The following is a 57671-nucleotide window of genomic DNA, read 5'->3' as shown; positions in this document are numbered from 1 at the left end:
GGTGATGACCAGCGTGCCTGATTTACGCAGCACGGTGCCGGTTGCGCTTAGCTTAATCGACGCGCCCATACAAAAGAACCAGACCGCCAGAATAGGCACCGTACCGGTGATCATACCGTTAGTAAATGAGCCGAAATATTTCCCGGCGCCGGGTGAAAAGGTGTGACATAACGCGCCGAGGAAAAGCGGCACCAGCATCATCCCGCCAGGGATTCTCTCTATCGTTCGTTTGATCTGCATTTCCATCACCTGTAGACATAAAAATGGGGCAATTTTTATGGGCGATTGCATCTTACTTTTGAGATGCGCCCGTCTTGATGAACAGAAGATAGACATTCAGAGGAATTATAAAAGTGATCCCACCCGCACAATAAAACATTGTTTCAATTTAAATGGATCAATGTTCCCATGTTGATTTTGATCACAAAAAAGCCCCCACAAGCAGCGCTTGCAGGGGCATTATTTAAGCGTAGAACTTATTTTTTAGCGGCGAAACGCGCAGCAGCTTCATCCCAGTTCACCACGTTCCAGAACTCTTTAATGTAGTCCGGACGGCGGTTCTGGAATTTCAGGTAGTAAGCGTGTTCCCACACATCCAGACCGATGATCGGGAAGCCGGAAGCGCCAGAAATTGCTTCACCCATCAGCGGGGAATCCTGGTTAGCGGTGGAAACGACAGCCAGTTTGTCACCTTGCAGCACCAGCCACGCCCAGCCGGAACCAAAGCGGGTGGCCGCTGCTTTTTCGAATTCAGCTTTGAAGTTGTCAACAGAGCCGAAGTCGCGTTCGATAGCCGCTTTCAGGTCGCCCTGCAGCGTAGTGCCGGTTTTCAGGCCTTTCCAGAACAGGCTGTGGTTAGCGTGGCCGCCTGCGTTGTTGCGCAGTACGGTTTTCTTGTCCGCTGGCAGTTGATCCAGTTTGGTGATCAGCTCTTCAGCCGACAGGCTGGCGAATTCAGGCAGACTTTCCAGCGCAGCGTTGGCGTTGTTTACGTAAGTCTGGTGGTGTTTGGTATGGTGAATTTCCATCGTCTGCTTATCGAAGTGCGGTTCAAGGGCATCATAAGCGTACGGCAGGGATGGCAGTGTATAACTCATAATCATCTCCAGTGTTGTCGGGCGGCCAGTGTTAACGCCGCGTAAGCAGTTGGGTCATTATAGTTAATTAAATGATATTGAAAATGATTATCAATGCCGTACTTTTTACAAGGTTTTAATCATTCAGTCTATTGCAAAAGTTGTGAACCGAATCACCCACTTAACGTGATGATTGCCAACATGCGTAAAATGGCGGCAAGCGTTAAAAGGTTAACACCTTGCGTAATTTTTAAACTCGTTAGGTCGGAGGGGTCATTACCGACGATAAAAAATAACGAGGATTAAGTCATGAGTAACGCGATTACGATGGGTATCTTTTGGCATTTGATAGGCGCAGCCAGTGCCGCCTGTTTCTATGCCCCGTTCAAGCAGGTCAAACATTGGTCATGGGAAACGATGTGGTCGGTGGGCGGGATCGTCTCCTGGCTTATCCTTCCGTGGACTATCAGCGCTATGTTACTTCCCAATTTCTGGGCCTATTTCAGCTCCTTCAGCCTTTCCACACTGGCCCCGGTATTTCTTTTCGGTGCGATGTGGGGGATTGGCAACATTAACTATGGCCTGACTATGCGTTATCTCGGTATGTCGATGGGTATCGGCATTGCGATAGGTATTACGCTGATTGTCGGCACACTGATGACCCCGATTATCAACGGCAACTTTGACGTGCTGATCAACACCTCCGGCGGACGCATGACGCTGCTTGGCGTACTGGTCGCACTGATTGGCGTGGGCATTGTGACCCGTGCGGGTCAATTAAAAGAACGCAAAATGGGCATCAAAGCCGAAGAGTTTAATCTGAAAAAAGGGTTAGTTCTGGCGGTCATGTGCGGCATTTTCTCCGCGGGGATGTCATTTGCGATGAACGCCGCGAAACCGATGCACGATGCCGCCGCCGCATTGGGTGTAGACCCGTTGTATGTCGCCCTGCCCAGCTATGTGGTTATCATGGGCGGTGGTGCGCTAGTCAACCTGGGTTTTTGCTTCATTCGTCTGGCAAAAGTGAAGAACTTGTCGATAAAAGCCGACTTCTCGCTAGCTAAACCGCTGATCATCAGCAACGTGCTGCTCTCCGCGCTCGGTGGCTTGATGTGGTATCTGCAATTTTTCTTCTACGCCTGGGGCCACGCGCGTATTCCGGCACAGTATGACTATGTAAGCTGGATGCTGCACATGAGTTTTTATGTCCTGTGCGGTGGGATTGTTGGTCTGGTATTGAAAGAGTGGAAGAATGCGGGTCGCCGTCCGGTCAGCGTACTGAGCCTCGGCTGCGTGGTGATTATCGTCGCGGCAAACATTGTTGGTCTGGGAATGGCCAGCTAAGCATGCTGGGTACTGAGATGACGCCACTGGCTCGGCGTCATCCCGGTTTCCCGCGTAAACACCACCGAAAAGTAGTTACTGTCCTCAAAGCCGCAGCGCATGGAAATCTCACTAATCATTAACCGGCTATGCTTGAGCAGATATTGAGCATGGCAGACCCGCACCTGGCGGAGATACTGGTTGATGGTCATCCCGGTCTGGCTACGAAACTGCTGGCGCAAAACGCGCTCGCTGCACTGTTCGCGCTCGCAAAATTTATCCAGTGCGAAAGCATGCTCATGGCTCCCGGCTAACGCGGTAATGAGTTTATCCAACAGCGTTTCACTCGACGTTGCCGGGAGCGTATCTGTGGCATAACGATGGCGTTTAAGGAGTGTCACCAGTTGCCCGAATAGCAGTTCCGCCATGCTAAAAGCCTGCGCATCGCGTTGATTACTTTCATGCTCAAGCTGGCTTATCACCTGCCGGGCCTGAGTCATACCTACGCTGCCGAGTCGCCAGTGCGGCTGCCGTGGCGTACCGTTAAATCCGGGGATCGCCCCTTCCCAGTCAACATTCAGCGTCAACCGCTCCGGGCAGTAGATGATATTTTGCAACACAAGGTCGTTTACGGAAGTGTAGGAATGTTTGTCTTCGGCGCGAATGTAAAACAGATCGCCACGGGTTATTCGGTATGGACGATCGTTAAGGACATGCAGACCATTGCCGCGCCAGACCAGGACCAGCTCGCAAAATTCATGGGTATGCTCCGCAAAGACATCCTGCGGATAGCGGTCAGCCACGGCAACAGCCTGCTGCTCATGCGCAAAAAAATCTGATTTCAGAAGGATTAGCTGATTCGCCACCGCATTACCTCAACCTGGACACTTGCCGGATAAGGCGCAGCCGCCATCCGGCATGAAAGGGTATGATTATCAGCAAACGGGCGGTAAAAAACGTTGATAGCTTTCGCGTTACTGCAGGCTGCTTCCCGCCATGAGATCGCGCCCCTGGCGAATATCGCGTGGCGACCACTCGAACTCACGGCGAAAAAGCGTCGAAAAGTGATTACTGTCGCCGAAACCGCAGAGATACGCGATATCGGTCACGCTGTCATCACTGTGGCGAAGCAGATGTCTCGCTTTAATAAGCCGCAGACGGTTAAGGTAGCGCTGGGGCGTCAATCCCGTTTGTTGTTTAAGCTGGCGGTGCAGTGTGCGCAAAGAGAGCGAAAACTTCTCGGCCAGCGCCTCCCAACACACCTCGTCAGCAAAGTTATCTTCCAGCCACGCCATCAGAAGGTTAAGCCGCGCGTCGTTATCGGTTGCCGCTGCCATCAGGCTGCTTTTACGCAACACGACCAGTAGCTGCATAAACAGAATTTCACGATTTGCTGCCGTTGGCGTATCCATCCCGTCACCAAGCGCTTCCATTTGCCCCACCAACTGTCGGACCTGCTGTAATACCCCCTGGTTTACCCGCCAATGGGATGGATACTGCCCATTCTGTTCCTGAGGTAAAAGCTGATTCAGCCCGGCTAAAAATTGAAACGCATCCGGGGATCGATACAAGACATTGGTCAGACACAAATTGTCCGTATGCTCATATAAATGCCGGTCATGATCGCGGACGAAACACACCGTACCACCGCTGATAGTGTAAGGCTGTCCGTTGAACACATGGATTCCCGTACCATGCTCAACCACCACAATTTCATGAAAATCATGATGATGTTCAGGAAATGCGGGTTGAGGAAGCCGTGGTTCAATAGCCACTGGCGCTTTACCTGTCGGAAAAAAGTCTACGCAATGCAGTACAGTCATGACGGCTCCCCCTGTTTAGCGAATATGGCTGAATAGTAATTAAGGGTTACTACCCTCACCTTAAATTTTTGACGCCAAAGTGCGTAAACACGGTCAATTCTTCAAGATACGGCGGGAAAGATCGGGAATTGCGGAAGGCGTCACATCTGCCCGAATCCGCCCCATGAGTAGAAACTGTGAACATCATCACGTTCACCTTTGCCATGTTGCCAGCCGCTAATTATGCCTGTCACTGTTGAGAAGGTACGCCTTATTGGGGGTTCTTAGACTGAGTGCAATAAAACTCAGAAGGACCTCGCTATGACTTTTCGCCATTGTGTCGCTGTCGATCTCGGCGCATCCAGCGGGCGCGTAATGCTGGCGCGTTACGACAGTGAACACCGCACCCTGACGCTACGTGAAATCCACCGCTTCGTTAACAGCCTGCAAAAAACGGACGGTTTTGACACCTGGGACATCGACAGCCTGGAAAACGACATTCGTCTGGGTCTGAAGAAAGTCTGCGATGAAGGCATTCGGATAGACAGCATCGGCATTGATACCTGGGGGGTGGATTACGTGCTGGTCGATAACGCCGGTCAGCGCGTCGGTCTGCCGGTCTCTTACCGTGACAACCGCACGACGGGCATTATGGCGCAGGCGATGGAGCTGCCGGGTAAAAATGAAATTTACCGTCGTAGCGGTATTCAGTTTCTGCCCTTTAACACCTTGTATCAGTTGCGCGCGCTGGTTGAACAGCAACCAGAACTGATTCCGCAGGTGGCGCATGCCCTGCTGATCTCCGACTACTTCAGCTTTCGCCTGACCGGTGAAATGAACTGGGAATACACCAACGCCACCACCACCCAGTTAGTCAATATCAATACCGACGACTGGGATGACACGCTGCTGGCGTGGACCGGGGCAGACAAAGCTTGGTTTGGTCGCCCGACGCATCCGGGAAACGTCATTGGCCACTGGATTTGTCCGCAGAAAAATCAAATTCCGGTCGTGGCGGTTGCCAGTCACGACACAGCCAGCGCGGTCATTGCTTCGCCGCTCGCCGATAAAAACAGCGCCTATCTCTCTTCCGGGACCTGGTCGCTGATGGGGTTTGAGAGCAGAACACCGTATACCAACGATGCGGCGTTGGCGGCGAATATCACCAACGAAGGCGGCGCGGAAGGGCGCTACCGGGTACTAAAAAATATCATGGGGCTATGGCTGCTCCAGCGCGTATTAAAAGAGCGCCAGATCGACGACTTGCCAACGCTTATCGCCGAAACGCAAGCGCTACCAGCCTGCCAGTTCCTGATAAACCCGAACGACGATCGCTTTATCAACCCCGACGATATGAGTGCGGAAATTCAGGCGGCCTGTCGTGAATCTGGCCAACCTGTTCCACTGCAAAACGCCGAACTGGCGCGCTGTATCTTCGACAGCCTGGCGCTGCTGTATGCCGACATTTTGCAAGAGTTGGCAGACCTGCGTGGCGCCGCGTTTAGCCAGTTGCACATTGTTGGTGGCGGCTGCCAGAACGCGTTACTGAATCAGCTGTGCGCGGATGCCTGCGGTATTCGCGTTATGTCCGGGCCGATTGAGGCCTCCACGCTCGGCAACATCGGCATCCAGTTGATGGCGCTGGACGAGCTTAACAACGTCGATGATTTCCGTCAGGTAGTGCGCGCCAACTACGACCTGACCACCTTCATTCCCAATCCGGAAAGTGAAATTGCCCGCTACCAGGCGCAGTTTCAATCACTACGACAGACAAAGGAGCTTTGCGCATGACCACTCAACTTGAACAAGCCTGGGAACTGGCAAAACTGCGTTTCGCCGCGGTAGGTATTGATGTCGAGGCGGCCTTACGCCAGCTCGATCGTCTGCCGGTCTCCATGCACTGCTGGCAAGGCGATGACGTCGCCGGTTTCGAAAACCCGGAAGGCTCGCTCACTGGCGGAATTCAGGCTACCGGTAATTATCCGGGCAAAGCGCGCAACGCGACCGAACTACGTGCCGATCTGGAGCAGGCGCTGAGCCTGATACCGGGACCAAAACGTCTGAACCTGCATGCGATCTATCTAGAATCCGATACGCCGGTTGCCCGCGACCAAATCAAACCGGAACACTTCAAAAACTGGGTTGAATGGGCGAAAGCAAACCAGTTAGGGTTGGATTTCAATCCGTCCTGCTTCTCTCACCCACTGAGCGCCGACGGCTTCACGCTGGCCCACGCCGATGACCACATTCGCCAGTTCTGGATCGATCACTGCAAAGCCAGCCGTCGCGTCTCGGCGTATTTTGGCGAGCAGTTGGGTACACCGTCGGTGATGAACATCTGGATCCCGGACGGTATGAAAGATATCACCGTTGACCGTTTAGCGCCGCGCCAGCGCCTGCTGGAAGCACTGGACGAAGTGATCAGCGAGAAACTCGACCCGGCGCACCATATCGACGCCGTTGAGAGCAAGCTGTTTGGCATCGGTGCCGAAAGCTACACCGTCGGCTCCAACGAGTTCTATATGGGCTACGCCACCAGCCGCCAGACCGCGCTGTGCCTGGATGCGGGTCACTTCCATCCGACTGAAGTGATTTCCGACAAAATCTCCGCCGCCATGCTGTATGTACCGCGCCTGCTGCTGCACGTCAGTCGTCCGGTGCGCTGGGACAGCGATCACGTGGTGCTGCTGGATGATGAAACTCAGGCGATTGCCAGCGAGATCGTCCGCCACAACCTGTTTGACCGCGTACACATCGGTCTCGACTTCTTCGACGCCTCTATTAACCGCATCGCCGCGTGGGTTATCGGCACCCGCAATATGAAAAAAGCCCTGCTGCGCGCGTTGTTAGAACCAACCGAGCAACTGCGTCAGCTCGAAGCCAGCGGCGACTACACCGCACGTCTGGCGCTGCTGGAGGAGCAAAAATCACTGCCATGGCAGGCCGTTTGGGAAATGTATTGCCAGCGCCACGACGCGCCAGCGGGCAGCCAGTGGCTGGACAGCGTTCGCGCCTATGAAAAAGAGATCCTGAGCAAACGTAGCTGATTGCGACACCTGATCTGTAGGCCGGATACGACGCCTCGCGTCGCCATCCGGCAATAAATGAAACACGATTGCCGGATGGCGCTGCGCTTATCGGCCTACGTAAGACCCGATAACCTTCGGGCAATAAACAGGAACACCGAAGATGCAAAACATTACTACTTCCTGGTTCGTCCAGGGGATGATCAAAGCCACTTCTGATGCGTGGCTAAAAGGCTGGGACGAGCGTAACGGCGGCAACCTGACGCTGCGGCTGGATGAAGCAGACATCGCGCCATTTAGCGCCGACTTTCACGAAAAACCGCGCTATATTGCGCTGAGTCAGCCTATGCCGTTGCTGGCGAATACGTCCTTTATCGTCACCGGCTCGGGTAAATTTTTCCGTAACATTCAGCTCGATCCGGCGGCAAATTTAGGCGTAGTGAAAGTGGACAGCGACGGAGCGGGCTATCACATCCTTTGGGGCCTGACCCACGAAGCGGTACCAACCTCCGAATTGCCGGCTCACTTCCTCTCTCACTGCGAACGTATTAAAGCGACGAACGGCAAAGATCGCGTGATCATGCACTGTCACGCCACCAACCTGATCGCCCTGACCTATGTGCTGGAAAACGACACCGCGCTAATGACGCGCAAACTGTGGGAAGGCAGCACCGAGTGCCTGGTGGTGTTCCCGGATGGCGTCGGCATTTTGCCGTGGATGGTGCCGGGTACGGATGAAATCGGCCAGGCGACCGCGCAGGAAATGCAGAAGTATTCGCTTGTTCTTTGGCCGTTCCATGGCGTGTTCGGCAGCGGCCCCTCCCTCGATGAAGCATTCGGTCTGATCGACACCGCAGAGAAATCAGCAGAAGTTTTAGTCAAAATCTATTCGATGGGCGGTATGAAGCAGACCATCACGCGTGAAGAACTGGTCGCACTCGGCAAACGTTTTGGTGTGACTCCACTGGCAAGCGCACTGGCATTATAAGGAGAATAGTGATGAGCTTTATGTTGGCACTACCCAAAATTAGCCTGCATGGCGCTGGAGCGATTGCCGATATGGTGAACCTCGTGGCGAATAAGCAATGGGGCAAAGCGCTGATCGTTACCGATGGTCAACTGGTGAAGCTGGGCCTGCTGGACAGCCTGTTTGCCGCGCTGGATGAACATCAAATGTCTTACCACCTGTTTGATGAGGTATTCCCAAACCCGACAGAAGAGCTGGTGCAGAAAGGTTTTGCGGCGTATAAGAGCGCAGAATGTGACTACATTATCGCCTTCGGCGGCGGCAGCCCGATCGATACCGCTAAAGCGGTGAAAATCCTGACCGCCAACCCGGGTCCTTCTACCGCATACTCCGGCGTGGGCAAAGTGAAAAATGCCGGCGTTCCGCTGGTCGCCATCAATACCACCGCCGGTACAGCTGCAGAAATGACCAGCAATGCGGTGATTATCGACTCTGCTCGCAAGGTTAAAGAGGTAATCATCGACCCGAACATCATCCCGGATATCGCCGTGGATGATGCCAGCGTCATGCTGGAAATCCCGGCTTCCGTTACCGCCGCAACCGGTATGGACGCCCTGACCCACGCGGTGGAAGCCTATGTTTCCGTCGGCGCGCATCCACTCACTGACGCCAACGCGCTGGAAGCGATTCGCTTAATCAATCTGTGGCTACCGAAAGCGGTCGATGATGGCCACAACCTCGAAGCCCGTGAGCAAATGGCATTTGGTCAGTATCTGGCGGGTATGGCATTTAACAGCGCCGGTCTGGGTCTGGTGCATGCGCTGGCGCACCAGCCGGGCGCAACCCACAACCTGCCGCACGGCGTCTGCAATGCCATCCTGCTGCCAGTAATCGAAAACTTTAACCGCCCAAACGCCGAGGCTCGCTTTGCCCGCGTGGCGCAGGCGATGGGCGTCGATACCCGCGGCATGAGCGATAAAGCGGCAAGCATGGAAGCCATTAACGCCATTCGCGCCCTGAGCAAGCGGGTAGGTATTCCAGCCGGTTTCAGCCAGCTTGGCGTGACCAAAGAAGATATTGAAGGCTGGTTGGATAAAGCATTGGCCGATCCGTGTGCGCCGTGTAACCCACGCACCGCCAGTCGCGATGAAGTCCGCGAGCTATATCTGGAGGCGTTATGATCCGCAAAGCGTTTGTGATGCAGGTGAATGCCGACGCGCACGTTGAGTACCAGCGTCGTCATAATCCCATTTGGCCTGAGCTGGCAGCCGTATTAAAAGAGCACGGCGCACATCACTACGCGATTTATCTTGATCAGGAGCGTAATCTGCTGTTCGCCACCGTTGAGATTGAGTCCGAGGAGCGCTGGAATGCCGTTGCCAGCACCGATGTTTGCCAGCGTTGGTGGAAACATATGCGTGACGTAATGCCAGCCAACCCGGACAACAGCCCGCTCAGCGCAGAGCTAAAAGAGGTGTTCTATCTGCAGTAAGTCGTGTGCCCGGTGGTGCAAGCTTACCGGGCACACGGTTTTATTTTTTGTAGGCCGGATAAGCGATAGCGCCATCCGGCAATTTCAATTCTGCTCAGAAACCAGAATCGCCTGGGTGTCAGGCTCCAGTGCTTTAAAGATATGCGCCCGATCGGCGGGGTAACAAATGTAGTCGCCCTCACCTAACTCTTCCGGCGCTTCCGTCAATCCCACCATCGCCTTACCTTGCGTCACGATAATATGTTCAACCGATCCCGGTGGATGCGGCTGTGAAATACGATCCGCGCCCGGTTGCGTCAGCAGCAGATAGATATCCCGCCGCGCGCCCGGTGGGCAGGCGGCCAGTAAAATGGCCTGGTAGTGGGCCTGTTCCGCCACGACTTTTGTCCCTTCGCCGCGGCGAATCACCTGCGTTTTTTGCTCTTGCGGCTCCAGCAGGCGCGCAAAAGGGATATCCAACGCCACACACAGCGACCAGAGCGTTTCCAGGCTAGGATTGCCATTACCCGCTTCCAACTGTGAGAGCGTCGATTTTGCAATCCCCGCGCGGCGGGCAATCTCTGCCAGTGACAAACCGGTGCGCTGACGTTCACGCACCAGGCTTTTCGCGATCATACTGATGGGCTGGGTCATTCACGACTCCATGTTTTTTATATCGAACGAATCGTTCGACTTGTAAAGCTAAATGGTTGCGTTCATTATAATGGAAATTCGTTCGATATGGCTAAAATGGTATGAAACATTATTTTTTCTGTCTCAAAGGCGACACGCTGAAAGCAATATTTCTCGTCTGTCTGGCCGTCGGCGTTGTCGGCATGTCATATGGCTCGCTGGCGATGGCCTACGGTTTCCCGCTGTGGGTACCGTTTGTGCTTTCTATTACGGTGCTGGCGGGCGCATCCGAGTTTATGTTTATCGGCATCGTCGCCAGCGGCGGTAACCCACTGGCGGCTGCGGCTGCCGGTTTACTGGTGAACGCCCGACACGTACCTTTTGGCGTTACGGTGCGTGACCTGGTAGGCTCTCGTGTCGCCAGCCTCCTCGGCTGCCATATCATGAACGACGAAAGCGTGGTGTTTGGCCTGTCGCAAAAAACGCCGGAACAGCGTAAAGCCGCCTACTGGCTATGCGGTCTGGGCGTCGCCCTATTCTGGCCGATTGGCACGCTGATTGGCGCAGGTGTCGGCAAACTGCTCCCGGCCCCAGAAACCATCGGTCTGGATGCCGTTTTCCCTGCCATTTTGTTGGCCTTAGTGGTCCCGGCCTTTAAAAACCGCACCACGCTGATCCGCGCCTGTAGCGGTGCCGCGCTGTCGCTTGCCGCCATTCCCTTTGCGCCGGTGGGTTTACCGGTTCTGCTCTCACTGTTTGGCTTACTGACGAGGAAAAAATAATGGGCAACATGACGCTGTTTATCGTTGGTATCGCCATGTTATCTCTGGGAACGTATTTAATGCGTTTAGGGGGAGCGAAGCTTGGGAGCCGTTTAGCGTTTTCAGAACGCTCGCAGGCGCTGCTTTCTGATGCCGCAACGGTATTGCTGTTCTCCGTCGCGCTGGCGACTACTTTTTATGAAGGTGAACACTTTGCTGGAATGGCGCGCGTTCTTGGGGTTGGCTTCGCGGTCTTTCTCGCCTGGCGTAAAATGCCGTTGATCGTGGTAATCATTGCTGCGGCCGTGGTGACGGCGCTGTTGAGGATGGCGGGAATACACTAATAATATAACGACCCTGACGAAATATTCATCAGGGTAATCGCCTGTAGCATTGTGTGTTTTACCCCACAAAACCACGCGCTAACTCGGCCTCAAATTGTCACTGCACGCTGACATATTGCCGCTCATCTCTTCATCGTCTCACCGTTAAAATCGTATGAAACAGGTTTTAACGGAGTCTCACCATGGCAGCCCTTACAGCTAACTGCATTGACCTGAATATTCAGGGAAATAGCGTTTATTCTATCCTCAAACAGCTGGCGAATATCGCTTTTGATAACAGCTACGTCAGCGATCGTCATCAGTTTTTGCAAACGCTGCTGCTGCGCGAAAAGCTGCACTCCACCGGCTTTGGTTCGGGCATTGCCGTCCCGCACGGCAAAAGCGCCTGTGTTAAGCAGCCTTTCGTCCTGTTCGCGCGTAAATCAGAAAACGTCGACTGGAAGGCCAGCGACGGCGAAGACGTCAACTGCTGGATTTGCCTCGGCGTGCCGCAAACCGGCGAGGACGATCAGGTCAAAATCATCGGCACCCTGTGCCGCAAAATTATCCATCAGGATTTCATCAACCAGCTGAAACAGGGCGACGTCGGTCAGGTGCTTGCCCTGCTCAATCAGACCTTAACCTCATAAGGAAGCGGCTATGGAGTCATCCTTGCGTTTAGTGGCGATCACCAACTGTCCTGCGGGAATCGCCCACACCTATATGGTGGCGGAAGCGCTGGAGCAAAAAGCGCGTTCGCTTGGCCATACCATTAAAGTCGAAACCCAGGGCTCAAGCGGCGTGGAAAACCGTCTGACCAGTGAAGAGATTGCCGCCGCGGATTACGTGATTCTGGCAACAGGCCGCGGCTTAAGCGGTGAAGACCGCGCGCGCTTCACAGGGAAAAAGGTCTATGAAATCGCCATTTCTCAGGCGCTGAAAAATATCGACCAGATTTTTACGCAGTTGCCTTCACATTCGCAGCTGTTTACCGCAGATAGCGGCGTAAAGCTGGGAAAACAAGATGTGCAACAGGGTAGCGTGATGAGTCACCTGATGGCGGGCGTCTCCGCCGCGCTGCCGTTTGTTATCGGCGGCGGTATTCTGGTCGCCATCGCCAATATGCTGGTGCAGTTCGGTTTGCCCTATACCGACATGTCAAAGGGCGCGCCGTCGTTTACCTGGATCGTCGAATCCATCGGCTATCTGGGCTTCACCTTTATGATCCCCATAATGGGCGCGTACATCGCTTGGTCTATTGCCGATAAACCGGCGTTCGCCCCGGCGTTCCTCGTGTGCTATCTGGCGAACGATAAAGGGCTACTGGGGACGCAATCCGGCGCGGGATTTCTCGGCGCGGTCGTGCTGGGGCTGGCCATCGGCTACTTCGTCTTGTGGTTTCGCAAGGTGCGCCTCGGCAAAGCGCTCCAGCCGCTGCTCGGCTCGATGCTGATCCCGTTTGTCACACTGCTGGTGTTTGGCGTACTGACTTATTACGTCATCGGCCCGGTGATGTCCGATATCATGGGCGGCCTGCTGCACTTCCTGAACACCATTCCGCCATCAATGAAAATGGGCGCAGCCTTTCTCGTCGGCGCGATGCTGGCGTTCGATATGGGCGGGCCAATCAACAAAACCGCGTGGTTCTTCTGTTTCTCGCTGCTGGAAAAACATATCTATGACTGGTACGCCATCGTCGGCGTGGTGGCGCTGATGCCGCCCGTCGCAGCAGGTATCGCTACCTATTTAGCGCCAAAACTGTTTACCCAGCAGGAGAAGGCAGCCGCCAGCAGCGCGATTGTGGTGGGGGCAACCGTCGCCACCGAACCGGCTATTCCTTACGCGCTGGCCGCGCCGCTGCCGATGATTACTGCCAATACGCTCTCCGGCGGTATTACCGGCATGCTGGTGATCGCCTTCGGAATCAAACGGCTCGCGCCGGGGTTAGGTATCTTTGATCCACTGATTGGCCTGATGTCGCCAGTGGGGTCATTTTATCTGGTGCTGGCTATCGGTCTGGCGCTGAACATTTCGTTAATTATCATCCTGAAAGGGTTGTGGCTGAAACGTAAAGCCGCGCAGCAGGAGCTTGCCCATGAACATTGAGTTACTACAGCAGTTATGCGAAGCCAGCGCCGTCAGCGGCGATGAGCAGGAAGTTCGCTCCGTTCTCATTAATGCGCTGGAATCCGGCGTCGATGAAATCACCTTTGACGGCCTCGGCAGTTTTGTCGCCCGCAAAGGTGATCGCGGGCCGAAAGTGGCCATCGTCGGGCACATGGATGAAGTCGGCTTTATGGTGACGCATATCGACGAGGGCGGTTTTATCCGCTTTACCACCATCGGCGGCTGGTGGAACCAGTCGATGCTTAACCATCGGGTCACTGTTCGCACTCGCACGGGGGCTAAAATACCCGGCGTGATCGGCTCCGTTGCGCCACATGCCCTCACGGAGAAACAAAAACAGCAGCCGCTCTCTTTTGATGAGATGTTCATTGATATTGGCGCGAACAGTCGTGAAGAGGTAGAAAAACAGGGAGTTACGGTCGGCGATTTCATCAGTCCGGAGGCCAATTTCGCCCGCTGGGGCGATGATAAAATCGTCGGCAAAGCGTTGGATAACCGCGTCGGCTGCGCCCTGATGGCGGAGCTATTACAGGCAGTGGATAACCCGGAGATCATCCTGTACGGCGTCGGCAGCGTGGAAGAAGAGGTCGGGCTGCGCGGGGCGCAAACCTCGGCGGAGCATATCAAACCCGACGTGGTTATCGTGCTGGATACGGCGGTGGCGGGCGACGTTCCCGGCATTGATAGCATCAAATATCCGCTGAAGCTCGGCGATGGTCCGGGGCTGATGCTGTTTGATAAGCGCTACTTTCCCAATCAGCGACTGGTTGCCGCGTTGAAAGAGAGCGCTAAGCTCAGCGGGGCTCCTTTACAGTTCTGCACCATGAAAACCGGTGCGACGGACGGCGGACGCTATAATGTGATGGGCGGCGGTCGTCCGGTGGCTGCGCTGTGCCTGCCGACCCGCTATCTGCACGCCAATAGCGGTATGATTTCGGCGAAAGATTATGACGCGCTGTTCACTCTGGTCCGCGAGCTGCTGGTCTCGCTGACGGCGGATAACGTTAAAGCCTTCACCGATTTTCGCGAGTCAATCTGATGCTCAGTGAACGCCAGTTGAAAATTGTCGATCTCCTCGAACAGCAGCCGTATTCGTTGGGCGAGTTGGCGCGGCAAACTGGCGTTTCGGGCAGAACCATCCTGCGCGATCTTGACTACCTCAATTTTACGCTCAGCGGTAAGGCCCGCATCCAGCCAGGGGGCAGTGCGGGATATCAGTTGGATATCGTCGACAGGCGCGGTTATTTTCAGCTTCTGCAACGCCATGATAATGATGACCGACTGCTGGCGATATTATTGCTGAACCCTTTTACCCCCCGCCTTCAGCTCGCCTCGACGCTGAATTTACCCGAAACCTGGGTTGCCGACAGGCTGCCGCGTCTCAAACAACGCTATGAGCGCGCCTTTTGTCTTGCCAGCCGCCCAGGCGTCGGTCATTTCATTGATGAACCGGAAGAAAAGCGCATTATCTTGCTGGCGAATCTGCTGAAAAAAGATCCGCTGTTGATTCCGCTGCCGGGTATTACCCGCGACAATATCAACAGGCTCAATGCAGCATGTGAAAACCTTAATGAATTTCCGCTCATCTCGGGAGAGTACCTGGCAAGCCTGGTGCTGGCAGTCTACGCCCTGCGTAATCAGCTCTGCGGATCATGGCCAGAATGTCGGTATGCATCACTGAAAAACGCAGTGGAACAAGGAGGTGTTTACCTGGGTGAGAACGCCTTCAGAACACTGATCGGCCTTCTGGAAATCAGACAACGACAGGCCATGACCATCTCGACCGGGACGGTGACTTCGTTATTAAAAAGTGTTCCCGGCATCGCCGCGCTGAACGTTATCGATAGCCAACTGGTTGATAATATTACCGGCCACCTGCTGAGATGCGTCTCTGCCCCAGTCTGGGTACCGGAACATCGCCAGAGCAGTATGCATAACCTGAAGTCTACCTGGCCTGCCGCCTTCGATTTAAGTCTGCGTTTTATTGCCCTGTTGCGCGAAAAACTGGATATTCCGCTGTTCGATAGCGATCTCATCGGACTTTACTTCGCCTGTGCGCTGGAGCGGCACCAAAACGAGCGTCAGCCGATCATTTTGTTATCCGACCAGAATGCTATCGCCACTGTTAACCAACAGGCCATTGAGAGAGACGTACTGAATTGTCGGGTGATCATTGCGCGAAATACGAGTGAGGTCAGCGCCATCAGTGAAGAAATCACCCCGCTGTTAATCATCAATAATAGCCACTATCTGCTTGATGAATCTCTAAAAAATACATTAACTATCAAAAACATTATCACCGCGGCGGGTACCGAGCAGATAAAACACTTCCTCGCAACGGCCTTTATACGCCAGCAGCCCGAACGATTCTTTTTACAGCAGGGCAGTTTTCATTACGCCAATACGAGTGGCGAAAGCTGGCAGAGCATCATTGGCCGGATCTGCGGTCAGCTTGTGGCACAGGGCCACATCACCGAGGACGAAGCGCTACGCATTTGCGCCCGGGAACATGAAGGTGAAAACCTGATAGTGAATCGTCTGGCGATTCCTCATTGCTGGAGTGAACAGGAGCGTCGCTTTCGTGGTTTCTTTATCATCCTCGCGCACCCTATTTTGGTGAATAACGAACCGGTCAGCCATGTGCTGATCGCCTGTGCCGCTGCCGAAGCGCGACATGAACTAAAAATCTTCAGTTATTTATCCAGCGTGTTGAGCAGCCACCCGGCAGAGATGATTGCAGGGTTGAAAGACTATAAAGCGTTTATCGCATTGCTCGGGCAGTGAATGCCGGAAATGAAAAAAGCGCCTCAAAGGCGCTCTTTCTACAGTACTGAGGTATCTTATTTCAGCAGTTCAGCGGTCATGTGCACGCGGTTACCGGTGTAAGCCTGGGTGATTTTATAATCGCTGGCGCCTGCACGTTCAGCCTGAGCGGCAATGTTTGCTTCAGCGCTTTCCAGTGTAGAACCGGTTGCGGTAACAGTCTGAGCAGCGAATGAACCAAAAGAAGTAGCCAGAGCGATAACTGCGACAAAAGTTTTGATGCTTTTCATGATATAAACCCTTTAACTTAGTTGTTTGAGTAAGGCACCGTGCCTTGATGTGATAAATAATAGGCTGATACTCGAACAACTAAAAGCGGAAGGATTTGCCTGTCTTATTCAAATTATTTGAGAAATAAAATGGCGCTTAATCACGAACAACAATGGTTCGCAGGTAGCAGAAGAAAAGCGCAACCGGCTGGCAGTTGGTTGCTTCGTCAGGGCGAGGCACAAAGTAAAATTCATCTTTTACATCATGGCGTTGCACGTGCGGTGTACCACGCAAACAACGGCGTAGAAAGGGTTAAAGAGTTTTACTTTGCCGGGGAATACTGCTTTCTGTACCTGAACTGGCTGACCAAAACGCCTGCTGATTACAGTCTGCAAATGATTACCGCAGGAGAAACCAGTGAAATTTCTTTGGCTTTGCTGGATGCGCCGGAAAATCAGGATATTAAGACCCAGCTACTGATTCAGCAATTGATCTACAAAGAGAAAAAAGAGCAAATGCTGCTGCTCAATACCCCAGAGCAGCGCTACCGGTATGTACAAACACACTTCCCGGACTGGGAGTCGCAGCTCACTCAGCGCGATCTCGCCAACTATATCGGTATTAATCCCGTTAGCCTGTCTCGTATTCGCCAGCGTCTTAACAAAAGCTAACGCCTTATGTGAATGCGTCGAGTATTGTCCCGCCACTCTGCAACGGTTGGCGCACATTATGAACGCATTTCTTCTCTCTCAGATTCTGGCCGGTATCAGCTTCTTGCTGGATATTTCCGCTTTTCATTTTCAACGCCGGGCCATCACCTTATCTCTGCTCACCACCTCCACTTCCCTGCTCGCTATCCATTTCTATCTTTTGGATCAAGATGCTGCGGCTGGGTTAATGGTCATCGCCGCATGCCGGTACGCGACGGCCATCGTCACGTTTCATCGCTGGGCTATGTGGGGATTTATGCTGGGGTCGCTGATGTGTAGCGTTTATCTTTGGCAAAATCTGTCGAGTATTTTGCCGCTGATGGGAAGCCTGCTGATGACCTTTGCGTCGTTTCAAAAACGCAGCGGGAAATTACGCGGATACACATTGTGCGGCAGCCTGTGTTGGCTACTGAACAATGTGATTGTCGGCTCGCCCGTTGCCGTAATAATGGAACTGGCATTTTCAGGCAGTATCCTGGCCGCCTGGTGGCGTCACTTCGCGATCAGACGCTCCGGATGCGTATAGATCGTCGCCCTGCCTGGTTTGCAAAAACCCACCAGCGTCAGGTTACAGCGCTCGGCAACTTCCACAGCGAGCGTTGTCGCCGCAGAAACGGCAAACAGGATCTCCACGCCGCACATTGCCGACTTCTGCACCATCTCATAGCTGGCGCGGCTGGAGACTAATACCGCACCCTGTTGCCAGGTTTCCCCTTCGAGCGCCCGACGCCCCAGCAGTTTATCCAGCGCGACATGACGCCCAACGTCTTCATGTCCGCCCGCCAGATGACCTGCAGGCTGCACCCATGCCGCCGCGTGCGTGCAGCCTGTCAGTTGACCCACGGGTTGAAAATCATTGAGATGTCGTAAAGCGTTATCAAGATTCGCCAGATCGAATGTCTGGGTAAACGGCAGCGGCTGGACCGGCTTGCCAATATCATTGAGCTGCTCCACGCCGCAAACACCACAACCGGTGCGCCCGGCCAACGCGCGACGACGTTCCTTCAATCCCATAAAACGACGGCTGGACAGCTCAACCTGAACTTCTAATCCGTTGCAGGAAGGAACCACGTCCATCCCGTAAATATCCTGCGGGGACTCAATAATGCCTTCAGAAAGTGAAAAACCCATCGCGAAATGCTCAAGATCTTTCGGTGACGCCATCATCACCACGTGTGAAATTCCGTTATAGACCAGCGCAACAGGCACTTCTTCAGCGACTTCATCAGGCTGAGGATGTTGTAAATCCTCGCGCTTCCAGAGAGTCAATTGGCGCGATCCTGTCGTAGATGTCACATTCTTAATGTTTTCTTGAATAATCTTATTCACTTTCTTTTAACCATATTGGAACACGCGTACCAACATTGTGGTATTCTTTACAAATCCCTCCTGGACGGAGGGAAATTCACCCAATTCTGGACCTTTGCGGTCCCGTCCGCAAAGAAAAATAACAACCACTTCCCACGCGTTGGCATGGCAGAAATGCGAAGGGAACGTGACAATGTCGAAACAAGGAGCAAACCATGCAGGTCAGCAGAAGGCAGTTCTTTAAGATCTGCGCTGGCGGTATGGCAGGCACCACGGCAGCGGCACTGGGCTTTGCACCCGGCGTAGCGCTCGCGGAAACACGGCAATATAAACTGCTGCGCACCCGCGAAACCCGTAACACCTGCACCTACTGTTCCGTTGGCTGTGGACTGTTGATGTACAGCCTCGGTGACGGAGCAAAAAACGCCAAAGCATCCATCTTCCATATTGAAGGGGACCCGGATCACCCGGTGAACCGCGGCGCACTGTGCCCGAAAGGCGCAGGTCTTGTGGACTTCATCCACTCTGAAAGCCGTTTGAAATTCCCGGAATACCGCGCACCAGGCTCAGATAAGTGGCAGCAAATTAGCTGGGATGAGGCATTCGACCGCATCGCTAAGCTGATGAAAGAAGACCGCGACGCTAACTACGTTGCACAAAACGCCGAAGGCGTAACCGTTAACCGCTGGCTTTCCACCGGGATGCTGTGTGCATCCGCTTCCAGTAACGAAACCGGCTATTTGACGCAAAAATTCTCCCGCGCGCTGGGTATGCTCGCGGTCGACAACCAGGCGCGTGTCTGACACGGACCAACGGTAGCAAGTCTTGCTCCAACATTTGGTCGCGGTGCGATGACCAACCACTGGGTCGACATTAAAAACGCCAACCTCGTTGTGGTGATGGGCGGTAACGCCGCTGAAGCTCACCCGGTCGGGTTCCGCTGGGCGATGGAAGCGAAAATTCACAACGGCGCTAAGCTGATTGTCATCGATCCTCGCTTTACGCGAACCGCAGCGGTGGCTGATTTCTATGCCCCAATTCGTTCCGGTACTGACATTGCCTTCCTGTCAGGCGTCATGCTGTACCTGCTGAATAACGAAAAATTCAACCGCGAATATACCGAGGCCTATACCAACGCCAGCCTGATCGTGCGCGAGGATTTTGGCTTCGAAGATGGCCTGTTTACCGGCTACGACGCGGACAAACGCAAGTATGACAAAACCAGTTGGAACTATGAGCTGGATGAAAACGGCTTCGCCAAACGCGATGTGACTCTGCAACATCCACGCTGTGTATGGAACCTGCTCAAACAGCACGTCTCCCGCTATACACCGGAGGTCGTAGAGAATATCTGCGGTACGCCGAAGGCCGATTTCCTGAAGGTCTGTGAATACATCGCAGAAACCAGCGCGAAAGACAAAACCGCATCATTCCTGTACGCGCTGGGCTGGACGCAGCACTCCGTGGGTGCGCAGAACATCCGTACGATGGCGATGATCCAGTTGCTCCTCGGCAACATGGGCATGGCCGGCGGCGGTGTTAACGCCCTGCGTGGTCACTCCAACATTCAGGGACTGACCGACCTTGGTCTGCTGTCACAGAGTCTGCCGGGTTATCTGACGCTGCCAAGCGAAAAACAGACCGACCTGCAAACCTACCTTGCCGCCAACACGCCAAAACCATTGCTGGAAGGTCAGGTAAACTACTGGGGCAACTACCCGAAATTCTTCGTTTCGATGATGAAAGCCTTCTTTGGCGATAAAGCGACAGCGGAAAATAGCTGGGGCTTCGACTGGCTGCCGAAGTGGGATAAAGGGTACGACGTCCTGCAGTACTTCGAGATGATGAACCAGGGCAAAGTGAATGGCTATATCTGCCAGGGCTTTAACCCGGTCGCCTCATTCCCGAACAAAAACAAGGTCGTGGCTTCACTGTCCAAACTGAAGTATCTGATCACTATCGACCCGCTCAACACAGAGACCTCCACCTTCTGGCAGAACCATGGTGAGTCGAACGATGTTGATCCGTCAAAAATCCAGACCGAAGTATTCCGTCTGCCGTCCACCTGCTTCGCCGAGGAGAACGGTTCGATCGTCAACTCCGGACGCTGGCTGCAGTGGCACTGGAAAGGCGCGGATGCCCCAGGGATTGCCGCAACCGATGGCGAAATCCTCGCCGGTATCTTCCTGCGCCTGCGCAAGATGTATGCCGAACAAGGTGGTGCAAACCCGGAACAGGTGCTGAGCATGACCTGGAACTACTCCACACCGCATGAGCCGGCTTCGGAAGAAGTGGCGATGGAGAGTAACGGTAAAGCGCTGGCTGATATTACCGACCCGGCAACCGGCGCGGTAATCGTCAAGAAAGGCCAACAGCTCAGCTCGTTCGCCCAACTGCGCGATGACGGCACGACCTCCAGCGGCTGCTGGATTTTTGCCGGTAGCTGGACGCCGGAAGGCAACATGATGGCGCGTCGCGATAACGCCGATCCGTCTGGCCTTGGCAATACGCTGGGTTGGGCCTGGGCGTGGCCGCTTAACCGCCGCATTCTTTATAACCGTGCTTCCGCAGACCCGCAGGGGAATCCGTGGGATCCGAAACGTCAGATCCTGAAATGGGATGGCGCGAAATGGAGCGGGATGGATATTCCAGACTACAGCGCCGCCGCACCGGGTACTGACGTCGGGCCGTTCATCATGCAGCCGGAAGGGATGGGACGCCTGTTTGCTATCGATAAGATGGCGGAAGGGCCGTTCCCGGAACACTACGAGCCGTTTGAAACGCCGCTCGGCACTAACCCGCTGCACCCGAACGTTATCTCTAACCCTGCCGCGCGTATCTTTAAAGGTGACGCGGAGGCGCTGGGTAAAGCGGATAAATTCCCGTATGTCGGTACAACTTATCGTCTGACCGAGCACTTCCACTACTGGACCAAGCATGCGCTGCTAAACGCCATCGCCCAGCCGGAACAGTTTGTGGAAATTGGCGAGAAGCTGGCGAATAAGCTCGGTATCTCTCATGGTGATACCGTCAAAGTCTCCTCTAACCGCGGCTATATTAAAGCCAAAGCAGTGGTGACCAAACGTATTCGCACGTTGAAGGCCAACGGTAAGGATATCGACACTATCGGTATTCCGATTCACTGGGGCTACGAAGGTGTGGCGAAAAAAGGCTTTATCGCTAACACGTTAACGCCATTCGTTGGTGATGCGAATACGCAGACGCCGGAATTTAAGTCCTTCCTCGTGAACGTGGAAAAGGTGTAACGGAGACGACCTATGGCTTATCAATCGCAAGACATCATTCGTCGATCCGCCACTAACGGTTTCACCCCCGCGCCTCAGGCGCGGGATCACCAGGAAGAGGTGGCGAAACTTATCGACGTCACTACCTGCATCGGCTGTAAAGCCTGTCAGGTGGCGTGTTCCGAGTGGAACGACATCCGTGATGAAGTGGGCAACAACGTTGGGGTGTATGACAACCCGGCTGATTTGACCGCGAAATCCTGGACGGTGATGCGCTTCTCGGAAGTGGAACAGAACGACAAACTTGAGTGGCTGATCCGTAAGGATGGCTGTATGCACTGCGCCGATCCGGGCTGCCTGAAGGCGTGTCCGGCTGAAGGCGCTATCATTCAGTATGCCAACGGTATCGTCGACTTCCAGTCCGAGCAGTGCATCGGCTGCGGCTACTGCATTGCTGGCTGCCCGTTCGATGTGCCGCGCCTCAACCCGGAAGACAACCGCGTGTACAAATGTACGCTGTGCGTCGACCGTGTAGTGGTCGGGCAAGAACCGGCCTGCGTGAAAACCTGCCCAACCGGGGCGATTCATTTCGGCACGAAAGAGTCGATGAAAACCCTGGCCGGTGAGCGCGTGGCGGAGCTGAAAACGCGTGGTTACGATAACGCGGGTCTGTACGATCCGGCAGGCGTTGGCGGTACGCACGTAATGTACGTATTGCACCATGCCGACAAGCCGAATCTGTACCACGGTCTGCCGGAGAACCCGGAAATCAGCGCCACCGTGAAGTTCTGGAAAGGCATCTGGAAACCGTTGGCAGCGGTCGGCTTCGCAGCGACGTTTGCGGCCAGTATCTTCCACTACGTCGGTGTGGGTCCAAACCGTGCGGAAGAGGAAGAAGACAATCTGCATGAAGAGAAAGACGAGGTGCGCAAATGAAACGACGTGACACCATCGTGCGCTACACGGCGCCGGAACGCATCAACCACTGGATAACCGCCTTCTGCTTTATTCTGGCGGCAGTGAGCGGGATGGGTTTTCTCTTCCCGTCTTTTAACTGGCTGATGCACATCATGGGCACGCCGCAACTGGCGCGAATTGTGCACCCGTTTGTCGGCGTGATCATGTTTGCCTCTTTTATCATCATGTTTTTCCGTTACTGGCACCACAATCTAATCAATCGGGATGATATCTTTTGGGCGAAGAATATTCGTAAGATTGTCGTCAACGAGGAAGTAGGTGACACGGGACGTTATAACTTCGGCCAGAAATGCGTATTCTGGGCGGCGATTATCTTCCTGGTGCTGTTACTGGTGAGCGGAGTGATCATCTGGCGTCCGTATTTTGCGCCTGCTTTCTCAATCCCGGTGATCCGATTCGCGTTAATGCTGCATTCATTTGCCGCAGTAGCGTTAATTGTGGTTATCATGGTGCACATTTACGCCGCCCTTTGGGTGAAAGGCACCATTACCGCGATGGTGGAGGGATGGGTTACTAAATCGTGGGCGAAGAAACATCATCCGCGCTGGTACCGTGAAGTCCGCCAGAAACAGGAAAAGTCATCTGAATGAGTATTCGCATAATCCCGCAAGATGAGCTGGGTTCGAGCGAGAAACGCACGGCGGATATGATTCCGCCGTTATTGTTCCCCAGACTCAAAAATTTGTATAACCGCCGTGCTGAACGTCTGCGCGAGCTGGCCGAAAACAACCCGCTGGGCGATTATCTGCGCTTTGCCGCGCTGATCGCCCACGCACAGGAAGTGGTACTGTACGATCATCCGCTGCAGATGGATCTGACCGCTCGTATCAAAGAAGCGAACGATCAGGGCAAGCCGCCGCTGGATATCCACGTCCTGCCACGTGACAAGCACTGGCAAAAACTGCTGCAATCGTTAATTGCTGAGCTGAAGCCAGAAATGAGCGGCCCTGCACTGGCGGTGATCGAGAATCTGGAAAAAGCCTCAGAGCAGGAGCTGGAGCTGATGGCAAGCGCGCTGTTTGCCTCAGATTTTGCCTCCGTCAGTAGCGATAAAGCCCCGTTCATTTGGGCCGCTCTGTCGCTCTACTGGGCGCAGATGGCAAGTCTGATCCCCGGCAAAGCGCGCGCTGAGTACGGTGAACAGCGTCAGTTCTGCCCGGTATGTGGTTCGATGCCGGTCTCCAGCATAGTGCAAATCGGTACGACTCAGGGGCTGCGTTATTTGCACTGCAACCTGTGCGAAACCGAGTGGCACGTGGTGCGCGTGAAGTGCAGCAACTGCGAACAGAGCCGTGACTTGAACTACTGGTCGCTGGATAACGAGCAGGCGGCAATTAAAGCCGAAAGCTGCGGCGACTGCGGGACTTACCTGAAGATTCTCTACCAGGAAAAAGACCCGAAAGTCGAGGCCGTGGCCGACGACCTCGCGTCACTGATGCTGGACGCCCACATGGAGCAAGAAGGCTTTGCCCGCAGCTCTATCAACCCGTTCTTATTCCCGGGTGAAGGGGAGTAAAACCCCAGTACTGCCGGGCGACACTGGTCGCCCGGACTATAACGTATACGGTGTGACCACACCGGATATGCTTGCAAAATCTTTGGTATTACGCGTAACCAGTGTCAGATGATGAATCTGCGCAGTAGCCAGGATAATGGCATCCGGCAATTTCATCCCGTATTCTTGCCTGATATTCACGCTTCGCTCAGCAATATCCTGTGAAACACCAATAATGTTAAAAGCGCCTAGCGCAATGCGAGTACGGGCCTCCTGATGGTATTTTTTTGCGCCTACCATCACCTCCATCCAGGTAATGAGACTGATTGCGTTCTGTGGCGGCCATGTTTCTATCGCCAGTTTTGCTTCACTTCGCCCGCTAAACAGGTCGATGAGGATATTGGTATCAAAAAGCGCAGACCCTTTGACCATTACCATTCCTCACGAAGTTTACGTTGGTATTCAACGCCATCTTCCTCACAGCCTTGCCAGAGCCCCAATGCTTTCGAAATTGTGGTTTCAGCCCGATCCTGTCTTTCCAGATACTGCTCAACGGCCTCCCGCAAGAGTTCTGCACGAGGCAGGTTGCGTTGCACCTTGAGATCGTCAAGCCGTTTAATCACGTCGTCTGATAAATCGAGTAAAATTCTGCCCATATCCATCCCAGCCATCATACTCACATATACCTCCAGTATATCATTCGCGCTTATTTTTCAAACAACATACACCTGAGACTGACGAGAAAATAGTTATTATGCGAACGATTTTTATTTTTGCGAGCCGCTTTCCAGAATCGTACGCAGCCCAATTTTCCCATTTTCATTCGTACCAAATCGGGTTATAAAACTGTATATCCATACAGATAAAGGCAATGAAAAATGGCACTGGAAAGCGGGATTGCGCAGTTAGTGGAGGAATTTATCTCGGCGGGACGCCCCTCTTCTCGCGAACAGAATATTGATGACCGGAGGGCGGGCTACATCGCCAGCACGACACTGGCAGGAGAAACAGAAACCCGCGTCCAGGTTGAAGATATTGAACTCGATGCCATGACGTTTCGCGTGGTTTCGCCGCTCAATGCCACAGGAAAATTACCCTGCGTCATTTATTATCATGGTGGCTGCTTTGTCAGCGGTGGCTTTGCCACTCACGATAACCAGCTAAGGCAGTTAGCTTTTTACAGTAATTGTCGCGTGATTGCCGTGCAGTACCGACTTGCGCCAGAGCACACCTTCCCGGCCGCGCATAACGATGCCGAAACCGGAGCCAATACTATCTGGAAATATGCCCAGAAACTGGGGATAGACCGCGCGAACATTACGCTTGCCGGCGATAGCGCGGGCGGGCATCTGGCGCTGGTCACCGCGCTACGCCTGAAAGCCGCCCGTCAATGGCAACCTGCACAGCTGACTCTGATCTACCCCATGCTGGACGCAACCGCCAGATTTGAGAGCTACGCCCGTAACGGGCAGGATTACATTATCACGCGTGACACGCTGCTTTCAGGCTACGAGATGTATATGCCGCAAACCGATCCACTGCATCCTGAAGTCAGTCCGCTGTGGCGTGAAGACTTCACCGGTCTGCCACCCACGCACATCATTACTGCCGAATTCGACCCACTGCGCGATGAGGGCGAGGCCCTGTATCAACGGTTCCAGGAACAGGGTGTGGAATGCACTTGCCAGCGCTATCTCGGTGTCATCCATGGCTTTTTCCAGCTCGGAGGTGTGAGCCAGGCGGCACGAAGCGCCATGCGAGATGTGGCCTGGCGTGTTGTAAGTCCATCAACAGGGAAAATAATCTAAAATTCAATTTAGTTTTCAACTTGAAAACCTGATGATGCTGCGCTAAATTGTTTTCAGGTTGAAAACTTTGTAATGGAACTACATCGTGCATGTTATCAGCCGAAAACCATTCAATGAGGCGATGCTCATGTATCCAAACCATGGGCTTGCTCTCGCTGAGTTGCTGAATGTTCTGGAGAAAAAAACATTCACTCTGCCTGAAGAGATGAGGCAGTTTATTCCTTCACTGGATAATTTTAAGTACAGAGATAAATGGTGGGTGATTGATGTTTCTGGTAATAGCCTAAGACTCATCTCCTACATAGATTTCAGGTCACATAAGATATTTGTCAAACATATCGTTTCCCATGCCGAATATGACAAACTGACAGCATATTATCGGGGTAATAAAGAATGAGAACGCATCGTCAGATGGATGCCGCCAGCGCAAAAAAGATCGTTGATACTTTCAGCGATGCGGTAAAAAACCTCCCACTGTTGGGGGAAGAACGAAATGACACTGAGTATCGCAGGGCACTAGCGCTAGTGGAGTTTCTGGTCGACCACGACGATCTTGAAAACCCCCTATTCGAATTACTCAGTGCCCGAATCAGTGAATACGAAAAACATGCGCCTGAATTCAAAGCACTCAACCAACACCTGGAGAAAACTCCCTCTGGCGTTTCAGTATTGCGAACGCTCATGGATCAGTACGGTCTCAAAGCAGCCGATCTTGCCAACGAACTCGGTTCAAAATCGAACGTCAGCAACATCTTAAATGGCCGTAGATCACTGACACTAAGCCATATAAAAGCGCTTACAGAACGCTTTAAACTACCAGCGGATGCATTCATCGAGTAGTCGGATACTTCTATCTACTCTTCCTCATTTCCGCCCTCTTCATACGCGCCAAACGGTTTCGCGGGTAGCACAATATACGTGCCTTCAAACACGACGCCAGGCGAGTCATCGCCAAATACCTCGACCTGCATCTTCACACGCGCCTTGCGGCCTCTCGCCAGACGGTCGAGGTCACCACTCAGCGAGCCCAGGTCGGCGATGGCGGTCGGTTTCCCGGTGATTGGCCTGCTGTAGCGGATATGCGCATCGGCAAGGATAATGGTTCCCCCCAAATGACGTTCACGCAGCATCAGCCAGATCAGCCCCCAACCCGTTAATGTCGCCAGAGAAAACAGGCTCCCGGCAAACAGAGTATGGTGCGGATTCTGATTACCCGTCTCGGGCATCGTCGTAATAAATTTCTGCCCGGTATACTGTTGAATACGCACACCCATTTTCTCACTCAAGGGAATATGTTCGTACCAGGCTTGCTGTAACTGTCCGCACCAGTCGCCGCGATGGAGAATATCGTCCAACGTCGCGATGGGCTTAATCATCAAAAAGTGGCGCACCGGCGTGGTTTGCGGTGTGGTGATCTCTCCCTGGCTCACAAACCCCAGTTTGGCGAAAAATTCGACCGCATCTTCACGGGCGCTACAGGTTACGCGCTTTACCCCTTCCTGACGCGCGACAGACTCCAGGGTCATCGCCATCAATGTTCCCAGCCCTTTCTCCTGCACGGAGGGATCAACAGCCATAAAGCGTATGGAGGCTTCGTTATCCGCATTGATATACAGACGCCCTACCGCGACCAGATTACCCTCTTCGTCCACCACCATCTGGTGATGCGCCATTGCGTCCCAGGCATCCCGTTCGGAGCCTTTTGGCTGGTGCAACGGTTTACGCAGCATCTCCCAGCGAAACTGGTAGTAACGCTCCAACTCTTCTTCTGTTTGCGGTACTCGAAGGTGATACATAGCTGTACTCTCTCTTGTTGCCCGCGGCCACACCGGTAGCTGGTTCATACTTGTAACCAGAACGTCACGGGGCCATCATTAACCAGCGAAACCTGCATATCCGCAGCGAATCGGCCGGTTTGCGTATTCATTTCCTGTTGGCGGCAACGCTCAACAAAGTACTCATACAGTGCTTCTGCCCGATCGGGCGCGGCGCCTTTTGAAAAGCCTGGGCGCATGCCGCTCTCAGTATCTGCCGCCAATGTAAATTGCGAGACCACCAGCACGCTGCCGCCTGACTGCTGCACATTCAGGTTCATTTTGCCTTCGGCATCGCTAAAGATTCGATAGCCGAGTACGCGTTCGCACAGGCGGTTCGCTTTTTGTTCGTCATCATCCCTTTCGACACCTAACAGGACCAAAAGTCCTGGGCCAATTTCACCCGTCACCTCGCCCTCCACGGTGACGCTGGCACGGGTTACGCGCTGAATTAATGCAATCATGGTTGCTCTGCTTCTTCTTGTTCTGCGGCTTGTTTAAGTTTGCGGTATTCCCCGAGAGTGACAGTTATTTCCGCGCCTAGCAAGACGATACACCACGTCCAGTATACCCAGACAAATAAAATGGGGATCACCGCCAGGACACCGTAAATGAGCTGATACGACGGGAACATCGTGATGTAGAGCGCAAATCCTTTCTTTCCGGCTTCGAACAACACGGCGGCCACAAAAGCGCCAATAACCGCATCACGGTTGGGCACACGGGTTGTCGGTACAATGCTATAAAGCAGCCAGAATGAGAGCCAGGAAAGCACCAGCGGGAAAATACGCAGAATGTTATCAATCACCGTGTTGAGATCGCTGGCCCAGCGCAATGACAACAGATAAGAGCTGATCGCCAGACTGGCCCCCGCCAGTAGAGGACCTAGCGTTAAAATCATCCAGTAAACGGCAAAAGAGTAAACTTTAGGGCGAGTGCGCTTACTGCGCCAGATAGTATTCAGCGCGTTATCAATGGAATACATCAGCAATAACGCCGTAACAATCAGCCCACATGCTCCAACGGCGGTCATTTTGTTCGAGTTGGCGACAAACTGTTCGATATAACGCTGGATAACGTCACCCGTCGCCGGGATAAAGTTCGCAAAAATAAAATGCCGTAACTGGACACTAACGTCAGAAAACATCGGAAAGGCGGCAAAAAGAGCAAACACAACGGCAATAAGCGGCACTAATGAGAGCAATGAAACGTAGGCAAGATTCCCTGCCAGCGTCGTCATGTTGTCTTCATCAATCCGCTGCCATAGTAGCTTCAGCCAGGCCCGTACAGGACGCGTATGGTGCCTGGCTTGTTGCTGAACATTTTTTAGCATAACAACTTCGCGAAATAGTCAGGAATGGTCGCTTTATCGATGACCTGGATACTGGTAATACCTAACCGGTTAGCCCCTTCAATATTATCGGCGTTATCGTCAAAAAAGACCGCATCGTGCGCAGAAAAACCTTCAGCCTGCAGGACATGCTGGTAAATCCGCGCTTCCGGTTTACGCATGCCCAGATCCTGGGAAAGATAAATATGGTCCGCGGCCTGACGGATCTCGGGGTATTCATCCGGCCAAAACGTTGTGTGCAGACGGTTGGTATTCGACAAAACGACCACCCGATGCCCCTGCTCACGCAGTTTGTGCATGATATCGATAACCTCTGGGCGTAACGCGACAAAAACCGCCTGCCAGCCGTGGGAAAATTGCTCGTAGCTTAGCGGCAGCGCCATCTCATGGCATAGCGCCTCCGCAAACGCTTCATCCGTTATTTCACCTCGCTCATGCTGGTGAAAAGCCTCGCCCATGCTGAAACTTTGCTTTAGCGAAGCTAGCGGTACACGGCTCAGATCGCTCCATGTGCCTAACACGCGATTGAAGTCGATATCGACAATCACATTACCCAAATCAAAGATATAGAGCATGCCCTTCTCCTTATTCGCCGTGGATGAATAACTGTAGCGGGAAAGAAGAAGTTTGACTATGCGCGAATGATGGCTGCGAATTTATCGAGCCATCATTGGGAGAATTACCCGACCTGAGCATCATCCTGTGACGGACTCACCTGCACAATTTCCACCTGCTGAGACTGGAGTAAATTATGCAATGCGGGACCAGGGTATTCATCGGTAAACAGCGCGGTCACCTGAGACACATTGCCAATCTCTACCGCGGCAGAAGCCGTGTATTTCGTATGATCCGCAGCCAATAGAATATGCCTTGAATGGGCCATCATCGTTTTCACGACGCTGGCCTCGTTGACATCAAACTCCAGCAAAGCGCCATCACTTTCGATCGCGCCGACGCTGGTCACCAGGTAATCAGCCCGAAAATCAGCGACAAATGCCGTAGCGGAAGGACCGATAATGCCACTGTTATGCGGACGTAACGTTCCACCTGGCACCATAACTTCAAAACGTGGATTGTTATAAAGAATATGTGCCACGCGCAGGCTGTTAGTGATAATGCGTAAATGATTATGGTTCAATAGCGCCCGCGCCACCTGCTCAACGGTGGTGCCAATAGTAATAAACACCGTTGACCCATCAGGAATATAGTCAGCCACCGCTTCCGCGATGGCTTTTTTCTCTTCCGTCCAGGAGACTTCACGCTGCTCGAACGCCGTATTCACCACGCTGGAGGCTCTGCCCGCGCCGCCATGATGACGCGTAATTAATCCCTGCTCGCTGAGTTTACGAATATCACGACGCACGGTCTGCGTGGACACGTCCAGCAAATTGGCAAGCTCATCAATATTCATATAACCGCGCTCGCTAATCAGCATCAGTAGCTGATCGTGTCGCGGATTACCGGTCAGTTCGGTAAGACTCATGAAATTTCCTCGAAAAACCATTGCCCTGGCATTTTATACAAAAAGTGACAGAAAAGATCGGGTTTGATCACAGTCAGGGATTCCGGCTCGTCCTCCCGGGCGCGTGCATTTTAGCGCCGCAACGCCACTGGCGAACCTGACAGCGTCTTGCGGGGTATTTCCGTTAGCCAGACTGAACGCGAGCGCGCCGTGAAAAACATCCCCGGCCCCGGTGGTGTCAACAACGTCGACGGTAAAACCAGATTGATGCTGCAACGTATTATTTTCTATCCAGTCGCAACCTTCACGCCCTCGCGTCACATAAACATGTCCATTTGTGAGCGTTTTTGCTTTTTTCAGTCCGGCCTGCGGATCGTTTATCCCGGTCATACGCGCCAGACCCGGTTCAGAGAACGCGGCATGATCGCTTAACGTCACCAGCTCACGGATATCCTGCGGCGTTACGTCACCATCCAGTACCGTCATGACCCCCGCCCGACGTGCCAGCGTGAACGCCTGTTTGGTCCCCTCGTGCCAGCGAACATCCGCTAACACCACATCCCACTGGGAAAAATCAATCTCATTGAGCCAGCCAGCGTCATGCAGTAAATCCGGGCTGGGATAGTTAACGATAATTCGTTCCCCTTGTGCATCAACCAGAATTGCCGATTGGGAGGATTGCGCCCCCACGTAGCGTCGGGTGTAGCGCGTATTCACCCCCAGGGATTCCAGCTCCGCCAGCAGGCTATTTCCGGTGTCATCGTCGCCCACACGACCAATAAAATCCACCTGCGCGCCCAGCTTCGCTGCAGCCACCGCGGCCGTTGCCGCAGGCCCGCCGCCCACTTCCGTATAACGCTTCGCCACATATTTACCTCCTTCAGTCGGTAACTCCTCCACGTAATAGATGCGATCCATCACGGCAATACCTACACAAGCAATACGAATCATGGTCATTCCTTAGGCGTTTCAAGATGGGATCATTTTAATTTCACAAAATGTTTAAAAAGTGACGGCTGTCAATTTTTTGACCATAAATTACAAATACGATCAAAAACAGACAAAAACAAGCGACCTTAAATGACAAAAAATGACATCCACGTCTCAGGAGAACGTTATGGCAGTTATAGCATTTATCGGATTAGGTCAGATGGGTTCACCCATGGCGAGCAACTTGCTGAAGCAGGGTCATCAACTCAGCGTCTTTGACGTTAACCCGGATGCCGTTCAGCGCCTGGTGGAAAAAGGAGCACAGCCTGCCAGCAGCCCGGCTCAGGCAGCAAAAGAGGCGGAATTTGTCATCACTATGCTCCCCAACGGCGATCTGGTGCGCAGCGTACTGTTCGGTGAACAGGGAATCTGCGAAAGCCTCTCCCCGCAGGCGTTGGTGATTGATATGTCCACCATTCACCCGCTGCAAACCGACAAACTGATTACCGATATGCGTGCCAAAGACTTTGACATGATGGATTGCCCGGTTGGACGCACCTCCGATCACGCCATCGCGGGAACGCTGCTGCTGCTGGCGGGCGGAACAGCAGAACAGGTGGAACGCGCCACACCGGTGCTGATGGCGATGGGGAATGAGCTGATCAACGCAGGGGGTCCCGGCATGGGGATCCGCGTGAAGCTCATCAACAATTACATGAGTATCGCGCTGAACGCCCTCTCAGCCGAAGCTGCCGTGTTATGCGAAGCGCTCGGCCTCTCCTTCGATGTGGCTCTGAAGGTAATGAGCGGTACTCCTGCCGGAAAAGGCCATTTCACTACCTCCTGGCCGAACAAAGTGCTGAAAGGCGATCTTTCTCCCGCTTTCATGATCGATTTAGCTCACAAAGATCTTGGCATCGCGCTGGATGTCGCAAACCTTCTGCATGTGCCGATGCCGCTCGGCGCCGCCTCCCGCGAAGTTTATAACCAGGCCCGTGCCGCTGGCCGTGGCCGGGAAGACTGGACCGCAATTCTTGAGCAGGTTCGCGCGTCTGCCGGATTGAATCACCAATTTTAATAAGTAAAAGGACTGAACAATGACGAAGTACACCCTGAAAGATATCACCCGAGCTTCCGGCGGTTTTGCCATGCTGGCAGTCGATCAGCGCGAGGCCATGCGCTTAATGTTTGTCGCAGCGGGTGCAAAATCCCCGGTCAATGACAGCGTGCTGACCGATTTCAAGGTCAATGCGGCAAAGATCCTGTCCCCCTATGCCTCCGCCATTTTAGTCGATCAGCAGTTCTGCTACCGCCAGGTTGTAGAGCAAAACGCGGTTGCCAAAAGCTGCGCCATGATTGTTGCCGCTGATGACTTTATTCCGGGTAACGGCATTCCGGTCGATAGCGTGGTGATTGATAAAAAAATCAACCCGCAGGCCGTGAAGCAAGATGGCGCCAAGGCTCTCAAACTGCTGGTGCTGTGGCGTAGCGATGAGGATGCCCAGCAGCGTCTGGATATGGTTAAAGAATTCAATGCGCTATGCCACTCCAATGGCCTGCTGAGCATCATCGAGCCGGTTGTCCGTCCACCGCGCCGCGGCGATAAGTTCGATCGCGAGCAGGCCATTATCGATGCCGCAAAAGAGCTGGGCGATAGCGGCGCCGATCTCTACAAGGTCGAAATGCCGCTGTATGGCAAAGGGACCCAACAGGAATTGCTCAGCGCCTCCCAGCGTCTGAATGAAAACATCAACATGCCGTGGGTCATTCTCTCTTCCGGCGTGGATGAAAAACTGTTCCCACGCGCAGTCAGTGTGGCGATGACCGCTGGCGCATCCGGCTTCCTGGCCGGGCGTGCTGTCTGGTCATCAGTTATTGGCCTGCCGGACACCGAACTGATGCTGCGCGACGTTTCCGCACCGAAGTTGCAGCGTCTGGGCGATATCGTCGACGAAATGATGGCCCGCCGTTAATCGAGGATCAAAGCATGAAATGGTTTAACACCTTAAGCCACAACCGCTGGCTGGAGCAGGAAACTGACCGCATCTTTAACTTTGGTAAAAATGCTGCTGTCCCGACCGGTTTTGGCTGGCTGGGAAATAATGGCCAGGTCAGAGCGGATATGGGTACGCATCTGTGGATCACCGCCCGCATGCTGCACGTTTACTCCGTTGCCGCATCCATGGGTCGCCCGGGCGCATATCAGTTAGTCGACCACGGAATTAAAGCGCTGAATGGCGCGCTACACGACACACGTTACGGAGGCTGGTACGCCTGCGTAAATGACGAAGGCGTGATGGATGCCTCCAAACAGGGCTATCAGCATTTCTTCGTCTTACTTGGTGCTGCCAGCGCGGTCACTACCGGGCATCCGCAGGCCAGACAATTGCTGGATGACGCTATCGAAGTGATTGAGAAGTACTTCTGGAGCGAAGATGAGCAGATGTGTCTGGAGTCCTGGGACGAAGCCTTCAGCCAGACGGAAGATTACCGCGGCGGCAACGCCAACATGCACGCGGTTGAAGCTTTCCTGATCGTTTATGACGTTACCCATGATCGCAAATGGCTCGATCGCGCACTGCGTATCGCATCGGTAATTATTCACGACGTGGCTCGCAGCGGGGAGTATCGCGTCAACGAACACTTCGATTCACAGTGGAACCCAATCCGCGATTACAACAAAGAGAATCCAGCGCATCGTTTCCGCGCCTACGGCGGCACGCCGGGCCACTGGATCGAGTGGGGCCGCCTGATGTTGCATCTGCATGCCGCGCTGGAGGCCCGCTTTGAAACACCTCCCGCCTGGTTGCTGGAAGATGCCAAGGGTCTGTTCCACGCCACTATCCGCGATGCCTGGGCGCCGGACGGCGCAGACGGCTTTGTCTACTCGGTGGACTGGGACGGAAAACCCATTGTGCGCGAAAGAGTGCGTTGGCCGATAGTCGAGGCCATGGGCACCGCCTACGCCCTCTACACCCTAACCGGCGATAGCCAGTACGAAGCCTGGTATCAGAAGTGGTGGGATTACTGCATCACGTATCTGATGGACTACGAGACCGGTTCATGGTGGCAGGAGCTGGATGCCGATAACAAGGTGACCACCAAAGTTTGGGACGGTAAGCAGGATATTTACCATCTGCTGCACTGCCTCGTGATCCCACGTTTACCGCTGGCTCCGGGTCTTGCACCGGCAGTTGCAGCCGGTCTGCTGGATATCAACGCCAAATAAGTCACGAGGTGAGCTGTCATGCATAGCGGTGGAAAAACCCTTCATCTTCAGGCTGGTCATTACCAGGCGAAAATCGTCACGGTTGGCGCTGGGTTAGCAGAATTGACGCACCGTGGGCGTCACGTCGTTATTCCACATAAGCCGGAAGAGATGCCGCTGGCACATTTGGGAAAAGTGTTAATTCCCTGGCCAAACCGTATTGCAGACGGCTGCTATCAACATAACGGCAAGGCCTTTCAGCTTGCCGTTAACGACCCTGTTTCGCATACCGCCATTCATGGATTACTGGCCTGGCGCGACTGGCAGATTAACCAACTGTCAAACACGGAAGTGTCGCTGACGATTTTTCTACCGCCCTCTTATGGCTATCCCTTTGCGCTGGTTTCAGAGGTGATTTACCGACTGGAGGCAGACTGCGGATTGCACGTCATTATTCGTACCCAGAATGTGGGTGACGAAATCGCACCGTATGGCGCGGGAGCACATCCCTACCTGACCTGCAATTTGCAATCCATTGATAGCTGCGAATTAACGCTCCCGGCGAGTGATGTCACCCACGGTGAATGGGATTTCACAACGCCGCGTGTTATCGCTCAGACCACTATCGATCACACGTTCAGGATCTTGCTGCCTGAGGCTGAGTGGGAGGTCAGACTGACCTGCCCAACACAAAATATATCCACATACCTGCGCAGCCACCAGCCCTGGCTGCAGGTGTATACCGGCGAAAAATTAGCACGCCGCGGCCTGGCAGTAGAACCGATGACCTGCCCGCCCGACGCCTTTAACTCCGGGATTAGCCTGATTCATCTCGCGCCCGGAGAAACGCATCAAATGCATTTTTTAATCGGCAGTGAATAACAGATTTCCGACAAATTACCGAAATACCCTATTTTTACGGAGACGAAAATGAATTCGCTACAACAACGGTCCGCCGCATTAGAACTGACGACGTTACAAAATGGATTTACGCTGACGTACCACCAGCGCCCGATCTTACGTCACAGCGCAGAGACCCCTTGCCTGTGGATTGGCGCTGGCGTTGCCGACATTGATATGTTCCGCGGCAACTTCAGCATTAAAGACAAGCTCAACGAGAAGATTGCCCTGACCGACGCCACAGTAAGCGAGTCGCCTGAGGGCTGGCGGGTCGATTTCAGCCGCGGTAATACCATCAACGCCACGCTGCACATTTCTACCGACGAACAGGGTCGTTTGAAGCTCGACCTCCATAACGAGGAACGCAGCCATAACCGTATCTGGCTGCGTCTGGCCGCTAACCCAGACGATCATATTTACGGCTGTGGCGAACAGTTCTCTTACTTCGATTTGCGCGGTAAGCCATTCCCACTGTGGACCAGCGAACAGGGCGTGGGCCGCAACAAAAACAGCTATGTCACGTGGCAGGCCGACTGCAAAGAAAATGCCGGCGGTGACTACTACTGGACCTTCTTCCCACAACCAACCTTTGTCAGTACGCAGAAGTATTATTGCCACGTTGATAACAGCTGCTATATGAATTTCGACTTTAGCGCGCCGGAGTACCACGAACTGGCGTTGTGGGAAGACAAAACCACGCTGCGCATTGAGTGCGCCGACACCTTTATCTCTCTTTTGGAAAAACTGACCGCGCTGTTAGGCCGTCAGCCGGAGCTGCCGGACTGGATTTATGATGGCGTCACGCTGGGCATTCAGGGCGGAACAGAGGTGTGCCAGAAAAAACTGGACACCATGCGTAACGCAGGCGTGAAGGTAAACGGCATCTGGGCGCAGGACTGGTCCGGGATCCGCATGACCTCCTTTGGCAAGCGCGTGATGTGGAACTGGAAATGGAACAGCGACAACTATCCGCAGTTGGATAGTCGTATTCAGCAGTGGAAAGAAGAAGGCGTGCAGTTCCTCTCTTACATCAACCCGTACGTCGCCAGCGATAAAGATCTTTGCGCCGAAGCGGCTGCGCACGGCTATCTGGCAAAAGACGCCTCTGGCGCTGACTATCTGGTTGAGTTCGGCGAGTTTTACGGCGGCGTGGTCGATCTGACCAACTCCAAAGCCTACGCCTGGTTCAAAGAGGTCATCAAAAAGAACATGATCGAGCTGGGCTGCGGCGGCTGGATGGCCGACTTTGGCGAATACCTGCCAACCGACACTTACCTGCATAACGGCGTCAGCGCCGAAATTATGCATAACGCGTGGCCCGCACTGTGGGCGAAATGTAACTACGAAGCGCTGCAGGAGACCGGCAAGCTCGGCGAGATCCTGTTCTTTATGCGTGCGGGCTACACCGGTAGCCAGAAGTACTCCACCATGATGTGGGCGGGCGATCAGAACGTTGACTGGAGCCTCGACGACGGTCTGGCCTCCGTCGTTCCTGCCGCGCTGTCGCTGGCGATGACCGGCCACGGTCTGCACCACAGCGATATCGGCGGTTACACCACCCTGTTTGATATGAAGCGCAGCAAAGAGCTACTGCTGCGCTGGTGTGACTTTAGCGCCTTCACCCCGATGATGCGTACCCACGAAGGTAACCGTCCTGGCGATAACTGGCAGTTTGATGGCGATGAGGAAACCATTGCCCACTTTGCCCGTATGACCACCGTCTTCACCACCCTGAAACCGTATCTCAAACAGGCCGTCGCGCAAAACAGCGCCACCGGTCTGCCGGTAATGCGCCCGCTGTTCCTGCATTACGAAGACGATGCGCGCACCTACACCCTGAAGTATCAGTACCTGCTGGGACAAGATTTGCTGGTAGCGCCGGTTCACGAACAGGGACGCAGCGACTGGACGCTGTATCTGCCGGAGGATAGCTGGGTCAATGTCTGGACCGGGGAAACTTACCAGGGGGGTGAAATTACCGTGGACGCGCCGATTGGCCAGCCTCCGGTGTTTTATCGCGCGAAGAGTGAATGGGCGTCACTGTTTGCCACTTTACGCAACATCTAACACGGCTCGCCCGCGGGGCAACTCGCGGGCACATGGAGAATAATAATGAGTCAGACTTCCTCTAATCCGGCAACCCTACGCTTGCCGTTCAAAGAAAAACTCGCCTATGGGATGGGTGATTTAGGCTCCAATATCCTGTTGGACATTGGTACGCTCTATTTACTCAAGTTTTATACCGATGTCCTTGGTTTACCGGGAACTTATGGCGGTATCATTTTCCTTATCGCCAAGTTTTTTACCGCGTTTACCGATATGGGCACCGGGATTATGCTCGATTCGCGCCGCAAAATCGGCCCGAAAGGAAAATTCCGTCCATTCGTCCTTTATGCCGCATTTCCGGTTACCTTGCTGGCGATTGCCAACTTTGTCGGTACACCGTTTGAAGTCACCGGTAAAACGGTCATGGCAACGGTGCTGTTTATGCTGTACGGACTTTTCTTCAGCATGATGAACTGCTCTTACGGCGCGATGGTGCCTGCAATCACGAAAAACCCGGACGAACGCGCGTCGTTGGCTGCCTGGCGACAAGGAGGCGCAACTCTCGGCCTGCTGCTGTGCACCGTCGGCTTTGTTCCAGTGATGAACCTGATCGAAGGCAATTCACAGCTGGCTTATATTTTCGCCGCCACGCTGTTTTCGCTGTTTGGTCTGTTATTCATGTGGCTGTGCTATGCCGGGGTAAAAGAACGCTACGTGGAAGTGAAACCCGTGGATGCCGCGCAAAAACCGGGATTACTGCAATCCTTCCGCGCCATCGCCGGTAACCGCCCGCTATTTATTCTGTGTGTTGCCAACCTTTGCACGCTGGGCGCATTCAACGTCAAGCTGGCGATTCAGGTGTATTACACCCAGTACGTACTGAACGATCCGATCCTCCTTTCCTGGATGGGCTTTTTCAGCATGGGCTGTATCTTCATTGGCGTCTTCCTGATGCCTGGGATGGTCAGACGTTTTGGTAAGAAGAAGGTTTATATTGGCGGGCTGCTGATTTGGGTCGCGGGCGATCTGCTTAACTACTTCTTTGGCGGCGGCTCAGTCAGCTTTGTCGCCTTCTCCTGTCTGGCGTTCTTCGGCTCAGCCTTCGTCAACAGCCTGAACTGGGCGCTGGTTTCCGATACGGTGGAATATGGCGAATGGCGTACCGGCGTACGTTCTGAAGGCACGGTATACACTGGCTTCACCTTCTTCCGTAAAGTTTCACAGGCGCTGGCAGGCTTCTTCCCTGGCTGGATGCTGACGCAAATCGGCTACGTCCCCAACGTGGTGCAATCTGCGAGCACGGTCGAAGGTTTGCGGCAGCTGATCTTTATTTATCCGTGTGCCCTGGCAGTCATCACCATCGTCGCAATGGGCTGTTTCTACAATCTCAACGAAAAGATGTATGTCCGCATCGTTGAAGAGATAGAAGCACGTAAACAACCCGTTTGATAATAATAATGAATAGCGCCCTGCGGGGCGCTATTGAGGAGCGATTATGTCTTTTCATGATCCGCTAACGCTAAAACTGAGCCTGCGTGAAAAATTCGCCTACGGAGTGGGTGACTTCGGCTCAAATTTGATGCTGTGTATCGGCACGCTGTATCTGCTCAAATTTTATACCGATGAACTAGGGATGCCCGCATATTACGGTGGGATTATCTTTCTGGTGGCGAAGTTCTTCACCGCCTTTACCGATATGCTGACCGGTGTATTGCTGGACTCAAGGCGAAATATTGGCGCAAAAGGGAAATTCAGACCCTTTATTTTGTATGCATCATTTCCTGTCGCAGTCGTTGCCAGCGCCCAGTTTTTAGCGACTGATTTTACGCTCACGGTGAAAACCGGGCTGGCGACGGTGTTGTTTATGCTGTTCGGTCTGTTCTATAGCCTGATGAACTGCTCCTACGGCGCGATGGTGCCTGCAATCACGAAAAACCCACAGGAACGCGCTCAGCTCGCCGCCTGGCGTCAGGGTGGTGCCACCATTGGCCTGTTATTGTGTACCGTTGGTTTTATGCCAATTCAGGCGCTATTTGTCAGTTCCCCCTCATTGGGTTATCTGATTGCCGCACTGATCTTTTCGGTCTGCGGACTGTTCAGCATGTGGTGGTGCTTTAGCGGTGTGAAAGAACGCTATATCGAAATCGTGCCGGATCACCATAAGCCCAGCATTCTCAAATCGTTCTGTGCCATTTTCCGTAACCCTCCGCTGCTGGTGCTGTGTGTTGCCAACCTGTGCACACTGGCCGCATTCAACATAAAACTGGCCATCCAGGTGTATTACACCCAGTACGTGCTCAACGATATTCATCTGCTGTCGTGGATGGGTTTTTTCAGCATGGGATGCATTCTGGTCGGCGTGCTGCTGGTTCCCGCAGCCGTGAAACGCTTCGGTAAAAAGCAGGTTTATCTCGGCGGTCTGGCATTATGGGCTGTCGGTGATGTTCTGAACTTTTTCTGGGGCAGTACGTCATTTTTGTTCGTAACGTTCTCCTGTATGGCCTTCTTCGGGACAGCATTCGTCAACAGCCTGAACTGGGCGCTGGTTCCGGATACGGTTGATTATGGCGAATGGAAAACGGGGATCCGCGCGGAAGGCTCGGTGTATACGGGTTATACCTTTTCTCGCAAAATTTCCGCTGCGCTCGCAGGCTTCCTGCCAGGCATCATGCTGACGCAAATCGGTTATATTCCCAACATAACCCAGAGCGATGCGACCCTGCTTGGCCTGCGTCAGCTTATTTTTCTGTGGCCTTGCGGGCTGGCTATTATCGCTGCAATCACGATGGGTTTATTTTATAAACTCAATGAAACGCGTTTTGCTTTTATTATTGAGGAAATCAGCCAACGGAAGAAAAACAACACTCAACAGGATCCTGTTACCGCTAAAAATAATACCTCTGCTGTAAACGTATAAAAATAATTGCCGCTTATTCCATCTTAATGGATGGCGGCTTCCCTACGCTTAAAAAATGGATTTATTATGAAAAAGTTAACGACAATAATTCTCTTATCCTCTGTTGTGTCCACTTCTGTTTTTGCCGGTGCCTATGTCGAGAACCGCGAGGCATATAATCTGGCATCCGATCAGATAGAAGTGATGATGCGCGTTGGCTATAACTCCGATATGGGCGCAGGTATCATGCTCACCAACACCTACACCATGCAACGTAAGGATGAGTTAAAACACGGCTATAACGAAATAGAAGGTTGGTATCCTTTATTTAAACCAACGGATAAATTAACTATCCAGCCCGGTGGATTGATAAACGATAAGAGTACGGGTTCTGGTGGCGCGGCTTATCTGGATGTTAACTATAAATTTACCCCGTGGTTTAATCTTACCGTGCGTAACCGTTATAACCATAATAACTATAGTTCAACCGATCTAAACGGTGATCAGGATAATAACGATACCTATGAAATAGGTAATTACTGGAACTTTACCATCACCGATAAGTTTTCCTATACCTTTGAGCCGCACTATTTTATACGAGTCAATGACTTCAACAGCAGTAACGGAAAAGATCATCACTGGGAAATTACGAATACCTTTAAGTATCGTATCAATGAACACTGGTTACCCTACCTGGAATTACGCTGGTTAGATCGTAATGTGGAACCCTATCATCGCGAACAAAATCAGATTCGTGTTGGGGCAAAGTATTTCTTCTGATACTCCCGAGATAAAAAAAAGCCGCTGATAATCAGCGGCTTTTTTATGCTTACCTGAGAAAGAGCGTTAATTACTCTTCTTTCGCGCCACGCATTGCACGGCGACGATCGTTTTCAGTCAGGTGACGCTTACGAATACGGATAGAGGTTGGAGTCACTTCTACCAGTTCGTCGTCATCGATGAATTCCAGAGCCTGCTCCAGAGTCATCTTAACCGGCGGAACCAGAACCGTTGCTTCGTCAGTACCAGACGCACGCATGTTGGTCAGTTTCTTACCGGTCAGGCAGTTTACGGTCAGGTCGTTAGAGCGGCTGTGAATACCGATGATCTGGCCTTCGTAAACTTCAGCACCGTGACCCAGGAACAGCTTACCGCGGTCCTGCAGGCTGAACAGTGCGAACGCAACTGCTTTACCCTGGCCGTTGGAGATCAGTACGCCGTTCTGACGCTGACCCACATCACCCGCACGAACGTCGTCGTAGTGGCTGAAGGTGGAATACAGCAGACCGGTACCGGAGGTCATGGTCATGAATTCTGAACGGAAGCCGATCAGACCACGGCTTGGGATCACGTAGTCAAGACGTACGCGGCCTTTGCCATCTGGATTCATGTTTTTCAGATCGCCTTTACGCTCACCCAGCGCCTGCATCACAGAACCCTGATGCTGCTCTTCAACGTCCAGCGTTACGTTTTCGAACGGCTCTTGTTTACGGCCATCGATTTCGCGGAAGATAACTTTCGGACGGGAAACCGCCATTTCGAAACCTTCACGACGCATGTTTTCGATCAGAACAGACAGGTGCAGCTCACCACGACCGGATACACGGAACGCATCCGCATCTTCGGTTTCTTCAACGCGCAACGCAACGTTGTGCACCAGCTCTTTGTTCAGGCGGTCAAGGATCTGACGAGAGGTAACATATTTACCTTCTTTACCACAGAACGGAGAGGTGTTTACGCAGAAGAACATGGTTACGGTCGGTTCATCAACGGACAGAGCCGGCAGCGCTTCGACATTCTGCGGGTCGCAGATGGTGTCGGAGATGTTCAGTTCGCCCAGACCGGTAATCGCGATGATATCGCCTGCTTCGGCAATATCACTCTCGATACGTTCCAGACCCAGGTGGGTCAGAACTTTACCGACTTTACCGTTGCGGGTTTTGCCTTCGCTATCAATGATAGTGATCTGCTGGTTCGGTTTAACTTTACCGCGTTTGATGCGGCCGATACCGATAACGCCAACGTAGTTGTTGTAGTCCAGCTGAGAGATTTGCATCTGCAGCGGGCCGTCAAGGTCTACGTTCGGAGCTGGTACGCGATCAACGATGGTCTGATACAGCGGGGTCATGTCTTCCGCCATATCTTCGTGATCCAGACCTGCGATACCGTTCAGCGCGGAAGCGTAAACGATCGGGAAGTCCAGCTGCTCGTCGGTAGCGTCGAGGTTAACGAACAGGTCGAATACCTGATCAACAACCCAGTCAGGACGCGCGCCAGGACGGTCAACTTTGTTGATAACAACAATTGGCTTCAGGCCATGGGCAAAGGCTTTTTTGGTCACGAAGCGCGTCTGCGGCATCGGACCATCCATTGCATCCACCACCAGCAGCACGGAGTCGACCATGGACATTACACGTTCAACTTCACCACCGAAGTCGGCGTGCCCCGGGGTGTCAACGATGTTGATACGGTAGTCATTCCATTTGATAGCGGTGTTTTTAGCGAGGATGGTAATCCCACGCTCTTTCTCCAAATCGTTGGAGTCCATCACGCGTTCTTGGGTTTCAGCACGTGCATCGAACGTACCGGATTGTTGGAGCAGCTTGTCTACCAGGGTCGTTTTACCATGGTCTACGTGCGCGATGATGGCGATGTTACGCAAATTTTCGATCACAACTTTGCCTCAGGCATTTTAGAAATAGCGCGTTATTGTACACGGATTAATCGCAGTACAAAACAGGATCACAAACATCCTCCGCAAACAAGTATTGCAGAGTTTCTTTGTGATCACATTCACGGAGCGTTAAAAGGGTAATCTGGGGTGCGTTGCACCAATATGGTGCTTAATGTTCACATTAAAGCACTATAATGGTGCAATACATCCTTCATGGTGCAGCCCCTTTGCACGATAGTGCGCATGATAACGCCTTTTAGGGGCAATTTAAAAGTTGGCACAGATTTCGCTTTATCTTTTTTACGGCGACACGGCCAATTTTTTGCAGAATTGAAGACTTCGTTACCACGACGACCATGACCAATCCGGGAGAGTAAGTATGTCCGCTGAACACGTTTTGACGATGCTGAACGAACACGAAGTGAAGTTTGTTGATTTGCGCTTCACTGATACCAAAGGTAAAGAACAGCACGTCACTATTCCTGCTCATCAGGTAAATGCCGAATTCTTTGAAGAAGGCAAAATGTTTGACGGCTCCTCAATCGGTGGCTGGAAAGGCATTAACGAATCAGACATGGTTCTGATGCCAGATGCGTCTACTGCACTCATCGACCCGTTCTATGAAGAGTCTACCCTGATCATCCGTTGCGATATCCTGGAACCCGGTACGCTGCAGGGCTACGACCGCGACCCGCGCTCCATCGCTAAACGCGCTGAAGAGTACCTGCGTTCTACCGGCATCGCAGATACCGTTCTGTTCGGGCCAGAGCCAGAGTTCTTCCTGTTTGACGACATCCGTTTCGGCGCGTCCATTTCCGGTTCCCACGTGGCTATCGATGATATCGAAGGCGCATGGAACTCCTCCACCAAATACGAAGGTGGTAACAAAGGTCACCGTCCTGGCGTGAAAGGCGGTTACTTCCCGGTTCCTCCGGTAGATTCTTCTCAGGACATCCGTTCTACCATGTGTCTGATCATGGAAGAAATGGGTCTGGTTGTTGAAGCGCACCACCACGAAGTGGCAACTGCTGGCCAGAACGAAATCGCAACCCGCTTTAACACCATGACCAAAAAAGCGGACGAAATTCAGATCTACAAATATGTGGTTCACAACGTCGCTCACCGCTTCGGTAAAACAGCAACCTTCATGCCGAAACCGATGTTCGGTGATAACGGTTCCGGTATGCACTGCCACATGTCCCTGTCCAAGAACGGCGTAAACCTGTTCTCCGGTGACAAATATGCGGGTCTGTCTGAGCAGGCGCTGTACTACATCGGCGGCGTTATCAAACACGCTAAAGCGATCAACGCCCTGGCGAACCCGACCACCAACTCCTACAAGCGTCTGGTCCCGGGCTACGAAGCGCCGGTCATGCTGGCTTACTCTGCCCGTAACCGTTCTGCCTCCATCCGTATTCCGGTGGTAGCTTCTCCGAAAGCGCGTCGTATCGAAGTGCGTTTCCCGGACCCGGCTGCTAACCCGTACCTGTGCTTTGCTGCGCTGCTGATGGCGGGTCTTGACGGTATTAAGAACAAGATCCACCCGGGCGAAGCGATGGACAAAAACCTGTACGACCTGCCGCCTGAAGAAGCGAAAGAGATCCCACAGGTTGCGGGTTCTCTGGAAGAAGCACTGAAAGAACTGGATCTGGACCGCGAGTTCCTGACTGCAGGCGGCGTGTTCACCAATGAAGCAATCGATGCGTACATTGCGCTGCGTCGCGAAGAAGATGACCGCGTGCGCATGACGCCGCACCCGGTAGAGTTTGAGCTGTACTACAGCGTTTAATTTAACTTTTACACTCTCACATAAAAACGTGCAGAGGATGTAATAACCAATGGATTTCTTGCTACAGCAAGGCGGCAATTGAGTGAATCCCCGGGAGCTTACATAAGTAAGTGACTGGGGTGAGCGAAAGCAGCCAACACAGCTGTAGGGAGAAAGACGAAGGTTTTAGTTGCCGTGGAAACTTTCAGCCCATCACACGATGGGCTTTTTTCTCCACTAACAACCTGCTTTTTCGCGCTTTTTATCCATAAAAAGCTATAATGCACTAAAATGGTGCAACACTTTTCAGGAGACTGCTGAATGGCAACCGGCACGCTGCCCGATGCTGGGCAGATCCTCAATTCTTTAATCAATAGCATCTTACTCGTCGACGATGAGCTGTCGATACATTACGCCAACCCGGCGGCACAACAGCTGCTCGCTCAAAGCTCCCGCAAACTGTTTGGTACACCGCTGCCCGATCTATTGAGTTATTTCTCGTTAAACATCGGACTGCTGCGTGAGAGCCTGGAAGCCGGCCAGGGCTTTACGGATAACGAAGTGACGCTGGTGATAGACAGCCACTCACATATCCTCTCTGTGACCGCCCAGAGGCTGCCTGATGGCTTGATCCTGCTGGAGATGGCGCCAATGGATAACCAGCGCCGTCTGAGTCAGGAACAACTCCAGCATGCCCAGCAAATTGCCGCCCGCGATCTGGTACGCGGGCTGGCGCATGAAATCAAAAACCCGCTGGGCGGGTTACGCGGCGCGGCACAGCTTCTCAGTAAAGCGCTCCCGGACCCGGCGCTGACCGAATATACCAAAGTCATTATTGAGCAGGCCGACCGCCTGCGTAATCTGGTCGACCGTCTGTTAGGACCGCAACAACCGGGCATGCACGTCACGGAAAGTATTCACAAAGTAGCGGAGCGTGTGGTCGCGCTGGTTTCGATGGAAGTACCAGAAAACGTTACGCTAATTCGTGATTACGATCCGAGCCTGCCTGAGTTATTGCACGACCCGGACCAGATAGAACAGGTTTTGCTGAATATCGTGCGCAATGCCCTGCAAGCCTTAGGGCCGGAAGGTGGCGAGATCGTACTGCGTACCCGCACTGCGTTTCAGCTCACGCTGCACGGCGTGCGTTACCGTCTGGCGGCGCGGATCGATGTTGAGGATAACGGCCCGGGTATTCCCTCTCATTTGCAGGACACGCTGTTCTACCCAATGGTCAGCGGTCGCGAGGGCGGTACCGGCCTTGGGTTATCCATCGCCCGTAATTTAATTGATCAGCATTCCGGCAAAATTGAATTTACCAGTTGGCCGGGTCATACCGAGTTCTCGGTTTACCTGCCTATCAGGAAATAAAGGTGACGTTTATGCAACGAGGAATAGTCTGGGTCGTTGATGACGATAGTTCCATCCGTTGGGTGCTAGAACGTGCGCTCGCAGGGGCTGGTCTGAGCTGTACCGCATTTGAAAGCGGTAAAGAGGTGCTGGACGCACTGGCCAGCAAAACACCGGACGTATTGTTGTCAGACATTCGCATGCCGGGTATGGATGGTCTGACGCTGTTAAAACAGATCAAACAGCGTCATCCAATGCTTCCGGTCATCATAATGACGGCGCATTCCGATCTGGATGCCGCCGTCAGCGCCTACCAGCAAGGGGCGTTTGATTATCTGCCCAAACCTTTTGATATTGACGAAGCCGTGGCGCTGGTCGAACGTGCCATCAGTCATTATCAGGAACAGCAGCAGCCGCGTAATGTACAAATCCACGGACCAACGACCGATATTATTGGCGAAGCGCCAGCGATGCAGGATGTTTTTCGCATTATTGGCCGACTTTCCCGTTCTTCAATCAGCGTATTGATTAATGGCGAGTCCGGGACCGGTAAAGAGCTGGTCGCTCATGCCCTACACCGTCACAGCCCACGCGTCAAAGCGCCGTTTATTGCGCTGAACATGGCGGCTATCCCGAAAGATTTGATCGAGTCTGAACTGTTCGGTCATGAGAAAGGGGCGTTTACCGGGGCAAATACCATTCGTCAAGGGCGTTTTGAGCAGGCCGACGGTGGGACGCTGTTCCTCGATGAAATCGGCGATATGCCGCTGGACGTGCAAACGCGTTTATTGCGCGTATTAGCGGATGGACAGTTTTACCGTGTGGGCGGCTATGCGCCTGTGAAAGTGGATGTGCGCATCATCGCCGCCACGCACCAGAATCTGGAACTGCGCGTACAGGAAGGCAAATTCCGTGAGGATTTATTCCACCGTCTCAACGTCATTCGCGTTCATTTGCCCCCGCTGCGTGAACGTCGGGAAGACATCCCTCGCCTGGCACGTCATTTCCTGCAGGAAGCCGCCCGCGAACTGGGGGTGGAAGCCAAACAATTACATCCCGAAACCGAGGCAGCGCTTACGCGTCTGGCCTGGCCGGGCAACGTACGCCAGCTTGAAAACACCTGCCGCTGGTTAACTGTTATGGCTGCCGGACAGGAAGTATTGATTCAGGACTTGCCGGCCGAGCTTTTTGAAACCAGCGTGCCAGACGCGCCGTCCCCTATGCAGCCGGACAGTTGGGCAACGCTGTTAGCACAGTGGGCAGACCGGGCATTACGTTCCGGTCATCAAAATTTGCTTTCTGAAGCTCAACCAGAGATGGAGCGCACGCTATTGACCACCGCGCTACGTCATACCCAGGGGCATAAACAGGAAGCAGCGCGCTTGCTCGGCTGGGGCCGTAATACCTTGACGCGTAAGTTAAAAGAACTCGGAATGGAGTGACGCTCGGTCACAGTGTAAAGTTTGATAATTGAGCGCAAATTGCTGCTATTTTGCGCTTTACTGTTCCGATGAGTTAAGTATGATCGTGCCCGGCTAACGGGGGGAAGTCATCATGCTGGAATCAATGATTAATCTGCTGTCGAGCGGTGCGGTCGAAAGCCATACGCCACAAACTGCGGTTGCCGCAGTGCTGTGCGCGGCGCTGGTTGGACTGTTCAGCTGACAATGTGCCGGATGGCGCTAACGCTTATCCGGCCTACAGGTTGTCGCAACGTGTAGGCCCGGTAAGCGCAGCGCCACCCGGCAACCCGGCTAAATGACGCGTGAGAACTGCTGCATCCGCGCTTTCTGGCGCAGATAGGCATCAAAGCACATGCAAATATTCCGAATCAGCAGGCGGCCCTTAGGCGTAACCTGAATTCCCTTCTCATTCACATCCACCAGCCCATCTTTCGCCAGCGGCGCCAGCAGTTTCAGATCTTCGGCAAAATAGTCAGCAAAATTCAGATCCCATTGCTGTTCCACGGCGGCATAGTCGAGGCGGAAGTTGCAGATCAGCAGCTTAATCACATCCCGACGAATACAGTCATCGCGGGTCAGCGCAATTCCTCGCCATAACGCGTTCCCCTGCTCGTCTACCTGCTGATAATAGCGCTTCAGCTCTTTTTGGTTCTGCGCGTAGTTGTCGCCAATCATACTGATGGCCGATACGCCCATCCCCAGAAGATCGGTATCCCCCTGGGTGGTATACCCCTGGAAATTACGATGCAGCACACCTTTGCGTTGAGCAATCGCCAGTTCGTCATCCGGGCGAGCAAAGTGATCCATGCCAATGAACTGATAACCGGTTTCGGTCAGTGAAGAGATGGTCTCCTGCAGGATATCCAACTTCTGTTGCGCGCTGGGCAGGTCGGCATCTTTGATTTTGCGCTGAGCAGCAAACAGCGTCGGCAGGTGAGCGTAGTTGAAGACGCTCAGTCGGTCTGGATTCAGCTCAGCAACGCGTTTCAGGGTGAAGGCGAAACTTTCCGGCGTCTGTTTTGGCAAACCATAAATCAGATCGATATTCGTCGAGGTAAAGCCAATCTCCCGCGCATGATTCAGCAGCGCAAAGATAAACTCCTCATCCTGCTCACGGTTCACCAGGCGCTGAACTTCTTTATTGAAGTCCTGCACCCCCATGCTCAGGCGGTTAAAACCTTCAGCGCGTAAATGATCGAGCACATCCAGCTCAATTTCACGCGGATCCACTTCGATCGAGATTTCCGCATCCGCGTTAAAGTTGAAATTGCCACGCAGCAACGACATCAAACGGCTGATTTGCGCTTTATTCAGATACGTTGGCGTGCCGCCGCCCCAGTGCAGTTGGCTGACATGGCGTCCAGCAAACAGCGGTGCGCGATGAATGATCTCTTGTTCTAAGACATCAAGGTATTGATCGGCTTTATGCTGCTGACGCGTCACAACCTTGTTGCAGCCGCAGAAGTAACACAGTTTATGGCAGAACGGGATGTGAACGTACAACGAGAGCGGACGCTCAGGGTAACGCGCCACAGCGTTTAAAAACGCCTCGGCACCGTAGTCTTCAGAAAACTCCAGCGCGGTTGGGTACGAGGTATATCGTGGCCCGGAATAGTTATATTTCTGGATCAGGGCCAGGTCCCAGTCTATTAGCTGCTCTGACATGCTCACTCCTTCCGATGGCGTCTCTGGCGGGTACGGCGTACCGGCTTAACCTCTGTGCGGGTAATAAGCCGGTTGCGCAGCCACTTCTGTCGCCGCGACAACCGCTGTAGTTTAACGAATAACCACACCAGATAACATATAACCGGAAGGGTTATAAGCAGGACGGGAAGACCCACGGTGTAAAACCGTTAGTTGCCGCCTTTCAGCAGGCGCATCATATCTTCCTGCTTTTCTTCTTCTTCCTCTTCTTCCTCGTCATCGTAAGAGAGACCCAGCTTTTGCATCAGCTCATCAATGCGATCCAGCTTGGCATCAACCCAGGTTTGATCTTCCGCACTCAGGGTTTCTCCTGCTTCAAGACGCTCCAGCAGCGCATCCAGGCGCTCATCCGTTTCCAGTAAATCCAACTCAGCCTGTGGTGAAAGCATAGGTTTCTCACTCTTCGGTTTGTGCTGTTTGGTGACTTTTTCGGTCACGCCCAATGGAATGGGGGTTTTGCTGCCAATACGAGGATCTTGTTGCTTATTTTGCTTTCCGCCACCAGATGCGCCATCGCTACCGGACGCACGGCTACCCGCCGCATGGCCACGGTGTTTTTTCTGGCGCTTACGGTCGCGAGCTTCCTGGTTAATTTCTTCGCGTGTTTTACGACGCGCTTTTGCAGGACCTTTACCGCGTGGTGTAGAAGTTGGTTTCATCATGATTCGTCTTTGGCTGTTTTAATTCAGTATATATTTGCGCCGGAATCTAGCAGAAATAAAGAAAAAAGGCGACAGAGTAATCTGTCGCCTTTTTTCCTGACTCTCAACCCTTACGGGCTCTACTATCCCTGTTGGCTATCAACACACCCTGTTTTTCCCTTAGCCTGAAACATTCCGTGTTGTTTCCATTTCCTTTTACTAACGTCTCCGGACGTTTGTCTTCCTGACAATCCTGTGTCTTCGCCTCCTGGCGCTCCTGACCCTCATCCTGAGTCGTCTATCCTGTCAGCTTCCTCGCTATGGGCACTACTTTACCGTTTTGGTTTAAACGTACAAGTAACCAAGGTAACAATTTCGGATTTTAAGAATAGTGCCTAAACGTAACCCTATGATTTATTTATGCCACATCATTTTTTACACTGTCATCTCGTATAGATACTATCGGCAATGTCTCACAAAGTGCGAGGTTTTTACTTACACTGGCTACGCGTCGAAAAACCAGCCTTTTGCTGGTGTTCAGGTATAATCGCTGCAAAGCCTTGATTGATGGAGAGGACCGCTTTGACTAACTTGAATTATCAACAGACGCATTTTGTGATGAGTGCGCCTGATATTCGCCACTTACCTTCCGATACCGGAATCGAAGTGGCTTTTGCTGGCCGTTCCAACGCAGGCAAATCCAGTGCGCTAAATACCCTGACTAATCAAAAGAGTCTGGCGCGTACATCTAAAACACCGGGCCGTACTCAGCTCATCAACCTGTTTGAAGTCGTTGACGGCAAACGCCTGGTTGACCTGCCGGGGTATGGTTACGCCGAAGTGCCGGAAGAGATGAAGCGCAAATGGCAGCGCGCACTGGCGGAATATCTGGAAAAACGTCAGAGCCTGCAAGGTCTGGTGGTACTGATGGATATTCGTCACCCGCTTAAAGATCTGGATCAGCAGATGATCCTGTGGGCGGTAGAGAGCAACGTTCAGGTTCTGGTGCTACTGACTAAAGCAGACAAGCTGGCCAGCGGCGCGCGCAAAGCTCAACTGAATATGGTACGTGAAGCCGTGCTGGCATTTAATGGTGATGTGCAGGTAGAAGCCTTTTCATCACTGAAAAAGCTGGGCGTGGACAAACTGCGGCAGAAGCTGGATAGCTGGTTTAGTGAACTGGCACCGGTCGAAGAGATTCAGGACGGGGAATAATCCCCCGCTATGCCGGATGGCGCCGCTGCGCGTCTTATCCGGCCTACGGCGTGAGCGAAACTTTTCTTGCGCACAATAAAAAACGCCCCAGTCATTACTGACTGGGGCGGCTAAAATATTCAGCCAAATCCGATTACGTGAAGTAAAAGGTCTGAAAGATAGAACATCTTACCTCTGTACCCTACGCGAATAACTTTACTCTTTTTTGAGCAGCTCAGAAAGCACTTTTTGTAATTTTTTTTCATTCCTTACATAGGGAATTCTAATGGACATCACAAAAAGTTCTATCTTATGTTGCTTAGTTACGAAAAAAGGCCGTTATTCAGTAAACCCTTAGTGCGCTTGATCCCAGTTTTCACCACTACCAACTTCCACTAATAACGGCACGTCAATCTGGGTCTCGTTTTCCATCAGTTGATGGATCTTTTTAGACACACTTTCCAGGTCATCTTTGTGCACTTCAAACACCAGTTCATCGTGAACTTGCATGATCATGCGCACGCGCGGTTGCTCGGTTTGCAGCCATCCGTCTACGGCTATCATAGCTCGCTTAATAATATCTGCGGCAGTACCTTGCATCGGGGCGTTGATTGCGGCGCGTTCAGCACCCGCACGACGAGCGCCATTACTGGATTTAATATCCGGCAAATAGAGGCGACGCCCTTCCAGCGTTTCAACGTAACCCTGCTCTTTTGCCTGTGCACGCGTGCGTTCCATATATTCCAGCACGCCAGGGTAGCGTTCGAAGTAGAGATCCATGTACTTCTGAGCTTCTTTGCGCGGAATATTTAACTGGCGAGCAAGACCAAAGGCGCTCATCCCGTAGATTAAACCGAAGTTGATAGCTTTCGCGCTGCGGCGTTGTTCGCTAGTTACTGAATCCAGCGGTAAGCCAAAGACTTCAGCGGCCGTTGCGCGGTGAATATCTTTCCCTTCGGCAAATGCAGTAAGCAAGCCTTTATCACGCGAGAGGTGCGCCATGATACGCAGTTCAATCTGCGAGTAGTCCGCTGAAACAATCACGTAGTCTTCCGGTGCAATAAACGCCTGGCGAATACGACGACCTTCGTCATTACGTACCGGGATGTTCTGCAGATTCGGGTCCGTTGAAGACAAGCGCCCGGTAGCGGTAACCGCCTGATGATAGGAGGTATGTACGCGCCCGGTTTTCTTGTTAATCATCAACGGAAGCTTGTCCGTATAGGTCGACTTCAGTTTTGCTAACCCACGATATTCCAGGATCACTTTCGGCAACGGGTAATCCAGCGCCAGCTCTTCCAGTACCTCTTCCGAGGTTGATGGCGCGCCGCCAGGTGTTTTCTTCAGCGGCTTAATACCCTGCTTTTCAAACAGGATGGTTTGTAGCTGCTTGGTGGAAGAGAGGTTAAACGCTTCTCCGGCGATCTCGTGCGCTTTTTTCTCCAGCTCGTTCAAACGCAGCGTCAGCTCTTCTGAATGCTTGTGCAGAACAGCCGGATCGATTTTCACACCGTTGCGCTCAACGCGAGACAAAACCGGCACCAGCGGCATATCGATATTTTCAAAGACGTTCAGCGGCCCTTTATGCTGCTGCAATTCCGGCCACATCTTCAGATGCAGTTGTAGCGTAACGTCGGCATCTTCCGCAGCGTAACGACCAGCTTCTTCCAGCGCTATCTGGTTAAAGGTCAGCTGGTTTTTGCCCTTTCCGGCGATCTCTTCAAAGGTGATGGTTTTATGTTTCAGCCAGCGATCGGACAGGCTGTCCATATCGTGTCTACCGGCAACGCTGTTAAGAATGTAGGACTCGAGCATGGTGTCAAAGACGATGCCGCGCAGTTCGATATCGTAGTTCGCCAGAATGCCGCGATCGTACTTCAGGTTTTGCCCGACTTTATGCGCGTTTTCGTCTTCCAACAGCGGCTTCAGCAGCGCCAACGCACGGTCGCGAGTGATCTGATCGGGGGCGTCCAGGTAGTCATGGGCAACAGGAACATAGGCAGCTACGCCCGGTTCAATGGCAAAAGACAGTCCAACCAGATTCGCAGAGATATTGTCCAGGCTGTCAGTTTCTGTATCAAAGGCGAAGACGGGCGCTTTTTTCAGCTTCGCGATCCACTCTTCCAGCGTCGCTTCATCCAGAATCGTCACGTAGTTATCGTACGAAAGAGCCGTCGCAGGTTCTTCCGGCGTAGCCTCGACGACGATTGTTTCCTGCGGTTTAGCCGCCGGCTTCGTTCCTTTCGCCTGCAGCCATTTACCGGCTTCTACGTCTGCAACCCAACGCTTAAACTCATACTGTTTAAACAGGCCAAGCAGTTCATCTGCGGCGGGCTGCTTCACTTGCAGTTGCTCGCAGGTTAACTCCAGCTCAACATCTGTTTTAATGGTCGCTAATTGATAAGAGAGGTACGCCACCTCTTTATTTTGCTCAAGCTTGCCTGCCATGGTTTTCGCACCACGGAAAGTCAGCCCCGCAATTTTGTCAGATTCGGCATAAAGGGTATCCAGCCCCCCCAAGCCCTGTAGCAGGGCCTGAGCCGTTTTTTCACCCACGCCAGGTACGCCAGGAATGTTATCGGAGGAGTCGCCCATCAGCGCCAGGAAATCAATAATCAGCTCAGGTGGCACACCGTACTTATTTACCACTTCATCCGGGCCGAGGATAGTATTGGTCATGGTGTTGATCAGGGTGATGTTCGGTGTCACCAGCTGAGCCATGTCTTTATCACCGGTACTGATCAGCACCGGACGACCAACCTTTTCCGCTTCACGCGCCAGCGTACCGATAACATCATCCGCTTCCACGCCTGAAACAGCGAGTAATGGCAACCCCATCGCTTTTACCATCGCATGTAGAGGTTCAATCTGCGCGCGCAGATCGTCAGGCATTGGCGGGCGGTGTGACTTGTAATGCTCGAATAATTCATCACGGAAGGTTTTACCCTTAGCGTCAAATACCACAGCAGCATGGGTCGGCTGATATTGTAGAATCAAGCTACGCAGCATGTTGAGAACACCGTACATCGCACCAGTAGGTTCTCCTGCGCTGTTAGTCAGCGGCGGAAATGCGTGATATGCGCGATAAAGGTAAGATGAGCCATCTACAAGGATAAGTGGGTTTTCTGGGATCTGAACCATAATGTCCGTGCCTGTTTATCAGATTATGGGTAAAGGATGCCACAGACGGGATGAAAACATGAGTTTTTCGCCGTTTTTGTCGAAAAACTTTTGCAGTTCTTCTGCTTTGCTCGCAAATAAGACTGTGGATAACTTTGTGAATAAATAATTTTCAGCTCTTTAAATATAGCAAGATAATTATTGATTCATTGTATTTTTTCATATATTTCAGTTAATTAAATAAATCCATAGCATTTTATTCCATTTTTATCGCTTGTATCCTGATGTGGATAGATATTCCTTTTTTTTCTATTCAGGGAAGATCCATCATTTGGTTCGTTTTCTGATAAAATCAGCCCCTTGCGCCTTTTTAGCGCACTGTCTATGGCTAACTTATTGAATAATTTAATTATGACAAGAATACTCGCTGCGATAACGCTGTTGCTGAGTATCGTATTGACCATATTGGTTACGATTTTTTGTTCTGTGCCAATCATCCTTGCCGGGGTGGTAAAACTCCTTTTGCCTGTTCCTGTCGTCTGGCGCAAGGTTTCCATCTTCTGTAATTTCATGATGTATTGCTGGTGTGAAGGTCTGGCTATACTGCTGCACCTCAATCCACGATTGAAGTGGGACGTCGAAGGGCTGGAAGGTCTTAGCAAAAAAAACTGGTATCTGCTCATTTGTAATCATTACAGCTGGGCCGATATCGTCGTGCTTTGCGTTCTGTTTCGTAAGCACATCCCGATGAATAAATATTTTCTCAAACAACAACTCGCCTGGGTGCCGTTTATTGGCCTGGCCTGCTGGGCGCTGGATATGCCGTTTATGAAACGTTATTCACGCGGCTACCTGCTCCGTCACCCGGAACGGCGCGGTAAAGACGTGGAAACAACGCGTCGCTCCTGCGAGAAATTTCGCGTACACCCGACAACTATCGTCAATTTTGTCGAAGGTTCACGCTTTACTAATGAGAAACGTGAGCAAACCCGCTCCCCCTATCAAAACCTGCTCCCACCTAAGGCGGCCGGTATCGCTATGGCATTGAATGTGCTGGGGGCGCAGTTTGATAAGTTGCTGAACGTCACGCTGTGCTACCCGGAAAATAGCAGCCGCCCTTTCTACGATATGCTGAGCGGCAAATTAACGCGTATTGTCGTGCGGGTGAACCTGGAGCAAATTCAAGAAGAGTTGCACGGTGATTACGTGAACGATAAAGGTTTCAAGCGTCGGTTTCAGCTATGGTTGAATACGCTCTGGAGCGAGAAAGACGCGCAAATAGATGCGATTAAAGCCACAAACAAAAAAGCCGGTCAATGACCGGCTTTCGCTTTTATTTCTGACTAACCAGGAATTTCACGGTATCCGCATACTGCTGTACAAAGATATCCATGCTGCTGGTATCCATGCCCTGCGGGTTTACCTGGTATTTACCATTCACGAACATCGCCGGAACGCCCTGCAGCTGTAAATCAGCTGCCGCTTTTTCCTGCTGCGCCACGAGTGATTTCACCACAAAGCTGTTCCATGCCGCATCGTAGTCTTCACCTTTAATACCCGCGTCGACAAACACTTTACGGATATCTGCAACAGACTGAACGGTTTGGGTTTTCTGAACCCCTTCAAACAGCGGAACAGTGACCTTATCTTCAACGCCAAGTGCCATAGCAACAGCCCAGGCCTGCGTCAGATCTTTACCCAAAGGCCCAAGAAACTCGACGTGGTATTTGGTCATCTTGGTGCCTTCCGGCAGTTTTTTCTTCACGTTATCAGACACATGAAGCACTTCTTCAAACTGATAGCAGTGCGGGCAGTAGAAGGAGAAGAACTCCAACACTTGCGGTTCACCCGCAACAGGCTTTTCCAGAGTGATGTATTGTTTGCCATCCTGGAACTGCGCCGCAGATGCGCTAAAAGCTAAAACCATACCAGCCAGCGCCAGCCATATTTTTTTCATGTTCAAGTTTCTCCGATTAATACATTGGCGTTAATTGTAAGGGGGGCTCTTGCAGAATTTTTGCCTGCTCAATAAAAGTTGCGGTCTGACGATGCCAGTAATCTTCCCCAGTTAACCACGGGAAGTTTTTTGGAAACGCAGGGTCACCCCAACGTCGGATCAGCCATGCAAGATAATAAACTAAACGCATAGCACGTAAAGGTTCGATCAGTCCGATTTCTGTCGTGTCGAACTCACTAAACTCTTCATAAGCCTCGATAATGGTTTCAAGCTGCATGCGTTGTTCAGCTTTATCGCCGTTAAGAAGCATCCATAAATCCTGAACAACCGGGCCATTGCGGGCATCATCTAAATCGACAAACATTGGACCGTCACGCCACAGAATATTGCCGGCATGACAATCACCATGCAGGCGTAACGTGGCAAAACGCGTATGCCAGCATTCGGAAACTACTGTAATAAGTGAATCCGTTGCTTTCAAGAAGGCTGCTTTTTGCCCTGAAGGAATAAGTTGGGCCTGTTCAAACAGTTTACGCGGTTCGGTCAGATACTCTTCAAGGCCAATCGTGGGACGGAAAGCGAAATTACGCTTGCCGCCAGTCTGGTGCATACGCCCCAGATAGCGCCCAACCGCCTCCATCTGATCGATGTTATCGGCCTCAAACTGGCGTCCGCCGACGCTTGGGAAGATCGCATAATGAAAACCCTGATGGCTTAACAGTGTTTGGCCGTTCAGTACCAGCGGTGCAGCAACCGGCACTTCATCGCTCACCAGTTCCAGCGCAAACTGGTGCTCTTCCTGGATCTGATCAACGGACCAACGCTCAGGGCGATAAAACTTAACGACAAAGCGTCGACGGTCTTCGTCCTGAAACTGATAGACACGGTTTTCATAGCTGTTAAGCGGGGTTAGCCCGGAGTCCACCCGGATCCCCTGCTCAAACAGTGCATCCATGATGGTATCCGGGTGTAGCGTCTGGAAAGTAAAAGCGTTGTCGTTCATCCCATCATCCGGAAAATACTACGAATGATTCAGGATATCATTTCGCAGCGCTTTCGGTGGCGGCGATTACAAGCTGGATTTGCCCCTATATTTCCAGACACCTG

58 protein-coding genes and 1 pseudogene (1 of these 59 running past the window's edge) are annotated in these 57671 nt (G+C 52.7%); 35 read left to right on the top strand and 24 right to left on the bottom strand.

From position 1 onward, the window contains the following. Both kdgT and sodA read right to left on the bottom strand, forming a co-directional pair. Positions 1–240, bottom strand: partial view of a 2-keto-3-deoxygluconate transporter gene (kdgT, locus tag FDX14_RS23345; protein WP_038635946.1) — the 5' portion only. The gene continues 744 nt to the left of window position 1, outside the view; only the first 240 of its 984 coding nucleotides appear in the window; the start codon lies at positions 238–240; its stop codon lies beyond the left edge, outside the window. Between the two features lie 236 nt (positions 241–476). Next, positions 477–1097, bottom strand: a complete 621-nt coding sequence (gene sodA / locus FDX14_RS23340; protein ID WP_137350348.1) for a superoxide dismutase [Mn] — start codon at positions 1095–1097, stop codon at positions 477–479. A gap of 288 nt (positions 1098–1385) precedes the next feature. Here sodA and rhaT point away from each other — a divergent pair, with 288 nt between their 5' ends. Beyond that, entirely contained in the window at positions 1386–2420 is a 1035-nt protein-coding gene (rhaT, locus tag FDX14_RS23335; RefSeq protein ID WP_042313441.1) for an L-rhamnose/proton symporter RhaT, read from the top strand. On the opposite strand, the gene rhaR is transcribed toward rhaT, so the two are convergent. Both rhaR and rhaS read right to left on the bottom strand, forming a co-directional pair. Then, positions 2417–3265 (bottom strand): HTH-type transcriptional activator RhaR, encoded by an 849-nt coding sequence (gene rhaR, locus FDX14_RS23330; RefSeq protein WP_137350347.1) that lies wholly within the window; start codon positions 3263–3265, stop codon positions 2417–2419. The two genes, rhaT and rhaR, sit on opposite strands and share 4 nt — an antisense overlap. Positions 3266–3373: 108 nt before the next feature. Further along, on the bottom strand, positions 3374–4222 hold the full coding sequence (gene rhaS / locus FDX14_RS23325; RefSeq protein WP_042313449.1) for an HTH-type transcriptional activator RhaS: 849 nt from the start codon (positions 4220–4222) through the stop codon (positions 3374–3376). A 300-nt stretch (positions 4223–4522) separates the two neighbouring features. Here rhaS and rhaB point away from each other — a divergent pair, with 300 nt between their 5' ends. The 5 genes from rhaB to rhaM all read left to right on the top strand — a co-directional run bounded on the left by rhaB (position 4523) and on the right by rhaM (position 9686). Further along, positions 4523–5992, top strand: coding sequence for a rhamnulokinase (rhaB, locus tag FDX14_RS23320; protein WP_137350346.1), 1470 nt, complete (start codon positions 4523–4525; stop codon positions 5990–5992). Then, the gene (gene rhaA / locus FDX14_RS23315) at positions 5989–7248 is read left to right on the top strand and encodes an L-rhamnose isomerase (protein WP_079225716.1); all 1260 of its coding nucleotides are present in this window, start codon (positions 5989–5991) and stop codon (positions 7246–7248) included. The genes rhaB and rhaA overlap by 4 nt, the downstream gene beginning before the upstream one ends. A gap of 142 nt (positions 7249–7390) precedes the next feature. After that, positions 7391–8215, top strand: coding sequence for a rhamnulose-1-phosphate aldolase (rhaD, locus tag FDX14_RS23310; RefSeq protein ID WP_079225718.1), 825 nt, complete (start codon positions 7391–7393; stop codon positions 8213–8215). 11 nt (positions 8216–8226) lie between these two features. Further along, positions 8227–9375: a lactaldehyde reductase gene (fucO, locus tag FDX14_RS23305; protein WP_079225719.1), complete on the top strand. Its 1149-nt coding sequence runs from the start codon at positions 8227–8229 to the stop codon at positions 9373–9375. Continuing rightward, complete coding sequence (rhaM, locus tag FDX14_RS23300; protein ID WP_079225720.1) at positions 9372–9686, top strand: L-rhamnose mutarotase; 315 nt, start codon at positions 9372–9374, stop codon at positions 9684–9686. Before fucO ends, rhaM begins: the two co-directional genes overlap by 4 nt. An 84-nt stretch (positions 9687–9770) precedes the next feature. Here rhaM and FDX14_RS23295 read toward each other — a convergent pair whose 3' ends face one another. Beyond that, on the bottom strand, positions 9771–10319 hold the full coding sequence (locus FDX14_RS23295; protein ID WP_003825255.1) for a helix-turn-helix domain-containing protein: 549 nt from the start codon (positions 10317–10319) through the stop codon (positions 9771–9773). A gap of 101 nt (positions 10320–10420) precedes the next feature. Between FDX14_RS23295 and FDX14_RS23290 the strand changes: the two genes are divergently transcribed. The 6 genes from FDX14_RS23290 to FDX14_RS23265 all read left to right on the top strand — a co-directional run bounded on the left by FDX14_RS23290 (position 10421) and on the right by FDX14_RS23265 (position 16293). Further along, positions 10421–11080 carry an AzlC family ABC transporter permease gene (locus tag FDX14_RS23290; protein WP_137350345.1) on the top strand — a complete coding sequence of 220 codons (660 nt, stop codon included), beginning with the start codon at positions 10421–10423 and terminating at the stop codon, positions 11078–11080. Further along, positions 11080–11403 carry an AzlD domain-containing protein gene (locus FDX14_RS23285; protein WP_042313473.1) on the top strand — a complete coding sequence of 108 codons (324 nt, stop codon included), beginning with the start codon at positions 11080–11082 and terminating at the stop codon, positions 11401–11403. The genes FDX14_RS23290 and FDX14_RS23285 overlap by 1 nt, the downstream gene beginning before the upstream one ends. A 182-nt stretch (positions 11404–11585) precedes the next feature. Beyond that, complete coding sequence (locus FDX14_RS23280; protein ID WP_137350344.1) at positions 11586–12032, top strand: PTS fructose transporter subunit IIA; 447 nt, start codon at positions 11586–11588, stop codon at positions 12030–12032. 10 nt (positions 12033–12042) lie between these two features. Further along, a complete protein-coding gene (locus tag FDX14_RS23275) occupies positions 12043–13488 on the top strand; it encodes a PTS fructose-like transporter subunit IIBC (protein WP_137350343.1) in 1446 nt (481 codons plus the stop codon). Continuing rightward, positions 13478–14548, top strand: coding sequence for an aminopeptidase (locus tag FDX14_RS23270; RefSeq protein WP_137350342.1), 1071 nt, complete (start codon positions 13478–13480; stop codon positions 14546–14548). The genes FDX14_RS23275 and FDX14_RS23270 overlap by 11 nt, the downstream gene beginning before the upstream one ends. Further along, a complete protein-coding gene (locus FDX14_RS23265) occupies positions 14548–16293 on the top strand; it encodes a putative frv operon regulatory protein (RefSeq protein ID WP_137350341.1) in 1746 nt (581 codons plus the stop codon). Before FDX14_RS23270 ends, FDX14_RS23265 begins: the two co-directional genes overlap by 1 nt. A gap of 56 nt (positions 16294–16349) precedes the next feature. Here FDX14_RS23265 and FDX14_RS23260 read toward each other — a convergent pair whose 3' ends face one another. After that, positions 16350–16562 (bottom strand): YdgH/BhsA/McbA family protein, encoded by a 213-nt coding sequence (locus FDX14_RS23260; protein ID WP_042313485.1) that lies wholly within the window; start codon positions 16560–16562, stop codon positions 16350–16352. Between the two features lie 129 nt (positions 16563–16691). Here FDX14_RS23260 and FDX14_RS23255 point away from each other — a divergent pair, with 129 nt between their 5' ends. Further along, on the top strand, positions 16692–17213 hold the full coding sequence (locus FDX14_RS23255) for a Crp/Fnr family transcriptional regulator (protein ID WP_061382588.1): 522 nt from the start codon (positions 16692–16694) through the stop codon (positions 17211–17213). A 58-nt stretch (positions 17214–17271) separates the two neighbouring features. Next, positions 17272–17778, top strand: coding sequence for a YgjV family protein (locus FDX14_RS23250; RefSeq protein WP_079225725.1), 507 nt, complete (start codon positions 17272–17274; stop codon positions 17776–17778). Here the strand turns inward: FDX14_RS23250 and fdhD are convergent. After that, a complete protein-coding gene (fdhD, locus tag FDX14_RS23245; protein ID WP_072276989.1) occupies positions 17745–18581 on the bottom strand; it encodes a formate dehydrogenase accessory sulfurtransferase FdhD in 837 nt (278 codons plus the stop codon). The genes FDX14_RS23250 and fdhD overlap by 34 nt on opposite strands. A gap of 194 nt (positions 18582–18775) precedes the next feature. On the opposite strand from fdhD, the gene fdnG reads away from it, so the two are divergent. The 4 genes from fdnG to fdhE are packed head-to-tail and all read left to right on the top strand — an operon-like array spanning position 18776 to position 24299. After that, positions 18776–21826 carry a formate dehydrogenase-N subunit alpha gene (fdnG, locus tag FDX14_RS23240; protein WP_137350340.1) on the top strand — a complete coding sequence of 1017 codons (3051 nt, stop codon included), beginning with the start codon at positions 18776–18778 and terminating at the stop codon, positions 21824–21826. Between the two features lie 12 nt (positions 21827–21838). After that, on the top strand, positions 21839–22741 hold the full coding sequence (gene fdoH, locus FDX14_RS23235; RefSeq protein WP_042313505.1) for a formate dehydrogenase O subunit beta: 903 nt from the start codon (positions 21839–21841) through the stop codon (positions 22739–22741). Further along, positions 22738–23373, top strand: coding sequence for a formate dehydrogenase cytochrome b556 subunit (gene fdoI, locus FDX14_RS23230; RefSeq protein WP_042313508.1), 636 nt, complete (start codon positions 22738–22740; stop codon positions 23371–23373). Before fdoH ends, fdoI begins: the two co-directional genes overlap by 4 nt. Further along, complete coding sequence (gene fdhE / locus FDX14_RS23225) at positions 23370–24299, top strand: formate dehydrogenase accessory protein FdhE (RefSeq protein ID WP_042313511.1); 930 nt, start codon at positions 23370–23372, stop codon at positions 24297–24299. Before fdoI ends, fdhE begins: the two co-directional genes overlap by 4 nt. 36 nt (positions 24300–24335) lie before the next feature. On the opposite strand, the gene FDX14_RS23220 is transcribed toward fdhE, so the two are convergent. Both FDX14_RS23220 and FDX14_RS23215 read right to left on the bottom strand, forming a co-directional pair. Next, the gene (locus FDX14_RS23220; protein WP_061382591.1) at positions 24336–24710 is read right to left on the bottom strand and encodes a type II toxin-antitoxin system VapC family toxin; all 375 of its coding nucleotides are present in this window, start codon (positions 24708–24710) and stop codon (positions 24336–24338) included. Continuing rightward, entirely contained in the window at positions 24710–24952 is a 243-nt protein-coding gene (locus tag FDX14_RS23215; RefSeq protein ID WP_001523745.1) for a ribbon-helix-helix domain-containing protein, read from the bottom strand. Before FDX14_RS23215 ends, FDX14_RS23220 begins: the two co-directional genes overlap by 1 nt. A gap of 204 nt (positions 24953–25156) precedes the next feature. On the opposite strand from FDX14_RS23215, the gene FDX14_RS23210 reads away from it, so the two are divergent. The 3 genes from FDX14_RS23210 to FDX14_RS23200 all read left to right on the top strand — a co-directional run bounded on the left by FDX14_RS23210 (position 25157) and on the right by FDX14_RS23200 (position 26926). Beyond that, entirely contained in the window at positions 25157–26086 is a 930-nt protein-coding gene (locus tag FDX14_RS23210; protein WP_061382592.1) for an alpha/beta hydrolase, read from the top strand. A gap of 85 nt (positions 26087–26171) precedes the next feature. Further along, positions 26172–26483 (top strand): type II toxin-antitoxin system HigB family toxin, encoded by a 312-nt coding sequence (locus FDX14_RS23205; RefSeq protein WP_047025921.1) that lies wholly within the window; start codon positions 26172–26174, stop codon positions 26481–26483. Then, complete coding sequence (locus FDX14_RS23200) at positions 26480–26926, top strand: helix-turn-helix domain-containing protein (protein ID WP_137350339.1); 447 nt, start codon at positions 26480–26482, stop codon at positions 26924–26926. The genes FDX14_RS23205 and FDX14_RS23200 overlap by 4 nt, the downstream gene beginning before the upstream one ends. Positions 26927–26940: 14 nt before the next feature. Here the strand turns inward: FDX14_RS23200 and fabY are convergent, their stop codons facing one another. The 6 genes from fabY to FDX14_RS23170 form a co-directional block, all read right to left on the bottom strand. Next, positions 26941–27882, bottom strand: coding sequence for a fatty acid biosynthesis protein FabY (gene fabY, locus FDX14_RS23195; RefSeq protein WP_032940213.1), 942 nt, complete (start codon positions 27880–27882; stop codon positions 26941–26943). Positions 27883–27926: 44 nt separating this feature from the next. Beyond that, the gene (gene dtd / locus FDX14_RS23190) at positions 27927–28364 is read right to left on the bottom strand and encodes a D-aminoacyl-tRNA deacylase (protein WP_079225730.1); all 438 of its coding nucleotides are present in this window, start codon (positions 28362–28364) and stop codon (positions 27927–27929) included. After that, positions 28361–29233 (bottom strand): virulence factor BrkB family protein, encoded by an 873-nt coding sequence (locus FDX14_RS23185; protein ID WP_042313529.1) that lies wholly within the window; start codon positions 29231–29233, stop codon positions 28361–28363. Before FDX14_RS23185 ends, dtd begins: the two co-directional genes overlap by 4 nt. Further along, complete coding sequence (gene yihX / locus FDX14_RS23180; RefSeq protein ID WP_038635879.1) at positions 29227–29826, bottom strand: glucose-1-phosphatase; 600 nt, start codon at positions 29824–29826, stop codon at positions 29227–29229. Before yihX ends, FDX14_RS23185 begins: the two co-directional genes overlap by 7 nt. A gap of 104 nt (positions 29827–29930) precedes the next feature. After that, positions 29931–30734 (bottom strand): DeoR/GlpR family DNA-binding transcription regulator, encoded by an 804-nt coding sequence (locus tag FDX14_RS23175; RefSeq protein ID WP_042313532.1) that lies wholly within the window; start codon positions 30732–30734, stop codon positions 29931–29933. Positions 30735–30767: 33 nt separating this feature from the next. After that, the gene (locus FDX14_RS23170; protein WP_137350338.1) at positions 30768–31664 is read right to left on the bottom strand and encodes a sugar kinase; all 897 of its coding nucleotides are present in this window, start codon (positions 31662–31664) and stop codon (positions 30768–30770) included. 166 nt (positions 31665–31830) lie between these two features. Here FDX14_RS23170 and yihU point away from each other — a divergent pair, with 166 nt between their 5' ends. From yihU to ompL, 8 genes are all read left to right on the top strand, one after another. Then, positions 31831–32721 (top strand): sulfolactaldehyde 3-reductase, encoded by an 891-nt coding sequence (yihU, locus tag FDX14_RS23165; RefSeq protein WP_137350337.1) that lies wholly within the window; start codon positions 31831–31833, stop codon positions 32719–32721. Positions 32722–32740: 19 nt separating this feature from the next. Next, positions 32741–33616, top strand: a complete 876-nt coding sequence (gene yihT / locus FDX14_RS23160) for a sulfofructosephosphate aldolase (protein ID WP_137350336.1) — start codon at positions 32741–32743, stop codon at positions 33614–33616. A 14-nt stretch (positions 33617–33630) separates the two neighbouring features. Further along, a complete protein-coding gene (gene yihS, locus FDX14_RS23155) occupies positions 33631–34872 on the top strand; it encodes a sulfoquinovose isomerase (protein ID WP_137350335.1) in 1242 nt (413 codons plus the stop codon). 18 nt (positions 34873–34890) lie between these two features. Continuing rightward, positions 34891–35733: an aldose-1-epimerase gene (locus FDX14_RS23150; protein WP_137350334.1), complete on the top strand. Its 843-nt coding sequence runs from the start codon at positions 34891–34893 to the stop codon at positions 35731–35733. Between the two features lie 48 nt (positions 35734–35781). Further along, a complete protein-coding gene (locus tag FDX14_RS23145; RefSeq protein ID WP_137350333.1) occupies positions 35782–37818 on the top strand; it encodes an alpha-glucosidase in 2037 nt (678 codons plus the stop codon). 45 nt (positions 37819–37863) lie between these two features. Next, positions 37864–39246, top strand: coding sequence for an MFS transporter (locus FDX14_RS23140; RefSeq protein ID WP_006686128.1), 1383 nt, complete (start codon positions 37864–37866; stop codon positions 39244–39246). A gap of 46 nt (positions 39247–39292) precedes the next feature. Beyond that, on the top strand, positions 39293–40714 hold the full coding sequence (locus FDX14_RS23135) for an MFS transporter (protein ID WP_137350332.1): 1422 nt from the start codon (positions 39293–39295) through the stop codon (positions 40712–40714). Positions 40715–40780: 66 nt separating this feature from the next. After that, positions 40781–41473, top strand: a complete 693-nt coding sequence (gene ompL / locus FDX14_RS23130; RefSeq protein ID WP_137350331.1) for a porin OmpL — start codon at positions 40781–40783, stop codon at positions 41471–41473. 70 nt (positions 41474–41543) lie between these two features. On the opposite strand, the gene typA is transcribed toward ompL, so the two are convergent. Continuing rightward, positions 41544–43367, bottom strand: coding sequence for a ribosome-dependent GTPase TypA (gene typA / locus FDX14_RS23125; protein ID WP_003028641.1), 1824 nt, complete (start codon positions 43365–43367; stop codon positions 41544–41546). Between the two features lie 379 nt (positions 43368–43746). Here typA and glnA point away from each other — a divergent pair, with 379 nt between their 5' ends. The 4 genes from glnA to FDX14_RS23100 all read left to right on the top strand — a co-directional run bounded on the left by glnA (position 43747) and on the right by FDX14_RS23100 (position 48150). Further along, the gene (gene glnA / locus FDX14_RS23120) at positions 43747–45156 is read left to right on the top strand and encodes a glutamate--ammonia ligase (protein WP_038635848.1); all 1410 of its coding nucleotides are present in this window, start codon (positions 43747–43749) and stop codon (positions 45154–45156) included. Positions 45157–45456: 300 nt separating this feature from the next. Next, the gene (glnL, locus tag FDX14_RS23110) at positions 45457–46506 is read left to right on the top strand and encodes a nitrogen regulation protein NR(II) (RefSeq protein ID WP_042313563.1); all 1050 of its coding nucleotides are present in this window, start codon (positions 45457–45459) and stop codon (positions 46504–46506) included. Between the two features lie 11 nt (positions 46507–46517). Next, a complete protein-coding gene (glnG, locus tag FDX14_RS23105) occupies positions 46518–47927 on the top strand; it encodes a nitrogen regulation protein NR(I) (protein ID WP_042313592.1) in 1410 nt (469 codons plus the stop codon). Between the two features lie 112 nt (positions 47928–48039). Continuing rightward, positions 48040–48150 (top strand): YshB family small membrane protein, encoded by a 111-nt coding sequence (locus FDX14_RS23100; RefSeq protein ID WP_003028631.1) that lies wholly within the window; start codon positions 48040–48042, stop codon positions 48148–48150. 89 nt (positions 48151–48239) lie between these two features. Here FDX14_RS23100 and hemN read toward each other — a convergent pair whose 3' ends face one another. The 3 genes and pseudogenes from hemN to FDX14_RS23085 all read right to left on the bottom strand — a co-directional run bounded on the left by hemN (position 48240) and on the right by FDX14_RS23085 (position 50666). After that, a complete protein-coding gene (gene hemN / locus FDX14_RS23095; protein ID WP_038635842.1) occupies positions 48240–49613 on the bottom strand; it encodes an oxygen-independent coproporphyrinogen III oxidase in 1374 nt (457 codons plus the stop codon). Between the two features lie 188 nt (positions 49614–49801). Then, positions 49802–50311: a Der GTPase-activating protein YihI gene (gene yihI / locus FDX14_RS23090; protein ID WP_249357210.1), complete on the bottom strand. Its 510-nt coding sequence runs from the start codon at positions 50309–50311 to the stop codon at positions 49802–49804. A 106-nt stretch (positions 50312–50417) separates the two neighbouring features. After that, positions 50418–50666 (bottom strand): annotated as a pseudogene (locus FDX14_RS23085) (hypothetical protein). A gap of 209 nt (positions 50667–50875) precedes the next feature. Between FDX14_RS23085 and yihA the strand changes: the two are divergent. Continuing rightward, a complete protein-coding gene (gene yihA, locus FDX14_RS23080) occupies positions 50876–51508 on the top strand; it encodes a ribosome biogenesis GTP-binding protein YihA/YsxC (protein ID WP_042313572.1) in 633 nt (210 codons plus the stop codon). 119 nt (positions 51509–51627) lie between these two features. Here yihA and spfP read toward each other — a convergent pair whose 3' ends face one another. From spfP to FDX14_RS25815, 3 genes are all read right to left on the bottom strand, one after another. Further along, positions 51628–51675, bottom strand: a complete 48-nt coding sequence (gene spfP / locus FDX14_RS25820) for a small protein SpfP (RefSeq protein WP_071892919.1) — start codon at positions 51673–51675, stop codon at positions 51628–51630. Between the two features lie 166 nt (positions 51676–51841). Next, entirely contained in the window at positions 51842–54628 is a 2787-nt protein-coding gene (gene polA / locus FDX14_RS23075) for a DNA polymerase I (protein WP_137350329.1), read from the bottom strand. 215 nt (positions 54629–54843) lie between these two features. Continuing rightward, entirely contained in the window at positions 54844–55179 is a 336-nt protein-coding gene (locus FDX14_RS25815) for a hypothetical protein (protein WP_252182556.1), read from the bottom strand. Between FDX14_RS25815 and yihG the strand changes: the two genes are divergently transcribed. Next, complete coding sequence (gene yihG, locus FDX14_RS23070) at positions 55064–55927, top strand: 1-acylglycerol-3-phosphate O-acyltransferase, YihG family (RefSeq protein ID WP_249357208.1); 864 nt, start codon at positions 55064–55066, stop codon at positions 55925–55927. The two genes, FDX14_RS25815 and yihG, sit on opposite strands and share 116 nt — an antisense overlap. A gap of 13 nt (positions 55928–55940) precedes the next feature. Here yihG and dsbA read toward each other — a convergent pair whose 3' ends face one another. Both dsbA and FDX14_RS23060 read right to left on the bottom strand, forming a co-directional pair. Next, positions 55941–56564 (bottom strand): thiol:disulfide interchange protein DsbA, encoded by a 624-nt coding sequence (gene dsbA / locus FDX14_RS23065; RefSeq protein WP_038635827.1) that lies wholly within the window; start codon positions 56562–56564, stop codon positions 55941–55943. 16 nt (positions 56565–56580) lie between these two features. Continuing rightward, positions 56581–57567, bottom strand: coding sequence for a serine/threonine protein kinase (locus FDX14_RS23060; RefSeq protein WP_137350328.1), 987 nt, complete (start codon positions 57565–57567; stop codon positions 56581–56583). Positions 57568–57671: the final 104 nt, after the last annotated feature.

This window comes from Citrobacter sp. wls710, assembly GCF_005281115.1.
Taxonomy (GTDB): domain Bacteria; phylum Pseudomonadota; class Gammaproteobacteria; order Enterobacterales; family Enterobacteriaceae; genus Citrobacter; species Citrobacter werkmanii.
Note: the sequence above shows the minus strand (reverse complement) of the source record. Positions and strands in the feature narration are given on the sequence as shown.

Bases quoted from the DNA above. Each gene is read 5' to 3' on its own strand.
- FDX14_RS23220 (WP_061382591.1), bottom strand. From the start codon at position 24,710: ATGGTCAAAGGGTCTGCGCTTTTTGATACCAATATCCTCATCGACCTG.
- glnL (WP_042313563.1), top strand. From the start codon at position 45,457: ATGGCAACCGGCACGCTGCCCGATGCTGGGCAGATCCTCAATTCTTTA.
- FDX14_RS23285 (WP_042313473.1), top strand. From the start codon at position 11,080: ATGGGCAACATGACGCTGTTTATCGTTGGTATCGCCATGTTATCTCTG.
- yihS (WP_137350335.1), top strand. From the start codon at position 33,631: ATGAAATGGTTTAACACCTTAAGCCACAACCGCTGGCTGGAGCAGGAA.
- yihI (WP_249357210.1), bottom strand. From the start codon at position 50,311: ATGAAACCAACTTCTACACCACGCGGTAAAGGTCCTGCAAAAGCGCGT.
- FDX14_RS23255 (WP_061382588.1), top strand. From the start codon at position 16,692: ATGGCGCTTAATCACGAACAACAATGGTTCGCAGGTAGCAGAAGAAAA.
- FDX14_RS23215 (WP_001523745.1), bottom strand. From the start codon at position 24,952: ATGATGGCTGGGATGGATATGGGCAGAATTTTACTCGATTTATCAGAC.
- yihX (WP_038635879.1), bottom strand. From the start codon at position 29,826: ATGCTCTATATCTTTGATTTGGGTAATGTGATTGTCGATATCGACTTC.
- FDX14_RS23100 (WP_003028631.1), top strand. From the start codon at position 48,040: ATGCTGGAATCAATGATTAATCTGCTGTCGAGCGGTGCGGTCGAAAGC.
- FDX14_RS23260 (WP_042313485.1), bottom strand. From the start codon at position 16,562: ATGAAAAGCATCAAAACTTTTGTCGCAGTTATCGCTCTGGCTACTTCT.
- FDX14_RS23290 (WP_137350345.1), top strand. From the start codon at position 10,421: ATGAAACATTATTTTTTCTGTCTCAAAGGCGACACGCTGAAAGCAATA.
- dsbA (WP_038635827.1), bottom strand. From the start codon at position 56,564: ATGAAAAAAATATGGCTGGCGCTGGCTGGTATGGTTTTAGCTTTTAGC.
- FDX14_RS23200 (WP_137350339.1), top strand. From the start codon at position 26,480: ATGAGAACGCATCGTCAGATGGATGCCGCCAGCGCAAAAAAGATCGTT.
- fucO (WP_079225719.1), top strand. From the start codon at position 8,227: ATGAGCTTTATGTTGGCACTACCCAAAATTAGCCTGCATGGCGCTGGA.
- FDX14_RS23150 (WP_137350334.1), top strand. From the start codon at position 34,891: ATGCATAGCGGTGGAAAAACCCTTCATCTTCAGGCTGGTCATTACCAG.
- hemN (WP_038635842.1), bottom strand. From the start codon at position 49,613: ATGTCAGAGCAGCTAATAGACTGGGACCTGGCCCTGATCCAGAAATAT.
- FDX14_RS23295 (WP_003825255.1), bottom strand. From the start codon at position 10,319: ATGACCCAGCCCATCAGTATGATCGCGAAAAGCCTGGTGCGTGAACGT.
- FDX14_RS23060 (WP_137350328.1), bottom strand. From the start codon at position 57,567: ATGAACGACAACGCTTTTACTTTCCAGACGCTACACCCGGATACCATC.
- sodA (WP_137350348.1), bottom strand. From the start codon at position 1,097: ATGAGTTATACACTGCCATCCCTGCCGTACGCTTATGATGCCCTTGAA.
- dtd (WP_079225730.1), bottom strand. From the start codon at position 28,364: ATGATTGCATTAATTCAGCGCGTAACCCGTGCCAGCGTCACCGTGGAG.
- FDX14_RS25815 (WP_252182556.1), bottom strand. From the start codon at position 55,179: ATGAAATTACAGAAGATGGAAACCTTGCGCCAGACGACAGGAACAGGC.
- FDX14_RS23185 (WP_042313529.1), bottom strand. From the start codon at position 29,233: ATGCTAAAAAATGTTCAGCAACAAGCCAGGCACCATACGCGTCCTGTA.
- rhaM (WP_079225720.1), top strand. From the start codon at position 9,372: ATGATCCGCAAAGCGTTTGTGATGCAGGTGAATGCCGACGCGCACGTT.
- fdoH (WP_042313505.1), top strand. From the start codon at position 21,839: ATGGCTTATCAATCGCAAGACATCATTCGTCGATCCGCCACTAACGGT.
- rhaS (WP_042313449.1), bottom strand. From the start codon at position 4,222: ATGACTGTACTGCATTGCGTAGACTTTTTTCCGACAGGTAAAGCGCCA.
- FDX14_RS23210 (WP_061382592.1), top strand. From the start codon at position 25,157: ATGGCACTGGAAAGCGGGATTGCGCAGTTAGTGGAGGAATTTATCTCG.
- FDX14_RS23140 (WP_006686128.1), top strand. From the start codon at position 37,864: ATGAGTCAGACTTCCTCTAATCCGGCAACCCTACGCTTGCCGTTCAAA.
- yihT (WP_137350336.1), top strand. From the start codon at position 32,741: ATGACGAAGTACACCCTGAAAGATATCACCCGAGCTTCCGGCGGTTTT.
- FDX14_RS23265 (WP_137350341.1), top strand. From the start codon at position 14,548: ATGCTCAGTGAACGCCAGTTGAAAATTGTCGATCTCCTCGAACAGCAG.
- fabY (WP_032940213.1), bottom strand. From the start codon at position 27,882: ATGTATCACCTTCGAGTACCGCAAACAGAAGAAGAGTTGGAGCGTTAC.
- fdhE (WP_042313511.1), top strand. From the start codon at position 23,370: ATGAGTATTCGCATAATCCCGCAAGATGAGCTGGGTTCGAGCGAGAAA.
- rhaD (WP_079225718.1), top strand. From the start codon at position 7,391: ATGCAAAACATTACTACTTCCTGGTTCGTCCAGGGGATGATCAAAGCC.
- polA (WP_137350329.1), bottom strand. From the start codon at position 54,628: ATGGTTCAGATCCCAGAAAACCCACTTATCCTTGTAGATGGCTCATCT.
- glnG (WP_042313592.1), top strand. From the start codon at position 46,518: ATGCAACGAGGAATAGTCTGGGTCGTTGATGACGATAGTTCCATCCGT.
- FDX14_RS23135 (WP_137350332.1), top strand. From the start codon at position 39,293: ATGTCTTTTCATGATCCGCTAACGCTAAAACTGAGCCTGCGTGAAAAA.
- fdoI (WP_042313508.1), top strand. From the start codon at position 22,738: ATGAAACGACGTGACACCATCGTGCGCTACACGGCGCCGGAACGCATC.
- rhaT (WP_042313441.1), top strand. From the start codon at position 1,386: ATGAGTAACGCGATTACGATGGGTATCTTTTGGCATTTGATAGGCGCA.
- FDX14_RS23275 (WP_137350343.1), top strand. From the start codon at position 12,043: ATGGAGTCATCCTTGCGTTTAGTGGCGATCACCAACTGTCCTGCGGGA.
- FDX14_RS23170 (WP_137350338.1), bottom strand. From the start codon at position 31,664: ATGATTCGTATTGCTTGTGTAGGTATTGCCGTGATGGATCGCATCTAT.
- FDX14_RS23175 (WP_042313532.1), bottom strand. From the start codon at position 30,734: ATGAGTCTTACCGAACTGACCGGTAATCCGCGACACGATCAGCTACTG.
- FDX14_RS23270 (WP_137350342.1), top strand. From the start codon at position 13,478: ATGAACATTGAGTTACTACAGCAGTTATGCGAAGCCAGCGCCGTCAGC.
- FDX14_RS23145 (WP_137350333.1), top strand. From the start codon at position 35,782: ATGAATTCGCTACAACAACGGTCCGCCGCATTAGAACTGACGACGTTA.
- FDX14_RS23280 (WP_137350344.1), top strand. From the start codon at position 11,586: ATGGCAGCCCTTACAGCTAACTGCATTGACCTGAATATTCAGGGAAAT.
- FDX14_RS23250 (WP_079225725.1), top strand. From the start codon at position 17,272: ATGAACGCATTTCTTCTCTCTCAGATTCTGGCCGGTATCAGCTTCTTG.
- yihU (WP_137350337.1), top strand. From the start codon at position 31,831: ATGGCAGTTATAGCATTTATCGGATTAGGTCAGATGGGTTCACCCATG.
- ompL (WP_137350331.1), top strand. From the start codon at position 40,781: ATGAAAAAGTTAACGACAATAATTCTCTTATCCTCTGTTGTGTCCACT.
- rhaB (WP_137350346.1), top strand. From the start codon at position 4,523: ATGACTTTTCGCCATTGTGTCGCTGTCGATCTCGGCGCATCCAGCGGG.
- rhaA (WP_079225716.1), top strand. From the start codon at position 5,989: ATGACCACTCAACTTGAACAAGCCTGGGAACTGGCAAAACTGCGTTTC.
- glnA (WP_038635848.1), top strand. From the start codon at position 43,747: ATGTCCGCTGAACACGTTTTGACGATGCTGAACGAACACGAAGTGAAG.